At 58.7% G+C, this 41673-nt stretch carries 37 protein-coding genes; 24 read left to right on the forward strand and 13 right to left on the reverse strand.

Annotated elements, in window-relative coordinates; all coding sequences use genetic code 11:
• Positions 1 to 331 precede the first annotated feature (331 nt).
• Entirely contained in the window at positions 332 to 685 is a 354-nt protein-coding gene (locus tag I2F59_RS06945; RefSeq protein ID WP_195503673.1) for a cupin domain-containing protein, read from the reverse strand.
• A 154-nt stretch (positions 686 to 839) separates the two neighbouring features.
• On the opposite strand from I2F59_RS06945, the gene I2F59_RS06950 reads away from it, so the two are divergent.
• The gene (locus I2F59_RS06950; protein WP_229065384.1) at positions 840 to 1163 is read left to right on the forward strand and encodes a winged helix-turn-helix transcriptional regulator; all 324 of its coding nucleotides are present in this window, start codon (positions 840 to 842) and stop codon (positions 1161 to 1163) included.
• A gap of 231 nt (positions 1164 to 1394) precedes the next feature.
• Complete coding sequence (locus tag I2F59_RS06955; RefSeq protein ID WP_195503674.1) at positions 1395 to 1538, forward strand: hypothetical protein; 144 nt, start codon at positions 1395 to 1397, stop codon at positions 1536 to 1538.
• A gap of 232 nt (positions 1539 to 1770) precedes the next feature.
• Here the strand turns inward: I2F59_RS06955 and I2F59_RS06960 are convergent, their stop codons facing one another.
• A complete protein-coding gene (locus tag I2F59_RS06960) occupies positions 1771 to 2691 on the reverse strand; it encodes a hypothetical protein (RefSeq protein ID WP_195503675.1) in 921 nt (306 codons plus the stop codon).
• A gap of 321 nt (positions 2692 to 3012) precedes the next feature.
• Here I2F59_RS06960 and I2F59_RS06965 point away from each other — a divergent pair, with 321 nt between their 5' ends.
• Both I2F59_RS06965 and I2F59_RS09920 read left to right on the forward strand, forming a co-directional pair.
• Entirely contained in the window at positions 3013 to 3543 is a 531-nt protein-coding gene (locus tag I2F59_RS06965; protein WP_195503676.1) for a flavodoxin family protein, read from the forward strand.
• Positions 3544 to 3647: 104 nt separating this feature from the next.
• Positions 3648 to 3845: a hypothetical protein gene (locus I2F59_RS09920; protein WP_229065380.1), complete on the forward strand. Its 198-nt coding sequence runs from the start codon at positions 3648 to 3650 to the stop codon at positions 3843 to 3845.
• Between the two features lie 280 nt (positions 3846 to 4125).
• Here the strand turns inward: I2F59_RS09920 and I2F59_RS09925 are convergent, their stop codons facing one another.
• The 3 genes from I2F59_RS09925 to I2F59_RS06980 all read right to left on the reverse strand — a co-directional run bounded on the left by I2F59_RS09925 (position 4126) and on the right by I2F59_RS06980 (position 8813).
• The gene (locus I2F59_RS09925; protein WP_229065381.1) at positions 4126 to 4326 is read right to left on the reverse strand and encodes an ATP-binding protein; all 201 of its coding nucleotides are present in this window, start codon (positions 4324 to 4326) and stop codon (positions 4126 to 4128) included.
• Between the two features lie 203 nt (positions 4327 to 4529).
• Positions 4530 to 6770 (reverse strand): DNA gyrase subunit A, encoded by a 2241-nt coding sequence (locus tag I2F59_RS06975; protein ID WP_195503677.1) that lies wholly within the window; start codon positions 6768 to 6770, stop codon positions 4530 to 4532.
• Positions 6771 to 6815: 45 nt separating this feature from the next.
• Positions 6816 to 8813, reverse strand: coding sequence for a DNA gyrase/topoisomerase IV subunit B (locus I2F59_RS06980; RefSeq protein ID WP_195503678.1), 1998 nt, complete (start codon positions 8811 to 8813; stop codon positions 6816 to 6818).
• A gap of 188 nt (positions 8814 to 9001) precedes the next feature.
• Here I2F59_RS06980 and I2F59_RS06985 point away from each other — a divergent pair, with 188 nt between their 5' ends.
• The 3 genes from I2F59_RS06985 (at position 9002) to I2F59_RS06995 (ending at position 10656) form a co-directional block, all read left to right on the forward strand.
• Positions 9002 to 9562 (forward strand): sugar O-acetyltransferase, encoded by a 561-nt coding sequence (locus I2F59_RS06985; protein WP_195503679.1) that lies wholly within the window; start codon positions 9002 to 9004, stop codon positions 9560 to 9562.
• Positions 9563 to 9831: 269 nt separating this feature from the next.
• The gene (locus I2F59_RS06990; protein WP_055252407.1) at positions 9832 to 10062 is read left to right on the forward strand and encodes a helix-turn-helix transcriptional regulator; all 231 of its coding nucleotides are present in this window, start codon (positions 9832 to 9834) and stop codon (positions 10060 to 10062) included.
• 9 nt (positions 10063 to 10071) lie between these two features.
• Positions 10072 to 10656 (forward strand): hypothetical protein, encoded by a 585-nt coding sequence (locus tag I2F59_RS06995; protein WP_195503680.1) that lies wholly within the window; start codon positions 10072 to 10074, stop codon positions 10654 to 10656.
• Between the two features lie 90 nt (positions 10657 to 10746).
• Here I2F59_RS06995 and I2F59_RS07000 read toward each other — a convergent pair whose 3' ends face one another.
• The gene (locus I2F59_RS07000; RefSeq protein WP_195503681.1) at positions 10747 to 15114 is read right to left on the reverse strand and encodes a hypothetical protein; all 4368 of its coding nucleotides are present in this window, start codon (positions 15112 to 15114) and stop codon (positions 10747 to 10749) included.
• Between the two features lie 156 nt (positions 15115 to 15270).
• On the reverse strand, positions 15271 to 16275 hold the full coding sequence (locus I2F59_RS07005; protein ID WP_195503682.1) for a helix-turn-helix domain-containing protein: 1005 nt from the start codon (positions 16273 to 16275) through the stop codon (positions 15271 to 15273).
• Between the two features lie 655 nt (positions 16276 to 16930).
• Between I2F59_RS07005 and I2F59_RS07010 the strand changes: the two genes are divergently transcribed.
• The 4 genes from I2F59_RS07010 to I2F59_RS07025 all read left to right on the forward strand — a co-directional run bounded on the left by I2F59_RS07010 (position 16931) and on the right by I2F59_RS07025 (position 18638).
• Positions 16931 to 17251 (forward strand): PadR family transcriptional regulator, encoded by a 321-nt coding sequence (locus tag I2F59_RS07010; protein WP_195503683.1) that lies wholly within the window; start codon positions 16931 to 16933, stop codon positions 17249 to 17251.
• Complete coding sequence (locus I2F59_RS07015; protein ID WP_195503684.1) at positions 17238 to 17861, forward strand: DUF1700 domain-containing protein; 624 nt, start codon at positions 17238 to 17240, stop codon at positions 17859 to 17861. The genes I2F59_RS07010 and I2F59_RS07015 overlap by 14 nt, the downstream gene beginning before the upstream one ends.
• Before the next feature lie 15 nt (positions 17862 to 17876).
• Positions 17877 to 18158, forward strand: a complete 282-nt coding sequence (locus tag I2F59_RS07020; protein WP_161155314.1) for a hypothetical protein — start codon at positions 17877 to 17879, stop codon at positions 18156 to 18158.
• Positions 18159 to 18320: 162 nt separating this feature from the next.
• The gene (locus tag I2F59_RS07025) at positions 18321 to 18638 is read left to right on the forward strand and encodes an ATP-binding cassette domain-containing protein (RefSeq protein WP_195503685.1); all 318 of its coding nucleotides are present in this window, start codon (positions 18321 to 18323) and stop codon (positions 18636 to 18638) included.
• A gap of 169 nt (positions 18639 to 18807) precedes the next feature.
• Here I2F59_RS07025 and I2F59_RS07030 read toward each other — a convergent pair whose 3' ends face one another.
• The 4 genes from I2F59_RS07030 to I2F59_RS07045 form a co-directional block, all read right to left on the reverse strand.
• On the reverse strand, positions 18808 to 19257 hold the full coding sequence (locus I2F59_RS07030; protein WP_195503686.1) for a PH domain-containing protein: 450 nt from the start codon (positions 19255 to 19257) through the stop codon (positions 18808 to 18810).
• Between the two features lie 267 nt (positions 19258 to 19524).
• Positions 19525 to 19932, reverse strand: a complete 408-nt coding sequence (locus I2F59_RS10080) for an arginase family protein (RefSeq protein ID WP_271755909.1) — start codon at positions 19930 to 19932, stop codon at positions 19525 to 19527.
• Positions 19933 to 19962: 30 nt separating this feature from the next.
• Complete coding sequence (locus I2F59_RS07040) at positions 19963 to 21102, reverse strand: sensor histidine kinase (RefSeq protein ID WP_195503687.1); 1140 nt, start codon at positions 21100 to 21102, stop codon at positions 19963 to 19965.
• Positions 21099 to 21791 carry a response regulator transcription factor gene (locus I2F59_RS07045; RefSeq protein ID WP_229065382.1) on the reverse strand — a complete coding sequence of 231 codons (693 nt, stop codon included), beginning with the start codon at positions 21789 to 21791 and terminating at the stop codon, positions 21099 to 21101. The genes I2F59_RS07040 and I2F59_RS07045 overlap by 4 nt, the downstream gene beginning before the upstream one ends.
• 73 nt (positions 21792 to 21864) lie before the next feature.
• Between I2F59_RS07045 and I2F59_RS07050 the strand changes: the two genes are divergently transcribed.
• The 9 genes from I2F59_RS07050 (at position 21865) to I2F59_RS07090 (ending at position 35021) form a co-directional block, all read left to right on the forward strand.
• Positions 21865 to 22011, forward strand: coding sequence for a CD1871A family CXXC motif-containing protein (locus I2F59_RS07050; protein ID WP_040219972.1), 147 nt, complete (start codon positions 21865 to 21867; stop codon positions 22009 to 22011).
• Positions 22004 to 22906, forward strand: a complete 903-nt coding sequence (locus tag I2F59_RS07055) for a 4Fe-4S binding protein (RefSeq protein ID WP_195503689.1) — start codon at positions 22004 to 22006, stop codon at positions 22904 to 22906. The genes I2F59_RS07050 and I2F59_RS07055 overlap by 8 nt, the downstream gene beginning before the upstream one ends.
• Positions 22907 to 22935: 29 nt before the next feature.
• Positions 22936 to 23907: a TlpA family protein disulfide reductase gene (locus I2F59_RS07060; protein ID WP_195503690.1), complete on the forward strand. Its 972-nt coding sequence runs from the start codon at positions 22936 to 22938 to the stop codon at positions 23905 to 23907.
• A gap of 254 nt (positions 23908 to 24161) precedes the next feature.
• Positions 24162 to 27416 (forward strand): ABC transporter ATP-binding protein/permease, encoded by a 3255-nt coding sequence (locus I2F59_RS07065; protein WP_195503691.1) that lies wholly within the window; start codon positions 24162 to 24164, stop codon positions 27414 to 27416.
• Between the two features lie 118 nt (positions 27417 to 27534).
• Positions 27535 to 29979 carry an HAD-IC family P-type ATPase gene (locus I2F59_RS07070; protein WP_195503692.1) on the forward strand — a complete coding sequence of 815 codons (2445 nt, stop codon included), beginning with the start codon at positions 27535 to 27537 and terminating at the stop codon, positions 29977 to 29979.
• A 9-nt stretch (positions 29980 to 29988) separates the two neighbouring features.
• The gene (locus I2F59_RS07075) at positions 29989 to 30471 is read left to right on the forward strand and encodes a winged helix-turn-helix domain-containing protein (protein WP_117746130.1); all 483 of its coding nucleotides are present in this window, start codon (positions 29989 to 29991) and stop codon (positions 30469 to 30471) included.
• Between the two features lie 275 nt (positions 30472 to 30746).
• Positions 30747 to 33506, forward strand: a complete 2760-nt coding sequence (gene mgtA, locus I2F59_RS07080; protein ID WP_195503701.1) for a magnesium-translocating P-type ATPase — start codon at positions 30747 to 30749, stop codon at positions 33504 to 33506.
• Between the two features lie 30 nt (positions 33507 to 33536).
• Positions 33537 to 33692: a hypothetical protein gene (locus I2F59_RS07085; protein WP_117746131.1), complete on the forward strand. Its 156-nt coding sequence runs from the start codon at positions 33537 to 33539 to the stop codon at positions 33690 to 33692.
• A 375-nt stretch (positions 33693 to 34067) separates the two neighbouring features.
• The gene (locus I2F59_RS07090) at positions 34068 to 35021 is read left to right on the forward strand and encodes a tRNA dihydrouridine synthase (protein ID WP_195503693.1); all 954 of its coding nucleotides are present in this window, start codon (positions 34068 to 34070) and stop codon (positions 35019 to 35021) included.
• A gap of 110 nt (positions 35022 to 35131) precedes the next feature.
• Here I2F59_RS07090 and I2F59_RS07095 read toward each other — a convergent pair whose 3' ends face one another.
• Positions 35132 to 35377: a glutaredoxin family protein gene (locus I2F59_RS07095; RefSeq protein ID WP_195503694.1), complete on the reverse strand. Its 246-nt coding sequence runs from the start codon at positions 35375 to 35377 to the stop codon at positions 35132 to 35134.
• 51 nt (positions 35378 to 35428) lie between these two features.
• Positions 35429 to 36256 carry a TipAS antibiotic-recognition domain-containing protein gene (locus I2F59_RS07100; protein ID WP_195503695.1) on the reverse strand — a complete coding sequence of 276 codons (828 nt, stop codon included), beginning with the start codon at positions 36254 to 36256 and terminating at the stop codon, positions 35429 to 35431.
• 141 nt (positions 36257 to 36397) lie between these two features.
• On the opposite strand from I2F59_RS07100, the gene I2F59_RS07105 reads away from it, so the two are divergent.
• The 4 genes from I2F59_RS07105 to I2F59_RS07120 all read left to right on the forward strand — a co-directional run bounded on the left by I2F59_RS07105 (position 36398) and on the right by I2F59_RS07120 (position 41671).
• Positions 36398 to 37135, forward strand: coding sequence for an SAM-dependent methyltransferase (locus tag I2F59_RS07105; protein WP_229065383.1), 738 nt, complete (start codon positions 36398 to 36400; stop codon positions 37133 to 37135).
• 112 nt (positions 37136 to 37247) lie between these two features.
• Positions 37248 to 38462, forward strand: coding sequence for a MalY/PatB family protein (locus tag I2F59_RS07110; protein ID WP_195503697.1), 1215 nt, complete (start codon positions 37248 to 37250; stop codon positions 38460 to 38462).
• Between the two features lie 144 nt (positions 38463 to 38606).
• A complete protein-coding gene (locus I2F59_RS07115; protein ID WP_195503698.1) occupies positions 38607 to 39476 on the forward strand; it encodes a substrate-binding periplasmic protein in 870 nt (289 codons plus the stop codon).
• A complete protein-coding gene (locus I2F59_RS07120) occupies positions 39473 to 41671 on the forward strand; it encodes a hybrid sensor histidine kinase/response regulator (protein ID WP_195503699.1) in 2199 nt (732 codons plus the stop codon). The genes I2F59_RS07115 and I2F59_RS07120 overlap by 4 nt, the downstream gene beginning before the upstream one ends.
• Positions 41672 to 41673 lie beyond the last annotated feature (2 nt).

The raw sequence follows: 41673 nt of genomic DNA on the forward strand, positions 1-41673 counted from the left end.
CCGCTCGATTGGGACAGGCAAGCCTTCGAGGCCGAGCGCAAAATGGATTCTAAAAAACACCTTGCCAAATAGGAGCGTCAGATAATCGATCTGCAGCTTTCGGCATCCGCCACAGAGCTGGCAAGGGTTTGGGATAAAACGAAAGCTCAACGTCCTGAGTTCGAAGTGATTTTATTGTAACTGTCTTGGCTTTTATTCCCGGAACCGACAAAGCGTGCCTCCGCCTCTTTTGCGTGAAGCCGGCCGGGATGTAGGGTAGTTTTGCGTCAGCAGATTTGCGCAAGGGGCCAACGGACGGGGTTTCATTGGCCCCTTGCACACCGATCGCGAATTAGAGCATGATAGCGTCGTCGGCCGTGAAGGCATCAAGGGATCCCTGCTTGACCTGAATGCAGACGTATGTGATGCCCGAGTCGGACGCGGCGCGGAACTGGCGGTGTGCGGCGGGGGAAATGCGCAGCCAGTCGCCGGCTGCAAGCTCGATTTCCTCACCGTCGATCGTGACCGAGCCCGCGCCCTCGAGCACGCCATAGATCTCCTCGTTTTCCTTGTGTGCATGGACGAACGGAACGCCAGCGCCGGCGGGAAGATTGTTGACACTCACCTCTGCCCCGGTAAGCCCGAGCACCTCGTGCAGCTCGACACGGCTCTCATTTCCGATGTGGGTCTTTGCATAATTAGCCATAATGGTTCCTCTCTTTGGGTTGATTTACCTTGCAGGCATCTCCTGCGTGAGTTATATTCAACGCGAAGGCGCATGCAAATACGAGTACGCACATATTTGTAACTGCGTACTTTTTTGTGAAACCGGTATGGTCAAGGAGGTTGGGTCTCCCGTGATGGCGAAAGAGGAACTTCCGGAGTGTCCGGTCGCAACGGCGGTAGCGCTCATTGGCGGCAAGTGGAAGCTGCTCATTATCCGTAACTTGCGCGTACGCCCTTGGCGTTTCAACGAGTTGCGCCGCAACCTTGAGGGGATCTCTCAGAAGGTGCTTACCGACAGCCTGCGGCAGATGGAGGATGATGGGCTGGTCTTTCGCCATGACTATGGCGAGAATCCTCCCCGCGTTGAGTATGGCCTTACCGAGCTCGGCCGCCAGATGATGCCCATCATGGACTCGCTCGCAGACTTCGGCGCCTATTACAAGACGGTCGTTTCGTAGCGGACAGGCTGCTTAGGGGGGCGGAGAGCCGCTACGAGTACGATAGCGGTACTCCTACGGCCGCTGTCGTTCCCGCAGGATTAGAGCGGAAGGAGACTGCAATGGGGTCGTCCGCCCCACAAGAAGGCCCTCTCTTCCCGGTATGGCGCCGACATGCGCACGCCGGCTCAAACTGCTCGATGCGCGAAGTGTTGTTATGGCTTCACTCAGCCTGCGGACGCCCAATCATCCGTGCACCACATTCTGCCCATGTGCATGGGCGGCTGCCCCCACCGCTATATGGTCTCCGGCGAGCGCCGTTGCCCCTGGTTCAAAGACGACCCCGATGCCTACGTCCTCGCCAAAACTCGCGACGCCCGTAAGAGCCGCCAATAAAACCTCCGGCCCTGCTTGGCCCTGGGAATAAACGTCAGACTTGCCCGATTCACGCTTCGCGCAAGGGCCGTTCTACTTCCCAAACCTGATCTGTCTGTCGCACAGCTCAAGGGAGCCTGGGATACCTCTTTGATATCTTCCACGAACTACTGGAGTGCGGCACAGTCGGATGACTGGACCGTTTTCGTTGGAGCTTGGTTGTTTGCCTGTGTGAATGGCGTATTTGCTTTAGCTAGCGGTTGCGACGCCTTGTTGCGGAAATGCTAACTGATGCAACTACGCCACCGGCAACACTCAGGGCGACTGCTATCGCGCCGTTGTCGCCCGTAGCGGGTAGGGTGGTCCTGGCTGGTTTAGCTGCCGTTACTGCCTTGGTGGAAACGGGATTTGCCGCGGGCTTTTCTGTCTTGGGCTGCGGTGTGGGCTCGGGCTTGGTTTCCGGTTCGGGTTTGACCTCTGGGATCGGCTTAACACTTGGATCGGGTTTGGAACCGCTCGTATCGGTTGCAATCAAGTGCACGTCACTGTCGAAGATGTAACGGATGTAGTAATCGTGCCGCGTCTCGTGCATAATCCCTTGCCCGCTGTCGAAGTCACGGTCAACGTGTGTGCCAAGGTGGGCTGAGCTGTTGAGGTTCAGCCTGTAAGGGATTTGGTCGTCGGCGTAACTGCCTGTAAAGACTACGGTTGCTCTAACGTGATTGTCGATCATGGTCAGGGCAATAGAGACGCTGGCCTCTTTGGGGTTCTCGGTTTTTATAAGGCCTTCGGTATCGGTGTCGATCTTGAAGAGAAGGACGGTGTCGTTAAGCCCGTAGATGAAGTCTTCGGGTTTGTCGGGGAAATCGTATACAAACGCCTCATTCTGGACCAACATAAAGGCAGGAGGGAGCTCCAGGTCATAGTTATGGTCGACAACGGTGGTAGCTGTGAGGCTGCCTTCCGCGTTGGCTTCGTCGCAGGTAATGGGTGCTGCGACATCGGTTTCGGGCATTTCTGTCGCCAGTGCTGCGCAGGGTAGCAAAAGCAGTCCTGCCACAAGAATGCTTACTCCGAAGGCGGCGATTCTGGCGTCTGCATGACGCTTGACGTCGCGGATAGACAGGCCAGTCCGTTTGTTATGGGTCTGCGGTGCAACATGCTGTCCATACATAAGACACTCCTTGTTCGTAGGCCGGTTTCCGCGGATCTATATTGCGCCTGGCCGATGCGGCTAGGCTCTTTCACGCGAACGCTTATGCGAGCAGGGAGAAAGCTCAAGCTAATTTTCTCACAGTCGATACTTTGCGAGCAACGATTTGCTGTTCAATTCTCGGAGAGAAAATCAAGGTGGCCGAGGAGTTATCAGGCAATGAGATTGTGTCTAGAGAACACGAACGAGAGATGCGATCTACAGACGACTGAATAGCTCTATCCGTTTTGGTTACAACGAAATGTATGCCGCGCGCCTGCGGCATGAAGAAGGGAGATTCTTATGAATATCGTTGTATTGAGCGGTAGCCCGCGCAAGGGCGCCAATACCGACACCATGGTCGAGGCGTTTGCCGAGACCGCGCGCGAGGCCGGCCATACGGTCGAGGTCATCCGCGTTGCCGGCAAGAAGATTGCTGGTTGCCTGGGGTGTCAGTACTGCTTTGCCCATGAGGGTGCCTGCGTGCAGAAGGACGACATGGCCGGTGTGCTCGAGACACTGAAAGGCGCCGATATGGTTGTCTTCGCTTCGCCTATCTACTGGTTTGATATCACTGCGCAGGAGAAGGCCGCCATCGACCGCCTGTATGCCTTCGGTGCTACGGGCTTCCCGTTCACCAAGACGGCCCTTTTGCTCGATAGCCATAGCGAGGGCGTCTATGATGCGGCGATCGCTATGTACAAGTCAACCTGTGCGTACTGCAAGTGGGAGGACCAGGGCATTGTCACCATCAGCGGTATGACCGAGCGTGACAGCATGGTCTCCTCGCCCAAGTTGGAAGAGGTGCGAGAGCTCGCTCGCAAACTCGCCTAAGGACAAGAAGAACGCATGGCAATCAGCGTTGGCGGAAAGCCTACTTCCCTTACCAAGAGGATTACTGATTGCCATGCGTTGATGTCCTTATGGACAATCTTCGCGTGCTAGGAGACTTTCTCGCTCAGGAACTCCCTGAATGCGGGGATGTCAAAGCCAACGAGACCACGCCCACGTTCCCCGATGACGCCGTCCTCGAGAAGGCGGCGTTTGTATTGGCTTGCGTAGTTGCTGGCGACGCCCATGCGTTTGGCTATCTCCGAGACCCTGCTGGGGCCAGAATCGGGCAGCATCGCGAGTAAAAACTCAATGTCTTTATCGGAAAGCTCTCGATAGGTCGTTTCGAGAGAAGCCCGATGCCATGCTTCTCGAGTTGCCTGAAGATGCCATTCATGCACGTGCGCCAGTTGCCCTGGGCTTCTTGAACATATGTCCAATCGATGCCCACTGGACCAATTTGAACGCCGTTCATGCGCGCGTGAGACTGTGAAAGGTAGCTATCTGCCGCTTCTTCGGTTCGCTCGATAATATCTTCGAGCATGCCTGGCATGGCGGGAGACATTTGCTGCGATTCAGCCGTGTTCAAGCGCCGTTTTTTGAAAGGAGCGAGAGAAGCGCCGTCTTACCCGTTCCTCTTGCGCCCGTAAAAATGGTCGACAGGTTGGGGTCTCCCGGGCCGTTGATAAAGCCACGGTTGATATCACGGAGGATGTGTTCGCGACCCGCTAGAAAGGGAGGGACGCTTCGGAACGTCGAGGTAAAGGGGCTCTTGCTGCACTGCATGGTAGCTCCTTTGCAAGTTTTGCTAATTTTTGCAACTTTTGCTAACTTTTGCGAGTTTTGCTAACGGCTTAGGACGGTGCGGGAAGCCCCCGTATCGTCGACATTTCCGAGGATGACCTCCGCAACGAGCGGGGCCCGGGGCGCGATATTGCTGCGCTCCGGGCCCCGCTGCTTTGTAAAACTATGGCGGTTCTGCCGTCGTCCTAATCAAACAAACTCGGCATGTCGTTTTCCTTCATGAGGGCGCCGGCGGAGGGCAGGCTCTGCGCGGTGAACTTCTCGGCCGAGACGCCGGCGCCAAGGATCTCCTCGGTCGTGCCGACGGTGGTGACCGAGCGACCCTTCTTGGCCGTAAAGGCCTGGACGCCCTGCGTGTTGGTGGTCGTCTTGGTCTTGAGCAACGAGGTGTTGAAGTTCATCAGGCGGTAGTCACTCGAGACCAGCGCGATGTCGCGATCTTCCTTGAGCACCTGGGCATACAGCAGCTTGCTGCCACTGTAGATGGCGTTCTTGAGGCGCTTGCGGTTGGTTTTGGTGACGTATCCAGAAAGCGCGACGCGCACCACGCGGCCGTTCTCAAAGACAAACAGCACGTCGGCCTTGTAGTCCTCGGGGTCGATGACCCAGATGACACTCTCGTCGGGTTCCATCTCGAGGTCGGTGGGCAGGTACGAGCCCAGCTGGGCCGACTTGGTGTCCTCAAACGCCGCAACCTTGCACTTGTACACCTGACTCTTGTTGGTAAAGACCAGCAGTTCGTGGGTGTTGGAGGACGGGAATTCGATAAAGGGTTTGTCACCGTCCTTGTACTTGAGCGTGGTCGCCTTCTTGAGCACGCGGTCCGTCATCTTCTTAAGGTAGCCATCGCGCGAGAGCATGATGGTCACCGGGTACTCCTCGACCTCGGGCTCCAAGCTTACCTCGATAATCTCATGGGGCTCGATTCTGCCCGTACGGCGCGGCATCACGTACTTCTTGTTGACCGCGGCCAGCTCGTCGCTGATGACCTTCTTGATGTTCTCCTCGCTGGAGAGGATCTCCTCAAGCTCGGCAATCTCGCCCTCAAGCTTGGCGATGTCCTTGGTGCGGTTGAGGATGTACTCCTCGTTGATGTTGCGGAGCTTGAGCTCGGCAACAAACTCGGCCTGGGTCTCATCGATGTCGAAACCCTTCATAAGGTTGGGCACGACCTCGGCTTCGAGCTTGGTGCCGCGGATGATGGCAATCGCCTTGTCGATGTCGAGCAAGATGGCCTCGAGGCCGTGCAGCAGGTGCAGGCGCTCGGACTTTTTGCCCAGGTCAAAGTTAATGCGGCGACGCGTGGACTCAATACGCCACTTGACCCACTCGTGCAGGATCTGGCGCACGCCCATAACACGGGGATAGCCGTCGACGAGCACGTTGAAGTTGCACGAGAACGAATCCTGCAGCGTGGTCGAGCGATAGAGCTTGGCCATGAGCTTGTCGGGGTCGACGCCGCGCTTAAGGTCGATGGCGATGCGCAGGCCCGAGAGGTCGGTCTCGTCGCGGATGTCAGCGATTTCCTTGACCTTGCCCTCCTTGGAGAGCTTGACGATGCGCTCGATGATGACATCGGTCTTGGTGGTGTAGGGGATCTCGTACACCTCGATGATGCGCTCTTCGGGAATCCAGCGCCAGCGGGAGCGAATCTGGAAGCTGCCAAGGCCGGTCTCGATAATCTTTTCCATCTCCTCGCGGCGGTAGATGATCTCGCCGCCGGTAGAGAAGTCGGGCATGGGCATGTACTCGAGTAGGTCGCAATCGGGATCCTGCAGGTAATGCATGGTTGCGGTGCAGACCTCGTTGAGGTTGAAACCACAGATGTCAGACGCCATGGCGACGCCGATGCCCTTATTGGCCGAGACGAGGATGTTGGGGAACGTGGTGGGCAGCAGGCGCGGCTCCTTCATGGCGCCGTCGTAGCTGTCGACAAAGTCGACCGGGTCCTTGTCAATGTCCTTGAAGATCTCGGCGCTGATGGGGGAGAGCTTGGCCTCGGTGTAACGCGAGGCGGCGTAGCTCAGGTCGCCCGAATAGTATTTGCCAAAGTTGCCCTTCGACTCCACGAAGGGGGCAAGCAGCGCTTCGTTACCCGTCGCCAGGCGCACCATCGTCTCGTAGATCGCGGCGTCGCCGTGCGGGTTGAGCTTCATAGTCTGACCCACGATGTTGGCGCTCTTCTGGCGCTCGCCCTTGAGCAGACCCATTTTGTACATGGTGTAGAGCAGCTTGCGGTGCGAGGGCTTAAAGCCGTCGATCTCGGGGAACGCACGCGAAACGTTGACGCTCATAGCGTAGGGCATGTAGTTGACCTCGAGCGTCTGCGTGATCGGCTGGTCGGTGACCTCGGAGTGCAGGCCGATGACGTTCTCGGCGTTGACCTGCTTTTTCTTTGGCTGGTTCTTCGTCTTCTTCTTTGCCACGATTTCCTCTTGAACTTCTTATGGGCCGTCGTTGTCGATTTGCTGCTATTGCAGGTCCAGCTGGTCCAGGTATTCCTTGCCGTGCTCGGAGATATGGCGCTTGCGGCCCGCCTCGTCGTTGCCCAGCAGCAGGTTGAACATGGTTTCCATCTTGGTGACGTCCTCGGGCTCCACCTTGATCAGACGACGCGTCTCGGGGTTCATGGTGGTGAGCCACATCATGTCCGGATCGTTCTCACCAAGACCCTTGGAGCGGTTGATGGAGCACTTTTGGTCGCCGATCTCCTTAAGAATGCCGTTCTTTTCGAGCTCGGTGTAGGCAAAGTAGGTCTTTTCTTTGCAGTTGATCTCGTAGAGCGGCGACTCGGCGATATACACGTAGCCTTCGTCGATAAGCGTGGGCACCAGGCGGTAGAGCATGGTGAGTACGAGCGTGCGGATGTGATAACCGTCGACGTCGGCGTCCGTACAGATGATGACCTTGTTCCAGTTGAGGTTGTCCAGGTCAAAGGCACCGAGGTTCTTGATGCGCTTGTCTTTGATCTCCACGCCGCAGCCCAGCACGCGCATGAGGTCCATGATGATGTCGGACTTAAAGATGCGTGGATAGTCCTCCTTTAGGCAGTTGAGGATCTTACCTCGGACGGGCATGACACCCTGGAACTCGGCATCGCGCGAGGTGCGAATGGCACCTGCTGCCGAGTCGCCCTCTACGATGTAGATCTCGCGACGGCTCTTGTCCTTGGAGCGGCAATCGATGAATTTCTGCACGCGGTTGGCCATGTCGGTCTTTTGCTGCAGGTTGGTCTTGATGCTCTGACGCGTCTTCTCGGCATTCTCGCGCGAGCGCTTGTTGATGAGCACCTGCTCCATGATCTTGTTGGCGGCGTCTTTGTTCTCGATCAAGTAGGTCGAGAGGCGCTCCTTAAAGAATGCCGTCATGGCCTGCTGGATAAAGCGGTTATTGATGGCCTTCTTGGTCTGGTTCTCGTAGGACGTCTGGGTGGAGAAGCAGTTGGTCACCAGCACCAGGCAGTCCTGGACGTCCTGCCACTTAATGCCGCTCTCGTTTTTGTTGTATTTGCCCTGTTGCTTAATGTAGGCATCGATGGCGCTGGTCAGAGCGCTACGTGCCGCTTTCTCCGGCGAGCCGCCGTTCTCGAGCCAAGAGGAGTTGTGGTAGTACTCCTGCATCATGAAAGTGCGCGAGAAGCACATGCAAGCAGTGATTTTTACGTTGTAATCGGGCAGGTCCTCGCGATCGCGACCGCGACGGTCGGCCTCGATAAAGAAGGGCTCGGTAAGGTAGTCGGTACCGACCTTCTCGAGCACGTAGTCCTCGATGCCTCTGGGATAGCAAAAATCCTCTTCGGAAAACACGCCATCGTCGCCTTCGATGCGCAGGCGGAAGGTCACGTTGGCGTTGACCACGGCCTGACGGCGCATGGTCTCGCGATACCAGTCGTGGGGAATGCTGATGGAGGTAAAGACCTCAAGATCGGGGCGCCACTTGATGGTGGTGCCGGTGCGGTCCTCGTCGCTGGGCTCAATCTCGAGCGCCTTCTTTTTGGCGCCGACGACCTTGCCCTTTTTAAAGTGCAGGGAGTACTTGTTGCCGTCGCGCCAAACCGTGACATCCATGTACTCGGAAGCGTACTGAGTCGCGCATGAGCCCAGGCCGTTGGTGCCGAGCGAGAAGTCGTAGTCGCCGCCCTGGTTGTTGTTGTATTTGCCGCCGGCGTAGAGCTCGCAAAAAACGAGTTCCCAGTTAAAGCGCTTCTCGGAGGGGTTCCAGTCGAGCGGGCAGCCACGGCCGTTGTCCTCTACCTGAATGGAGCCATCGCGAAAGGCGGTAAGGGTGATGAGCTTGCCGTAGCCCTGGCGCGCCTCGTCAACGGCGTTGGACAGGATCTCGAAGGCGGCGTGTGCACAGCCATCGAGTCCGTCCGAGCCAAAGATAACGGCAGGGCGCAGACGTACGCGCTCCTCGTCCTTGAGCTGGCGGATGCTGTCGTTACCATAGTTTGCGGTGTTTTTTGCCATACTCGCTCTCTCGGTGCTCCTTTGCTGCGTTTAAGTCATATAGATAGTCAAGGTAGCATAGCCCAGCCCACAGACGATTCCAACCAACACGAAATCCATCGAACGCGCGTTCGTTATCGGTATGGAAACTGACGGCTTATCAAATGATAGAATTGCCGCCACAAATGTTTTTATTAAGGGGGCTCACAGTGACCGAGAAAGAGAAGATGGAGCGCGGGGAGTGGCATGATGCCAACTTTGACGAGGAACTTCTGGCAAAACGGGCGAGGGCAGAGGAGCTCTGCTATGACTTCAATATGGGAAAACCCGGAAGCAACGCGCAGCTTGACGCCCTAAAAACCTTGCTCGATACCGATCTTCCGGCGGGGCTGACGGTCCTTTCGCCTGCCTACTTTGACTACGGGGACAAGACAACCTTTGGCGACGGCTGCTTTGTGAACCATGGCTGCTACTTTATGGACGGTGGTTCTATTACCTTTGGTGACAACGTGTTTATTGGACCGTTTTGCGGCTTCTATACCGCTTCGCATCCCCTTGGGGCAAAAGAGCGCAACTTGGGTCTCGAGAGGGCTCTGCCCATTGTTGTTGGCGATAACTGCTGGTTTGGCGCGAACGTGTCCGTACTCCAGGGGGTTACCATCGGCAGCGGCTGCGTTATCGCTGCGGGAAGTGTTGTGACGGAAGACCTTCCGGACAACGTGATGGCGGCAGGCGTTCCCGCGGTCGTCAAGAAGATCATCGAACAATAACGGAGCTATCAAACGATGGGGCACGCATGGTTCCGGCAAATCCGGTTATTGGCGTGCGCGTTGGCCATGCCGATAAGTCCCACTTACTCGGTTCCTTCCGACTCAGTTCTGCCCGAGTAAGATTGAAAAGCGAATCGAAATCGCTGTGCCGTATGGCGATGACGAACATGATTTCCATAATGACAGATATAGTTGACATCTTTTGATTGATGCAATATATTTCTGTCATGTTGCAACGGATATCTGTCCACATTTACGAAAGGAACTCCATGCCGGGCAAAAAGAACCTACGCATGAAGGCGGCACGCGCGGCGGCTGGCCTTTCGCAAGCTGACTTAGCCCAAGCCGTGGGCGTTACGCGCCAAACCATCGGCCTTATCGAGGCGGGCGGCTACAACCCCACGCTCAATCTGTGCGTGGCAATCTGTAAGGCGCTGCGCGTTACGTTGAACGACTTGTTTTGGGAAGACGAAACCGACGCCGACCCTAATGCTCTTTAGGAGTTCACTATGAAATATGAAGATCTGAAAATCGTGCAAAAGTGGCGTGAATATGCCGGCCCAAAGGATGAACGCCTGGAGGCTGAGAACGCGAAGATCTACAAGATTGGTTTCGTGCTGCTTTCGTTTGGCATGTTGATGATCTTTTTCTACCAGTTTATAGCTCGACAGGTTGCGTGGGTTCACAGCGACGCCAGTGAAATGCCGCATGGCTTTGCAACGCCGTTCGAGGCAGCCATGTATTTGTGGCTCGTTCTCGTGATGTTGATTTGCGCAGGACTGCAAACGCGGAAGGGCTATGTCGATACCAATCGTTTTGGGCAAACCGAGCATCTTCCTGTTGGATATTTCCTGCTTGTCAGCGGTCTTAGCGGCGCCGCGTTCGCGCTTGTTATTGCCGCAATGCGCTGTATCGCTGAGGCGCAGATCGTACCGCTCGAAAGCGTTTTTTGGTTGGCGAACTTGGCCACGGGCGTGTTCTGCGGTGCGACGATTTTCGCGGCCACGTTTGCTGCCCTGTGCGCAACGTTTTTCACGGCGAAAAGACGCCGTGCCAAGCTCGAGGCAGAACTCGACTCCTCTGACGACATCTAATGCGTAATGGGCTGGCTCTGGGTATCCAGAACCAGCCCTTTTTGGTGCTCGATGAGCCGAGTCGGCGTCTCTCACAAAAGTAACTAGGAGCTAGCGAGGCCTATCCGAATTGACCTCATTGGCGGTGTCGGTTTCGAGCGCCGTGCGGCGGGCGCTGTAGGCGACGAGCCCGGCGCCTGCCGCGGCGAGTGCTGCAGCGGCTGCCGTAAGGGGAGCGTTGACATCGCCCGTGCCCGCAAGCGCGCCCGCTTTTCCGGAGCGCTTGTTATTGCCGTGGTCCTTGCCACTGCCGGAGCTGCTTCCGCCGGAGCCGCCGCCCTTGTCAGTACCGCCGCCACTTGAGCCGCCATCGCCGTCGACCGTCATCGGGGCGTCGTGAAGCCCCGTCGTATCCGCGCTGTCGCATACGCCGACCTGAACTTCTGAGCGTTCGCATGCCGCGTCGGGCACATGAAGCTCGTGCAGTACGGCACCCAGCGTCGAGTTTGCGCCCGGTCGAATTTCCTCGAGCGTTACGGGATCGAGCGCCACCAGATTACGTGCCTTCGCATACAGCGTTACGCGTTTGCCCACTTCGTCGCTCCAACTCTCGGGGATGGCGAAGCTCATGCGGAACTGTGCCGTGCAACCCGGTGCCAGCACGGCGTTGCCGTTGTCGGCTACCAGCGGGTGCGTTGCAAAACGTGTGCCCAGCGTCTCGAGCGCGTACTTCACGTGTGCCATGTCGTTGGCCGAAGCGTCCTCGGCAAGCTCTGGATCGTAGATCGAAGCCATGCGTGCGTTCATTCCGAATCCGATGGATGCGCTGGAGAACGGCTGGCTGGAGCCCTCTCGGTATAGATCGATCGTGCCGGCGGTCAGCAAGGTGTTGCCGTCGTTTCGCACCGTGACCATGAAGGATTCGCCTGCTGCCCCGGGCACCACCGCGCCCGAGGTAGCGACCGCGCCCGTCGGAGTGGCACACGCCACCAAGGGCACTTCGATGCCGTGTAGTTCTGCCTCGCTCTTCTCCGCGCTCACAATGTGCGTGGCGAGCGCGGAGAGCATGCCTCCCGACGTCAAAAATGTCGTTATCTGATCGACAGGGTGGTCCAGCTCGCACATCACGAACGGCTCCGTGAACAGATCGCCTGCCAAGGTGCTGGCGAAGATGCGGAAGTGCTTGCCCATCACTGCTACCGGGTTGCCTTCTTCGTCGTAGGTTTGTCCCACCTTGCCATCGGTGTTCTCTACATAGAGCACGCACCTGCCGTTGTTGCTTACGCTAAACGATGCCGGGCCACAGCCTGCGGCACCCACGGGCTGCGTTGCAAATGCCGATGCGCCTCGCGTCCAAGCAATATGCTGCAGTTGCTCGTTGACGGTTGCCAAAAAGCCCGTGTGCTGCGGCCACGGCACCGCGTGGGGTACTGTGGCATCTGGCGACATAACGCCCCAACCCGCGATGGACTGGCCGATCACGGCGTACGACGCGCAGCCACAACCGCCTGCAGTCTCGTATGCAACGGGCACCACCATTTTGCCGTTGATATTCTCGGGCGCGCCCAGCTCGATGCTCGATGGTGCCTGCGGAAAGTGGAGGACCTGACGGAACGTGAGACTGTCGCCCAAATTATCCGACCACAGGGTAAAGCATTCCAGCGCAACCTCGGCCTCGCTGCCGAGCGCCTTCTCTGCGGTGGTTCCGCGGCGGTGGAGGTAAGCGCCCGACAGGCGCCCGTCGACCAGCGTCTTGCCCACCGTGATACGCGGGCACTGCAGGCAATGGTAGCCATCCTCCTGAAGGCGGCCGCGCGAGATGCTGCGCCACGACGTGTGCGATATCACGCGAACTCCGTCGTTGCTTATGCGCAGGCGCACAACGGACAGTATGCCGGATGTGCTCGCCGTATCGAAAAGGGTGTTGTCGCCGGCGGGGCGCTCGCCCGAGACCAGCAGCACGTAGGCGTCCTGGTTTCTCCTCCCGTCTGTATATTCCACCACGTCGAAGTCGTAATCGAATATGCCGTTGCGCTCCACGTCGCCCTCGCCAAACCCAAGGGAGAAGTCCACGGGCGTGGGAGCGGACCACGTGCCGTTCGTCTTTGTATGCACCACCAGGCGCGAGCGACCATTCTCGCCGTAGCGCACCGAGGCGATACGGAATAGGCACTCCACGCCGGCAATCATCGTTAGCTTCATGTGGGCTTCGCTGAGCACGCCGGAAAACAGTACGTTGTCGCTCGAGGGTTTTATGCCGCCACGCTCGTTCTCCGACACGCCGGCAGAATTGGCGTTCGGGTCGGCAACGGTGTTCGTTGCCTGGCCGATGTAGGTGTACTCATACATCGGCGCGGCGTTTTCGTCGTTTTCCATCAGTGCGTGGACGAAATGTTCGACCTGTCCCGTGTCGTCGCTTTCTGCATCCGCCTCGAGCTCAATGCGCGTGACCGACCGGTCCCAATCGCGTACGGTAGGCGCGACATTCCTTGCAGTGGCCTTAACCTCGGCGCGTGCGAGCAGCTCGGCGTTGGTGACGATGGTGGCCGATGCGATAAATTGCGGCACACCACCCGCCTCGGCGTTGCCGGCCGAGCCGAAACAGGCATCCAGCGTGTAAGGCGCATCTCCGCCCAATGCGAGCTCAGAGCGCTGGAGCACATACTGGTTGCCATTGTTCACCGACATATTCCACGAATCGAGGAGTGTGGGCCACGACCCCGACCAAGCCTTGGTGGTCCACTTGAACATTACGAACTGGAGTATCACATCGACATCGACATCTGCACCTACGCGCAGTCGCGGAAGCTGGTGTCCATCTGCCTTCTCGTACCCAATGAACAGCGTGAGGGATGCGGCGCCGCGCACGGCAGACGAGGCGACGCCTGCAACGCCGGCGCCAAAGGTGACGGCAAGTCCAATCTGGATGGTGAACGAGCCAGACGTGTTTGAATAGTCGAGCGAAATGTTTTTAAAAAACGCCGCGCCGCTGCCGTGCGTGTGGGCACCCACGGCGAGCGCCAGCTTCGCCAGCACCCAGGGGTTGACGTTTAGGAAAAACGGCACCGGTCCTAGGGTAAACTGCTCGGTCCAATTGAGGTCGGTTCTTACCTGGAAGAGGGCCTTAATATTGCCGTATGCGGGGTCGTTGTTGTTACCCCAGGTTTTGCCCACCCAATCGTAGGCGAGCGAGCCGTACAGCTGTGTGGCGATATCCATCGTGAACAGCAGCGTGCAATGGTGGCGAAGGAGCTTGGTGTTTCTTGGATCGGTGCCCGAACCGGCACTCATACTCTTGTACTGATTCCACTTCCCCTCCATCTCGTCGAGGTAGCGGTTTGTCTGCTTGGCGCCCGACTCGCGCGGCGATTTCTTCCAGTATTCCGGATCAGGGTTGCCCGAATCGTTCATATAGCTGGCTGGTTTGTATCCTCCGCCAAACAGCACGTATCCAGCAAACGAGAAATCGAAGAGGATCGGAAATGTGGGCATCCAGCACGTGAACTTATTGCCGCCGATGCCGGGAAACGCCGCGGGGAAATCAAACGGAGTGATCTCTTGGTCCATGGTGGTGGGGACGATAGTGGTCGATCCGGATTCCGCCTTTGCCGCCGGCGCGGTAGCAACGGCCATGGGGGAGGAGAGTGTATAGGTCTTGCCCTGATAGTCGAGGACAAAGCGCAGCTTGCATCCTTCCTCCAGAAGGTTTGACGCTGCATCGAGGAACTTGTCTTCGAGCGTGAACGTCGCCAGATTATCCGCGCCCGATGCGCTGGCCTTGACTTGGCCAATCTGCGTGACGGTTTCGGATGGGCTGCCCGCAGCGGGCATCACTTTATTGATATGTAACGTTGCCTGCCCGCCCTGCGGCAGATGGGCCTGCACGGTAAAAGCGTGCGTGTTGGGCTGGTCGTTTGCCGTGTCGTCCTTCGGCAATGCCATGAACGTGGCTTCAGCGTACTGGATGTCCCATTCGTCGAACGTGAGCTGGCGGAAGTACGGCTCGCCGTCGGAAAGCGGACGCGTGGGCGCGGTTATGGCGGTGCCGCCCTGGATACGCGCAAGGGGAATCTCGACATCACGGTAGCCCGCCATGCTAATGGAGATGCCGCCGTTAAAGTCGTACGCGTCGAGAAGCGTTGCCTCGTCCACGTAGCCTTCCGAAAGAGGGGCGACCTCAAAGATGGCCGTGCCCTCGTCGTCGGTAGTGGCGGAGAGCTGCTTGCCCGCGGCATAACGCGACGCGAGCGTGACCTGGGCTCCCTTGATGGGCATATTCTTGTTGGCGACGTCGACCACGACCACACCAAACATGGTGCGCGAGAGAACGAGCACCTTGAAGGGGTCTTCTTCGTCGGCATAGGCTTTGGTGGGGGCGAATGGCAGTATGAAGGCGTTTGCGCTTCCCGGCACGCGCGGCAACATAATGCTCGCCAGCGAGGACGCTCCGGCAACAAGTAGCGAACGGCGATCAAGCATTTTGGGCTCCCATCCCGCAAGTATCGGTGGAAATAATCCAATTTTGCGAGAAGGCGCCTCGTGGCGGTAGTGCCGTTCGAGGGCCAAAATGTCCAATTTGAGCGCGCGAAAGCGCCGGGTTCCGGAACGTGTTCGATGCGCTTGGCAGCCCGGTTGCTAACGCAACATATGCGCGACCAGCTCCGCGCGCGTGCCGATGCCAAGCTTGGCGTATACGCCTGATAGGCGGTTTTTGACGGTGCCCGGCGAAACTTCCATGTGGCGTGCGATTTCGGCGTTGGTCCATCCGCGGCAGGCGAGCATGGCCATGGTGAACTCCGTGGTCGTTAAATCGTCGGCCACGTCCTCGCCTGAATCGGGGTTGTGGATGCGCCGCCAGCCGTAGCTGAATCGATACGTAATCTCGATGATACGTGCGAAATCGTCTGGGTATTGCGATTTTAGGCATGCCTCGATGAGTCCCTGCAAAAGGCCGTGGTGCTCGCCGATGAGTTCGATAAGGCCGTCGGGGCGCGCAATGTTCCAAGCGGCTCCGAAGTGCGTTTTTGCGGCGTCGACGTCTTTGAGACTCATGCATGCCATGGAAGCTGCCAAGTGCAGGAACAGCTCCGAGATGGGATAGCTTCCCTGTTTCATAATCAGGGCGTTTTCCGCCATGCCCAGGCTGCGGCCGTATTCGCCGCGCAGATACAAGGCGTGCGCCATCACGTAACTGGCGAACAAGCGCAGGCCTTCGGGCAGATGCGCCGCAAGTGGATAAAACTCTTCGGCAGAATACGGGGAAGGCAGGTGCAGCAGGACACTCGCGGCCGAGGCGAACAGGATATGCATGGCGTGGATGGCGGGCGATTCCTCGTCGGTGGGCGCATCGAGAATGCCCGCAAGGCAGCGGCGGGCGTCGGCGATACGGTTGAGCGACAGGCTGGCGTATCCGCAGATAAAGCATGCGGAATAGCGCAGTGCGGGATCGGTGGCGTCAAGATAGGGGCGCGCCGTCTTGGCAGCGAGGGTGGCCTGCCCGCGAAAGTACAGCGCTTCTGCCGTAGCAATGGCGCGCGAATCGGGGTCGGAAATGCCTGCAACCGCAGCGTCAATCTGCCCCGGCACAAAGGCGGTGCACATCAACGGCATGGGAACGCATGGGTAGCTATCGCAGTCCATCTTCCATCTCCCAACAGCTGGCAACAATAGCAGCAATTGTACCCCTGTTGCTCGGAACTGGAATTTGTGGGCCTTGCCTACGATTATGCCGAACGTATAAAGGAAGAGCCTATTGGCGATGCTCCCAAGGTGGTTACCGAAGCCTAGCTGACCTCGATATTCGGAAAAATTGCCACCCCTGCAAAAAGCTCTGTCGCAGCGATGGGAAACGCATCTTCTGGGCATTCCGGCGTCTCCAGCCAGCGCTGGACTGCTGCTGTCGCCTGCGCGTTGGCGAGTGGGGCGTGGGGACCGTCCGGCAACCAGCGGTGACGGGCGAGCCCTGCCGCGTGCGTGGCCTCCATCGGCGTAGACCCATGACCCGCATGGCATCGGAGAAGTCCACCATGGCGTCCAGGACCTTACCGTCCGGCACGTCCAGCCTAGCGGCTCTCTTGAACCCTAGGTCGAAGGGGGCGTTGTACAAGGCATATGGGGCCGAGTGGAAGTGGATCAAAAGAGCGTTACTTGACGTTTCATGCATAATGCCAACCGCCCCGCGACATCACGTTCGCAGCGCGCAGGGGCCGGAGAATCTTCGTGATGAGAGTTGACGTCTAATACCTTGCATCGTATAGTGTGTATAGCACAGTATATGACGAGAGGAGGTGTGCGGATGGAGGCACAGATGAAGCGCGGCTTCCTGGAGGCCTGCGTGCTCGCGGCCGTCTCCGGCGAGGAGTCCTACGGCTACCAGATCGTGAAGGACGTGCCCGCGAGCATGGGGCTCACGGAGTCGACGCTCTACCCGCTGCTCAAGCGCCTGGAGAAGGCCGGGTGCATCACGGCGCGCTCTGCCGAGCACAACGGGCGGCTGCGCCGGTACTACCGCATCACGGACGATGGGCGTGCGCGCATCGAGGGGTTCCTGGCCGAGTGGCCGTCCGTACGGGAGATTTACGCATACGTTGAGGGGGCGCACCATGACGCGCGATGAGTTTCTGGGCCGGTTGGGCGAGCTGCTTGCCTGCCTGCCGGCCGAGCAGGTGGAGGAGACCAAGGCGTTCTATGCGGAGGCCATCGCCGACCGCATGGAGGACGGTATGAGCGAGGAGGAGGCCGTGGCCGCCATGGGCGCCCCCGGCGAGGTTGCCGAGGCCACGCTTGACGACCTGCCCGCCGTGCCGCGCGCGATCGCGAGGACGCGCCGGCGCAGCACCGCGCTGCTGTGGGTGCTGACCATCGTGGGCTCCCCGGTGTGGGTGCCGCTGCTCGCCGCCTTCGCCGCCGTGGCCGTCACGGCCTATATCTGCATCTGGGTGCTGGCGCTCTGCGTGTGGATCGTCGCGGCGGCACTCGGGGGCGTGGGCGTAGTTGAGCTCCTGCTTGCCGTAAGCGGCGTCACCATCGGCCACTTCCCGTACGCCCTCGCCTCGGCGGGCGTGGGGCTCGGCCTCGTCGGCGTGGCGCTCTTCGTTGGTGCTGGCGCTTGGGCCGCCTCAAAACAAATTGCGCGCCTCTCGGCGCTCTGGGCGAGGAAGGCCGCCTCGCCCTTCTGGAAGGGTAAGGGCGAGAAGGGCGGCGCTGCCGCGCATCTCGCGGCGTAGAAAGGAGTGAGTACCATGACCAGCGCGAAGAAGATCTACCTCGCCGTGGCGGGCGGGCTCGTTGCCGCGGGTGTTGTCCTCGCGGGCATTGGCTTTATCGCTTCGGGTTTCGACCCGGCCGTGTTCACAACCCAAATCGACACGCGCGACAGCACCATCGTGCTCGGCGGCGTCGAGGTGGACGACCCGACGGGCCTCCCCCTCATCGAGCAGCTCGCCGGAATCGGCGAGGTCGACACCTCCGGCATCACCGCGTCCGAGTCCCCTGCTGCCCCGGAGGCGCCCACCGCTCCCTAAGCATAGCGTGCCCGGACGCCCCGTCCGTCGGGCTGTGCAAGCCTGTGGAACCCGGACCTCAACCCCAACCCAACCGGCCTCGAGCCTGCGTCGATTCGCTCCCCGTCCCGCGCGGGGGCCCATGACGCATACCCAAAATCCATCCGAGGAGAAAGGAACGCAATGACGACAACCATGCCCCTCCGCCTTCACGGGGTCACGAAGGCGTACCGCGGGAGGACCGTCCTCGGCCCCATCGACCTCGCCCTCGAGGCGGGGCGCGTCTACGGGCTCATCGGCGAAAACGGCGCCGGGAAGTCAACGCTCATCTGTATCGTCACTGGCACCGCCAGCCCCAGCTCGGGCTCGGTTGAGCTGTTCGGCGAGCGCGGCGGGCGCGGGCTTGCCGCCGCCCGGAGGCGTATGGGCTACATGTCCGACGCGAGCTCGGCCTACCCGGGGCTCTCTGCGCGGGAGAATGGATTTGCAACGGTTGCTTAAACATTTTTTACAGGGACAGCCCTGCGTTCCTGAACTCAACTGGGCTCATGTAGACCAGTGTCGAAGGGGCAGTCGCCCCAGTCCGCGTACCAGACCTGTGTGCCGCCGAGGGAATACTTCCTCCAGTAGGGCCAGTGCGGGACGTCCATCCTCTCTTCCTTTCGGGGCGTCAGGCGCCGGGCCCAAGGCCGCACCTGCGCCCCAGCTCCGCCACGAGGGCGTCGTTGTCTCTGACCGAGACGATGGCGTCGCCGTCGTAGGGCGCCTCGATGTAGACGCGGTCGAGCGAGTTGGCCGTCCCCGCCCAGAGCGTCCTGGTGCGCCGGACGCCCCGCACGTGGGCGTAGGGTATCACCGAACGCGTCCCAGCGTACACGACGACGAGGCGGTCGCCGTAGAGCTCGAGGCGATTGCTGCGGACGGGAAGGGCAGCCAGGGCCACGAGGGCCGGGATGGACAGCAGCGCGAGCCAGCCCCATAGGAGCGCGGGACTCGAGCTCAGGAAACACGCGATACACGCCGCGGATAAACCGCCCGCCACAATCACCATGGCCGCTATGAACCACGGGTCTGTCCTGCCGGGGAACACCCGCTCCGGCCGCTCGCCCTTCTCACCCATTACGGCCCTTCCGTCTCTTGCACCCCTCCCGGAACTGTCCGCATCAGTATAGCCAATGCTTTTTCTGATTTGTTGAGAAGCCGGCATTTGGGGGCATTTTGGATAGCGAACAGTTCAAACAAGAAGCTGAGAAAATAGAACAAAGCCTGAGTGCCTTGAGAGTCGCCGAGCGCAATGCAGTGATTCCCTTTATGAACGGCGACTTTACCCAATGGGATCTATATCTGGCATCCTCCTCTGAGTATGCGATGAGACTGATAGACGGATTTATCTCCATGCTCGAATCGAGGAATCTTGTTTGCGTCGCCCAGCTTCTCCGCGCACAGGTTGGAGTCTGCCTGCGGACATTCGCGTTATTCGCCGCCGAAGACCAGGATGACTTTCTCCCAAAAGGCTGCCAAGTACCATGGCGTGAGCGTTGGGGTAGCCATCATCCAGCGTGGATACATCCGGATGCGCATAGATCCAGACGATTCCAACGTTCTCGTATTTCCCGTGCAGGTAATCGAAGAGGGCAAGCGACACCATGCGGTTGCCGCCGACGGTCACGACTCTGTCGGGGTTTTCTGCCGTAAGCTTCCTCTGCGCATCCTGAATCCCCGCCAGGACTTCGTCCTCGGCATAGATGCGAGCTGCCTCCCATTCCTCATATCCAAGTTTTGGGACGCGTTTCACAATGCCGAGTGGAACCCCTGGACAGTCGGATCACGTGGTGGCCCCCTTTGAGAGGCTCACGAGCATGGTGGTCCCGTTCTCGGAACTTGCTTCGACCTCTACCGTGCCACCGTGAAGCGCTGCAATCTCCCAAACGAGTGCTAGTCCGAGTCCTGCGCCACCGTATGCCCTGCTGCGGGATTTGTCTAGACGGAAGAATGGTTGGAAGATGCTCTCTCGGTACTGCTTGGGTATTCCCGGGCCCTCATCTTTGACTCGCAGGAGTACGTGGCTGTCGCTGTCGCTGATGGAGACGTTGACAGTCGAGTCGGGACGGCTGTAACGGATGGCATTTTCGACCAGGTTAAACACCAGCCGATAGAGGAGCGTGTCGCTCCCGATTGTTAAAGCGTCTCCAGCACAATTGAGGGCTATGCCCTTATTCTCGGCAAGTGGCGCAAGGTCGGTGAGGACCTCTTCGGACAAGGGGCCAAGTTCAACATCGTCCTCGCAAGGAACGCTGCGGAACTCGCTCATCTCGAGCAACACCTTGGTCATTCGCGACATCCGTTCGGTTTGTTCTTGTAGCAGGTCGAGCAGCTCGGCTGTTTCGGGTTGCAAACCGGGGTGCTCGGAGATGAATAGTTCAATCTGTGCTTGCATAAGGGCGAGCGGGGTGCGCAGCTCGTGTGCGGCGTTGCCGGTAAACTGACGCTGTGCAGAGAACCCTTCGCCAAGACGGGCGATCATGTCGTTGAAAGAGGCGCTGCATCGTTGTAGCTCGGTGGGCACATCTTCACTGAGTCTGATTTCGCTTAGGTTGTCAGGCTGCACGCGCTCTACCTGGGCGGTAAAATCCCGTAGCGGCTTGAGCGCGTGGCCGCTCACAAAGTATGCCAGCACGCCGCCAAGGAGTGTGACTCCGGCCGTGATGTACCAGGCTGTCGTGCTAAAAGACTCCTGTGCGTCGTTTACGACGATCGTGACCTCGTCATCGAGGGGTGTGTTTGTTGGGTCAAACGCCTGGGGCGCGTCTTTGCCGGGCGTGCTAAAAGCCGAGATGTCACTGCCGATGGCATCCATGTAGCGCATGCCCGTATAGCCGACCAGGCAGTTCGTCAGCACGCACGCTGCGCACGTGAGCAGCGCCGTCATAATCGTTATGCGCCATTGCAGCGAAAGCCTTTTCATTCTCTATCCTCCATAACGTAGCCCTCTCCAATCCGATTGCGAATCGGGTCGTATCCCAAAGCGCTGCGTAGCTTTTTGCGGAGTGACGAGATGTGAACGCGGGTTGCGTTGCTAAAGCTGTTCACGCTGCTATCCCAAACGTGCTCGATAAGCTCCTCTTGACTTACCGGACGTCCCTGATTAAGCATCAGGTATTCCAAGATTCCCGTTTCCTTGCGTGTAAGAGATAAAGCCTCGCTGTCCACGGAAGCGATGCGCGCCTTGGTGTCAAAGCTGAGCTTTCCGCAGGTTAAAACTATGTCGCTTTGTGTAAAGCGTCTGAGGGTAAGGCTGCGAATCCTTGCCGCAAGCTCGTCCAAATGAAACGGCTTGGTGAGGTAATCGTTGGCGCCGGCATCGAGTCCGGCGACTTTATCGGATACTTCGCCACGTGCGGACAGAATCAGTACCTTAGTTTCGCAGTCAGTTTTCCTAAGTTCCCTGAGTACGGTCATGCCGTCGATACGGGGAAGGTTGAGGTCGAGTACCACGAGGTCGAAGGCCTCAACGTCCAGTAGGTCGAGCGCCTCCTGTCCGTCGTGACAGCAGTCGACGCTGTACGCCAAGTTTCGCAAGCTGTGCGCGATTGCGTCACACAGCGCCCGCTCGTCCTCGACGATTAAAATACGCATAACAGTCTCCTTGCACATTTCAAATCGCGCTTAACACGGATTTTATAGTCGATATGGTCCAATAGGTCGTGTGACGAAAGGAGTGGTCAGGTTGTTCAAAGCGGTAAAACCCGTGGTACAGGTCGCTTTGTTGATCGTCGGAATTGCCATGGTGTGCTTTGGCGTTATGCGTGGCGAGGCGGATGCCGTGCTGGCCAAGGCGATTAGGCTGTGCTTGGAGTGTATCGGAATTGGATAAAAGAGAAAACACTGCGTCGCATGTTTTGGCTCGATTTCGCGGATTCATTCAGGCGGCGGCGACGCTCATCACCAACATTCACTTGCCAAACTTTGCCAAAGGCGGCATCTATCAGGGCGCGGGAAAAACAGTCTGCGTACCCGGGCTTAACTGCTATTCGTGCCCCGCGGCATCGGGCGCGTGCCCCATCGGGTCGTTCCAATCGGTGGTGGGTTCATCTAAGTTTAACTTCTCCTACTACGTTACCGGTACGCTCATTTTGCTCGGCGTGCTGCTGGGACGATTTGTATGCGGGTTTTTGTGCCCGTTTGGCTGGCTGCAGGAGCTGCTTCACAAGATTCCCAGCAAAAAGCTTTCGACAAAAAGGCTCAAGCCGCTCACGTACATCAAGTACGTCGTGCTGCTGTTTGCCGTGGTGCTGCTGCCCGTCTTGGTGGTTAACGACGTGGGGATGGGAGACCCGTTCTTTTGCAAATACGTCTGTCCGCAGGGCGTGCTCGAGGGCGCCATTCCGCTGGCCATTGCCAACGCCGGCATTCGATCTGCGCTGGGGCAGCTCTTTACCTGGAAACTTGCCGTTCTCATTGCCGTGGTAGTGCTGAGCGTTTTGTTCTATCGCCCCTTCTGCAAATGGATTTGCCCGCTCGGCGCATTCTATGCGCTCATGAATAGGGTGTCCTTGTTGGGGATTCAGGTCGACGCGTGCAAATGCGTCTCGTGCGGCAAGTGTTCAAGGGTTTGTCAGATGGACGTTGATGTGGTCCGCGCGCCCAATCATGCCGAATGTATCCGGTGCGGAAAGTGCATCGGGGCCTGTCCTGTCGATGCCATCAGCTATCGCTATGGCCTGGATGTGTCGGCGGAAAAGCTTCCCTTGACCGCCGATAAAAAGTAAACAAGCTTCGACAAAACGGAGGAATGACTATGAAGCTTTCTAAGATTGCGGCCCTGTTTATGGTGCCGGTATTGGCCTTGTGCCTTGTGGCATGTTCGGCGCCCGGTGGCAATGTGAGCGAATCTGCGAGCTCCGATCCTAAGATCGCAGAACTCACTGCGCAGAAGCCGGCCAATGCCGACGAGGCCGCCGAGCTGTATGCGAAGCTCATGCAGAAGGAGAACGAGATCTTTTCGAGTGATAACGCGCTGTGGGAAAAGGTATTCAATGCGGCCAATAAAGACTCGGCAATGATTGAGGACGGCAGCAATTACGGCGATTTTCTGCTCAAGACCATCGACGGCGCCAAGGATGAGTTCACGACGGATGAGCTTAAGACACTCAAGGCCGGTGCGCAGCAGATCAAGGAGATCGAGGACAAGCTCGAGAGCCTGGAGAAGGAGTTCCCCGGCTGTGGAAGCACGCCGAGTGCAGGCGAGAGCGTCGACGCTTCGACCGCTGGCATGACGGCTGGTGCCAATGCTTCGAGCGAGGCGACGAAGTTCCCCAGCTTTACGGGCAAGGACCTGGATGGCAACGACGTGAACAGCGACGAGCTGTTCTCTAAGAACAAGGTCACCGTCATGAACTTCTGGTTCACTACTTGCAAGCCGTGCGTGGGCGAGCTGGGCGATCTTGAGAAGCTGAATCAGGAGCTTGCCGAGAAGGGCGGCCAGGTCGTGGGCGTCAATTCCTTTACGCTCGATGGCAACAAGGGCGAGATCGCAGATGCCAAGGACGTGCTGAGCAAGAAGGGCGTGACATATAAGAACATCTGGTTCAAGTCGGATAGCGAGGCCGGTAAGTTTACGTCAAATTTGTTCTCGTTCCCGACAACGTATGTCATCGATCAGAATGGCAACATCGTAGGGGATCCAATCGTGGGAGCCATCAGCTCCGCTGAGCAGCGCGCAGCGCTCGACAAGCTTATCGACCAGGCGATTGCGAATAGCGAGCAGTAGAAAACGCGTAAAGCATGGCGAGGATCGCGCGCCGCTGTGCGGAGTAGTCCGCTGCCTTTCAAGATAATCTCCACCATACAGAGGTCCCGCTCGGGACCTCTTCTTTTGGGCGTCGTCCCGTTCGTTTTTTGGCGTGCTTCGTTACATTCCTCACTGGCTCCGGCAAAAAATGGGGATAGAGTAGGACAAACGCGTCGAATACGAACGGCGGGGGAGAGCGGGCAAGTGCGTCCGCGTGGGAGAGGTTGCCGTCCATGTTGGAGCTCAAAGGTATTTGCAAAAGGTACGTCACACAGTCGTTTACGCAGGTGGCGCTCGATAACGTGAGCCTGGCTTTTCGCGATAACGAGTTCGTGGCCATTCTGGGTCCCTCGGGCTCGGGCAAAACCACAATGCTCAACGTAATCGGTGGACTCGATCATTTCGATTCCGGCGACCTGCTCATCGACGGCATCTCGACCAAGGACTTTCACGATCGCGATTGGGATGCCTATCGCAACAACCGCATCGGCTTTGTGTTCCAGAGCTATAACCTCATTCCGCATCAGACCATTTTGGAAAACGTGGAGCTGGCACTTACGCTCACGGGCGTGGGGTATGGCGAGCGCCGCCAGCGTGCGCGCGAGGCGTTGGAGAAAGTCGGCCTGGGCGAGCACGTTAACAAGCGCCCGAGCCAGCTATCGGGCGGGCAGATGCAGCGTGTGGCCATCGCCCGTGCGCTGATCAACGATCCCGAGATTGTGCTGGCAGACGAGCCGACCGGCGCCCTGGACTCAACGACATCCGTACAGGTCATGGATCTGCTCAAGGATGTGGCGCGTGACCGTCTGGTTATTATGGTCACGCACAATCCCGAGCTGGCGTACCAATACGCCACGCGCATCGTTAACCTGGCGGACGGTAAGATCACCGACGATTCCGATCCTTTCGATGTCGCTGACGCCACGCGCCGCGAGGCCAAGCCTACGCGCAAAACCTCGATGAGCTTTGTGACGGCGCTGGGGCTTTCTGCCCGAAACCTTATGACCAAGAAGGGCCGTACGGCCATGACTGCCTTTGCGGGCTCGATTGGCATTATCGGTATCGCGGCGATCCTGGCGCTCTCCAATGGCGTAAACGGCTACATCAAAAAGGTCGAGGAGGATACGCTCTCGAGCTATCCGCTCGCCATTTCCAAGCAGGACTACGACCTGTCGTCTATGATGGGTGGTCAGGGGGCTGCGGATGATGACTCGCCTGAATATGTGGATTCGTCCGACGACAGTGCCGGCAGCAAGGCTAAGGGAACCGATAAAATTCCCGTGGTTACGGCCGTAAAGGATATGTTTGCGAGCGTTAAGTCTAACGACATGACGAGCTTTAAGGCATGGCTCGATGCCGGTGGCGACGGCATCGACAAAGATGTCAACGCCATTCAGTACGGCTACGGTGTATCGCCGGTTGTCTATCGTGCCGGCAAGGGCGATGAGAAGCCTGTCCGGCTGGTGCCCAACGCCATGACCGAGGCCATGAGCGGAGGCGCGAGCTCGGCGGCAACGGTGAGCATGGAATCCATGGGAACCTCGGTCTTTAACGAGATGATCGACGACCAGAGTCTGCTCGACAGCCAGTACGATGTCGTCGCCGGTCATTGGCCCACGTCTGCCAACGAAGCCGTAATGGTGCTTTCGAGCCGCGGCACGGTGGGCGACTATACGCTCTACAGCATCGGTGCGCTGGATATCGATGAGCTCAACGATCTGGTAAACAGTGCCATGACGGCCGACGGTAAGATCGAGACGCCCGAGACCGGCGCCGACTTTACCTACGATGATGCGTTGTCCACGACGTTTAAGGTGCTGTCGCCGGCCGATGCCTACCGCAAAAACGAAGAGACCGGCATGTGGACCGACATGTCTGACGACGCCGACTTTATGGCTGCCAAGGTTGCCGACGGTATTGACGTGCACATTGTGGGCGTGGTGCGACCTAACGAGACGGCCAATGCGAGTGCGTTGTCTCCGGGCATTGCCTATACGCATGCGCTGACTCGCCAGCTTATGGAGCGCGCCGCCGATTCGCAGATTGTGCAGGAGCAACTCGACCACCCCGAGACGGATGTCTTTACGGGCAAAACCTTCGACGAACTACAAGGCGAGGCCAAACAAGGAGTGGATCTGGGCAGCATGTTCAGCGTGGACAAGGCAGCGCTCAAGAGCGCGTTTTCGTTCGATACATCTGCGCTCTCGGGTGCGGCCGGCGGTATGGACCTGTCGGGTCTTGACTTGTCCGGGCTGGACATTGACCTTTCGGACGTTGGCAAGGACGTCGACATCAGTGACATCATGGCCAAGGCGCCAACCCCAGATTTCTCGGGTATCTTTGACGGTCTGGAACTCACGCCCGAGCAAATGCAGCAGGTGGGAACACTAGCCAACCAGCTGTTTGAGGGCTTTTTGCAGTCTGATCAGTTTAAGGCGCTGTCGCCCGATGATTTTAAGGACGCGTCAAAGCTCTCTGCCGCATTCTCGACGTATCTTGAGAATGATGACACAGCCCAGCAAATCCTGGCCCAGCTCAAAGCGCTCGGCGGCGATGCCCCGGCCGAGCGTCTGCAGCAGGCGATGACCGACTATGTGCAAAAGCAGCTGGCTCCGTATCTGCAGCAGGCTATGGATCAGGTGATGAAGTCGATCAGCGATCAGATTGCGGCGACGGTGTCAGCTCAGCTCAAGGCAGGCACAGCAGAGCTCATGGGCCAGATGGCGACGCAGATGTCGTCGAGTTTTGCTAACCTGGCGAGCGCCATGCGCGTGGATGCGAGCGCCTTTGCTCGTGCCATCCATTTCAACATGGACGCCGAGGACCTGAGTTCGCTCATGATGAGTTATGCCAAGGCGTCGCAGCTCACCTACGACAACAATCTGACCACGCTGGGCTATGCGGATGAGGCAGACCCCATCTCGGTCAAGATTTTCCCGCGCGACTTTGAGGCCAAGGAGCGCGTACTCGACCATATCGATGCGTACAACAGGCAGGTCAAAGCCGCCGGCCACGACGAGCAGGCAATCTCGTACACCGACTACATGGGCATCATCATGGGTTCGGTGACCGACATCGTGAACACCATCAGCTTGGTGCTCATCGCATTCGTGAGTATCAGCCTGGTGGTGAGCTCCATCATGATCGGCATCATCACCTACATCAGCGTACTGGAGCGCAAAAAGGAGATCGGCATCCTGCGCGCGATCGGCGCCTCGAAGCGCAACGTGGCCAACGTGTTTAACGCCGAGACGTTTATCGAAGGTCTCATTGCCGGCGTCTTTGCCATTGTCGTCGTGGTGGCCGTGAGTTTCCCGGTTAATACCTGGGCACTTGCTGCCAAGCAGGTACCCAACCTGATGAGCCTACCCGTGCAGGATGCGCTGGTGCTCATCGCAATTTCAGTGCTGCTGACGGTCGTTGCCGGCCTGCTGCCGGCCCGCAGTGCATCCAAAAAGGATCCTGTGGAAGCCCTACGCTCCGAATAATGTGACAAAGGGGCAGTCCCTTTGTCACGGCTAAAAGCAAGGAAGTCGCAAGGGTTGGGGCGGGGTTGTCGGCGAGTGCCCTCGGATACAATCGAAGCCGTGCTAGAAAGAGGCTTCGATGATTAGAAAATCGTTCTTTAATCCGTTCTCGTCGCTGCTGCTTGCGCTTGCCGGGCTGGCTTTTTTGGTCGATGTCCTGCCGCAGGTGGAAGGCCAGACGGGCGTGTTCGCGCCAGCTGTGCTCTTTTTGATGTGGCTGGTGGGCGGCCTGGTGCGCCTGTTTTACGAAAATGAGGCCAAGCGCAGCTTTGATCGCCATATGTTTAAAGCGAACCACGCGGCCGTTTGGAAACGCGTCGATGCGTGTTGGATTCAAGTTGATGCCGACCGGCTTGTGCCCGGCGACGTCGTCCGCCTATATGCCGGCATGCTCTGCCCGGTCGACGTGACCCTTGCCAAGGGCGACCAGGTCCTTGTCTCGGAATCGTCGCTTACAGGCGAGAGCGGTCAGACCGCCAAGCGGGAAGGGGAGACCGTTCGCGCGGGAACGACCATTGTCGACGGCAAGGCGTCGGCAACCGTCCTCGCCCGCATTGCCGATGAGCAGCCCGTTTTGCGCCGTCGCGCTCGAATGGGCACACAGTTTGGTGCCGGCGCCAAGAGCATCTGCGCCGCCCTGGTAAGATGCATGCTCATCGTACTGCCGTTTGTCATTATGATTCGAGGCTTTGTGCTGGGCGACTGGGCGCAGGCACTGCTGTTTGCCCTGGGCACGGCCGTGGGCCTGGTTCCCGAAATGCTGCCGGTTGTCACGAGCGTTTGCCTTTCGGGCAGTGCCCATCGACTAAAAAACAAGCAGGTCATCGTTAAGAACGTTGACGCCATGGAGTCACTGGGCTCCATGGACGTGGTGTGCGTTGACAAGACAGGCACGCTCACCGAAGATGCCGCGGTGCTCGAGTACTACACCGATATCCTGGGCAACGAAAGCGAGCAGACGCTCAACCTGGCGTATCTGGAGAGCACGAGCCAGGGGGCCGCTGCCAATCAGCTCAATCGGGCCATTGCCGATGCGTGCGCGGCACCCGAGCTGCACCTTGCCGCGAAAGACCTTGGCCACGCCTTTGCACTGCATGCCTCTGACCCCTTCGACCACGTCACCAAGGCTTCGGGTGTCAAGCTCGACGCCACGCCCGGGGCGCTTGGTTGTTTGGGGCTACAGGTTCGCCCCGGCAATCATCTGACCATCGTAAAGGGCGAGGTTGAAAGCGTGTGCACACGCTGCGCCTGGGCAAACTTTAAGGGCGAGCTGGTGCCCATGGATGCCGATGGCCGTCAGAGCGCCTACGAGGTTGCCGAGGACATGCGCGCCGATGGCATCAAAGTGCTCGCCGTCGCCTATAGCACGACGTCGGCGGACTGGGATGACCTGGTGCTGTGCGGCTTTTTGGGCTTTTTCGATCGGCCCAAGGCGAGCGCTCGTGCCGCCGTGCAGGCGCTGTCTAACCTTTCCGTCGAGGTGCGCGTGCTCACGGGTGATTCGGCTTCGGTCGCTCGCTCAACATGCTCGCGCCTGGGCATTCCCGCCGATAGCGTTATCACCGGCAGCATGCTTCAGGCCATGGAGGAATCCGAAGCGCTGATCCGGGTGGGGAAGGCTCGCGTGTTTGCCGAGCTTACGCCCGCACAGAAGGCGCAGATCGTTAGCCTGATTCGCCTCTCCGGCCACATCGTCGGCTATATCGGAGACGGCGTGAACGACGTGCCGGCGCTCACATCGGCAGACGTCGGCATTGTCGTGGACTCGGCTGCGGCCGAATCCAAAAAGGTGGCCGACCTGGTGCTGCTCGAGCGCGACTTGGGTGTTGTCGCCGAGGGCGTCAGCGAGGGCAGGACTTCGTTCGCCAATGCCTCCAAGTACATCCGTATCGCATCGAGCTCCAACTTTGGCAATATCTGTTCGGTTGCCGCCTCGAGCATTTTCCTGCCCTTTGTGCCGGCAACCGCTACCCAGCTGCTCTTGCTCAATCTGTGCTACGACGCCACCTGCCTGGCGCTTTCGTGGGATAACGTTGACGATGCAGAGATTGCCCGCCCCAGGGCCTGGTCGGGTAAGGGGCTCGGCAGCTTTATGCTTCATTTTGGCTTTGCGAGCTCGGCCTTCGACATCATTACGTTTGCCATTCTGTTCTTGGGCGTATGCCCCGCCGTCTGCGGCGCGCCCTTTGCCGCGCTCGACGCGGCGGGTCGAGCGGCCTTTATCGCGACCTTCCAAGCCGGCTGGCTGCTGGAATGCGCATGGACCGAATCGCTCGTGCTCCTGGTGTTGCGAACGCGCAGTGTCCGCGACGGGGATCGTCCTTGCACACCGCTCGTGGTGATGGTTGCCGTCATGCTCGTTGTCACGGCGCTCCTTGCGCTCAGTCCGGTGGCGCAGCTGTTTGGGCTCGCCACGCTGCCTGTATGGTATCTGGGCATCGTTGCGCTGCTGAGCGTGTTGTATCTTGTTGTTGCTTCGACGATCAAGCGGGTCTATCTGGCCCGCTCGAGCAGCTTGTTCTAGGGCGGTTCTATGCGTACCAACAGAACCAACATCGCGATTACGCCGGCCGAGGCCGCCGAGCTCAGCAGCGCGCTGTTCTCGTCTGGCAGCGCTGCCGCCCTGGAGCTCGCGCCCGTGTTTGCCGATATCGCATCGGGCAAGCTGACTGCTATCGAGCTGGCGGTTGCCGGCTCGCAGGCAAGTGCCGCCACTGGACCCATCGTTATCGGCGAGCTTTCGATCGACCTGGCCTCGCGCACCGTCAAGGTGTCGGACGCGCCGGTCTCGCTCACGCCCAAGGAGTTCGACATCCTTGCCTTTTTGGCGAGCAACCGGGGTACGGTCTTTAGCAAAGAGGAAATCTACCGGGCGGTGTGGCAAAACGAGTATCTGCTCGATGACAGCAACATCATGGCCTTCGTCCGCAAAATTCGAAAGAAGATTGAGCCCGAACCAGACAACCCCCACTACCTGCTGACTGTATGGGGCGTGGGCTACAAAATGGCCGAGTAACGCTTCGGGTATTCGCTCCCATCGATCCAAATAGTCACTTTGACAATCCTTGCCAAATCGCAAGAAAGCCGCAAGAAACCAGCCATGTGCTCGGTCTTGCGGCTTTTCTATTCTGTAGACAGTCGCGGACGCGAAAGAGAGGTGAGGACCGTGAGCGGCAGTGACAGTACCAGTAACGCAGGACGAAGTTGCCGGCGCGGGTCCACTTTGATGGGGGCGCGCGGCTGATTCGCCCTGCGTCCGATCGATAGAACGGAGCGAGGCAATTGAAGAAGATGACTATGCGCCATACGCCGTCTGCGGTTCAGGCGCAAAACGAACTGATGAGGCATCGCGCGGAGGGTCGCATCCAGTATGCGGCGACCATTCCGCTGACGGAGGCCCTATCCTGGGTCGGCTCGAATCTCGGCGGCCTTAATCGCGACGAGGTCGCGCACAGCGAAGCCGACAACGGGCGTAACGTGGTCACGCGTGGCAAGAAGAAGTCGATTGCCCGCAAGCTTGCGGACGCGTTCGTCAATCCCTTCACGGCGATTCTGTTTTTCCTGGCCATCATTTCGGCAGCGACCGACATGGTGTTTCCAGCGTTGTCGATGATGGGCAGCACGCCCGAAGACTTTGACCCGCTGACGGTGATCATCATCACCACGATGGTCGTGCTCTCGGGCACGCTGCGCTATATCCAGGAAGCGCGCAGCGGCAACGCGGCCGAAAAGCTGCTCGATATGATTACGACCACCGTGACAGTCACCCGCGAGGATGCCCCTAGGACCGAGATTCCCATCGACGACGTGGTGGTTGGTGACATCGTGCACCTGTCCGCCGGTGACATGATTCCCGCCGATGTGAGAATCATTGAGGCTAAGGACCTCTTTGTGAGCCAGGCAAGCCTGACGGGCGAGAGCGAGCCGGTCGAGAAGGTTCCCGCGACGTGCACCGAGTCCGATTCGGCAACGTCGTTCGAGAACATCGCCCTCATGGGCAGCAGTGTGATCTCGGGCAGCGCGACGGCGCTCGCCTTTAGCGTGGGCGAGCAGACCTTGTTTGGCTCTATGGCATCGAGCCTGTCCGAGGATGCCGTAGAGACGAGCTTTTCCAAAGGCGTCAATAGCGTCTCGTGGGTGCTCATCCGCTTTATGATGGTGATGGTTCCGTTTGTCTTTATGATTAACGGCGTCACCAAGGGCGATTGGCTTAATGCTGGCCTGTTTGCCATCAGCATCGCCGTGGGCCTGACGCCCGAGATGCTGCCCATGATCGTTACCACGTGCCTTGCCAAGGGCGCCGTGGCTATGAGCAAAAAGCAGACCATCGTTAAGAACCTCAACTCGATTCAAAACTTTGGCGCGATGGACGTGCTGTGCACGGACAAGACTGGCACGCTGACGCAGGACCAGGTGGTGCTGGAGTATCACTGGAACATCGATGGCCAGGAGGATTCGCGCGTTCTGCGCCATGCCTACCTCAACAGCTATTTCCAGACGGGCTACAAGAATCTGATGGATCTGGCGATCATCAAATGCACCGAGGAAGAGGAGCAAAACGACCCGAGTCTCACCGACCTTTCCGAGGCCTATGTGAAGGTCGACGAGGTGCCGTTTGACTTTACGCGCCGTCGCCTTACCACCGTGGTGCGCGATCGAAGCGGCAAAACCCAGATGGTCACCAAGGGTGCAGTCGAGGAGATGCTGTCGGTGTGCTCGCATGCCGAGATTGACGGCGGCGTTCACGTGCTGGACGACGAGGTGCGCGAGCGCATTTTGGCAACGGTCGCCGACCTTAACGACGACGGCTTCCGCGTGTTGGCAATCGCTCAAAAGTCCAACCCGTCGCCTGTCGGTGCCTTTAGCGCCGATGATGAGCGCGACATGGTGCTGATCGGCTACCTGGCGTTTTTGGATCCGCCCAAAGAGTCCACGGCCGATGCTATCGAGGCGCTGCGCAACCACGGTGTAGCCACCAAGATCTTGACCGGCGACAATGAGAAGGTCACGCGCACCATCTGCAAGCAGGTGGGACTCGAGGTCAACAACATGCTGCTCGGCAGCGATATCGCCGCAATGGACGACGCCGAGCTCGCTCGTCGCGCCGAGGACGTGCAGGTCTTTGCCAAGCTTACGCCCGATCAAAAAGCGCGCGTCGTGTCCGTGCTGCGTGCAAACGGTCATGTGGTGGGCTACATGGGCGACGGCATCAACGACGCCTCGGCCATGAAGTCGTCCGACATCGGCATCTCGGTCGATACTGCGGTCGACGTGGCCAAGGAGTCGGCCGATATCATCTTGCTCGAGAAGGATTTGATGGTGCTCGAGGAGGGCATCATCGAGGGGCGCAAGACCTACGCCAACATGATCAAGTACATCAAGATGACCGCAAGCTCCAACTTCGGCAATATGTTCAGCGTGCTTGCCGCATCCGCCCTGCTGCCGTTTTTGCCGATGATGAGCATCCAGCTGATCCTGCTCAACCTGATCTATGACTGCAGCTGCCTGGCGATTCCCTGGGACAACGTGGACGAGGAGTTCCTGCGCGTGCCGCGTACCTGGGACGCTTCGAGTGTTGGCAGGTTCATGATCTGGATCGGGCCCACCAGCTCCATCTTCGACTTTATGACCTATATCTTTATGTACTTCGTTTTCTGCCCCCTGTTCGTGAGCCATGGCGTGCTGTTCAACGACCTGGCGAGCGTCTACTCGGGCGCCGCGCTGGAGCAGATGCAGCTGGCCTACATCGCGCTGTTCCAGGCTGGATGGTTCGTCGAGTCTATGTGGAGCCAGACGCTGGTCATCCACATGATCCGTACGCCTAAGTTGCCGTTTATCCAGAGCCGTGCCTCGGCTCCGGTGATGCTGCTCACGATGACGGGCATCGCGCTGCTCACGCTGATCCCGTTTAGCCCGCTTGGCCCCACGCTGGGTCTGGGCGCCCTGCCTGTCGAGTACTTCTTGTTCCTGATTCCGTGCATCTTGCTGTACATGGCGCTGGCGACAAGCCTTAAGAAGGCCTACGTCAAGCGCTACGGCGAGCTGCTGTAGTGGGGGATTGATGCAGAAAGGAGCGTTTGCATGAACTGGACGCAGATTTGGATGGACTTGTTTGGCACCACGGAGTGGCTCGGCCTTAACATGGGCTTTTGGGTGGCCAACGGCGTGGTGTTGGTGGTTGTCGTGATTATGAACGTTGTCTTTTGGAGCATGAAACCGCTGCCGAGGGATGAATAACAAGCGAGGGGGCCGCCTGCCGGGCGACCCCCTCGCTGTTTATAAGCACCAGTAAATCGAAGGTGAATGGTTTCCCGAGAAGTGAACGACCTAATTTGGACCCCTGAAGCACCCACGTTTTTCGACGCTAAAACCGCAGGATTTGAGTGATAAAACCGCAGGAATTGGCCTTCCCAAAGTGTCGATGCATCGAGGGTCCGATTTCACCCGTTCACTTCGCGGAAAAGCTTTCACCTTCGTTGCGTGAGGCGACGGATGGAAGGGTGATTATCGTCAAGTAGCTACCTCTGCCTTGTGAATCATCTGAAGCACAAGGCATAATGCATGTGACAAAGGGACGGCCCCTTTGTCGCATTGATCTGAGAGTAGATGTTGATGATTCTATCGTTGGCCCCTATGGAGGGGATTACTGGGCATGTGTTCCGTCGCGTGCATGCGGAGTGCTTCGGTGCACTCGATTGCTATTACACGCCGTTTTTGCCGCCGCCGCGGGTGGGAAACCGCTTTGGCGGCAAGGCGTTTAAGGAGATCGATCCTGCCAATAACCATGGGCTCAACGTAGTGCCCCAGCTCATGTCCAAGAACGCGGACGAGTTTGTGTGGGCGGCACAGGTGCTCGCCGACATGGGATACCGTGAGGTCAATCTCAACCTTGGCTGCCCCTCGGGTACGGTTGTTGCCAAGGGTAAAGGATCGGGCTTCTTGCGCAACTTGGACGAGCTCGAGGTGTTCTTGAGCGATGTGTGCGAGCGGTCGCCGTTGCCGGTATCGGTCAAAACTAGGCTGGGGCTCGAGGACGACGACGAGTATGAGCGCGTGCTCGATCTGTATTGCCGCATGCCGCTGGCAGAGCTAATCGTGCATCCGCGTGTGCAAAAGGACCGCTATACGGGCTCGCCGCGCAAGGAGTTCTATGGCGAGACGCTGGAGCGTGCGCCGTTCCCGGTTGCCTATAACGGCGATATTTTTGATCTTGAGGATATGGATGCGCTGGTGGAGGCCTATCCCGGCACACGCCATGTGATGCTGGGGCGTGGCTTGCTTGCGAACCCCGCGCTGGCTCGCATAGTCAAGGGCGGCCCTGCTGCCACGGCAGCCGAACTGCATCGTTTCCATGACACGCTGTTTGCGGCATATGCAGAAGAGATTGGCGGTAACGCGGTCTTTCGCATGAAGGAGTGGTGGTTCTACGCCAAATGCGCCTTCGCCGACCCCGCTACCGTTCACAAGCTCGTGCGCAAGACTAAAAAGGTCGACGAATACCGCGCCGCCGTCGATCGTGTCTTTCGCGAACAGCCGCTTGCGCCCATAGCCCGCTTCCACGGCTAGTTAGCCGTTGGGGACGTTCTTTAACGACTAGCTAGTCATCGGGGACGTTCTTTAACGACTGGTCATTTAAGAGCGTCCCCAATGACTATGGGACGGACGGGATGCGCGTACTAGAGCAGGTTCTCCTGTACCCACGCGATGATGTCGCTCGACTCGTAGAGTGGCTTGTCGTCGATGAACAGGCAGGGAACCTGGCGTTTTCCGCCGACGGCGATGAGTGTTTGCTCGGCATCGGAATCGGTCGAGATATTGCGTTCAGGAATGGTCACGCCGTTATCGGCCAAAAAGCGCTTGACCTTTATGCAGTACGGGCAGCCGGTCATAACGTAGAGCACGAGCTCGTGATCAGTAGCCATAGGTCTCCAATCGGTTGAGGTTTTGATTGAAATACCCAAAGCCGCCGCGGTCTATGCGCGCGTCAACGACGACTCGATGGCCTGGACCAAAAACGCCGTGGCTCCGGTGCCGCAGGGCTTGTCGTAGTAGTCAACAAAGCGCTGGTCGGCAAGATAGCCGTGGGCGAGGCCCAGATACGCTTCGTTCTGGGGCTCGTGTCCCCAATTAAGGCCAATCCATCGACGATGCATCGCGACAAGCTTACGAGCCTCGTTGCTCTCTGGGTCGCCAATGCCTATGGCAATCGAGAGCTGGCCCAGAATAGCGCGTTCAAGTTCCTTCATGTCGTTCCATGTCTCGGGGTCCATGTCCAGCAGCGCTTCGTTTGCTGCATCGATAGCCTCATCGCCATAGCGCGCCCGCGCCTCGGCACCGTAGCGCTCCTCGTTTTCTTGCACGGCGCGCCAGCGCTCCAGTTGCGGCAGGACGGCGCCCATGAGCGAGACGGCTTCGTCGAGCGACATGCCGGTGTTTTGCGCCAGCCGCGGAGCGCAATCCTCGATCATCGCCTCCATGGTGGTGTCGTAGGTGTACTTGCCGTGGTCGTAGCACCACTTGCAGTAATGATCGGTCGCGGTGCCCGCAGCGTCGGTGCCGCAGTTGTCGGGCGTGAGTATCATGCCGCAGCTCTGGCAATAATGCTCGGGCATTTCGAGCAGATGAGACAGTGGCTCGCCGGTCACGGCGGCAATGAGCTTCATCATGTCGATGCCCGGTGTGACCTCGCCGCGTTCCCAACGGCTGACGGCTTGGCGTGTGACGAAGAGTTTGGCGGCGAGCTGCTCTTGGGTAAGGCGATGGGCGCGACGGATAGCGATGAGCTTTTCTGCAAAGGCCATAGCAGTTCCTTTCTGCTGGTTGATGGCTTAAGCATACGCGGCAGCAGGTGCCCTTCCAAGCAACCGTTGGTTGCACGACGGGGGACCGCGGCGAAGAATTGCGCGCAACGCCCCACACCTTCATGCCGTACAATGGCCGGCATGGAACCTATTGCACACATACATACCGATCTGCCGCAGAAGTTCGGCATTCCGCGCAACAGCTTTTTGGCGCCTCATCTGCAGGGACGAATCGTCTTTGAGCCGGAATTTGCCTCCAGTGCGGCGGTTGAGGGTCTGGACTCCTTCTCTCACCTGTGGCTGCTGTGGCGCTTCGAAAACGGAACGCCCGGCGGCACGGCTAAGGATATAGCTGCCGATGCCAAGGCGCAGGACAGGTCCGGCACCAATGCCAAGTGGTCGAAGACCGTGCGCCCGCCGCGTCTAGGTGGGGCCGAGCGTGTGGGCGTCTTTGCCACGCGCAGTCCGTTTCGCCCTAATCCTATCGGGCTCACCTGCGTCAAGCTTGATCGTGTCGAGCTCACCGACGATGGCCCCATCATCCATGTGTTGGGGGCCGACCTGCGCGACGGTACGCCCATCTACGACATCAAGCCCTACATTCCGTTTGCGGACTGCCACCCGGATGCGACCGGAGGCTGGATCGAGGATGCTCCGTGGCAAGAGCTCGATGTTGAGTTCCCGCAAGCGCTGCAGGATATGGTCCCGCCCGCAAAGCTCCCCGGCTTGGTCGAGGTCCTTCGCCAAGACCCGCGCCGCGCAGGCAACAAGCACGAGCCAAACCGCGTTTATCACTTGGCTTACGCCGGGCTCGACATATCGTTTGCGGTCGATGAAACCCAGCTAACCGTAGTTGCCGTCAACGGCGCGCAAGACTAACCAGCCATTCGTCCGCACCCGTCAAATTAAGCGCCAAACCCCGCGCTAAAACCGCCCGCGCTGGTGGACAATAACGCCTATCGAATCATTCCGCTCTGCACGGGAGTCCAGCATGAAATACGACTTCACTTCAATCATCGACCGCCACGGCATGGACTCCATTGCCGTTGACTCTTGGGGTGAGATCCCCGGTATGGCTCCGAATGCACCCGACGAGGGCTTCGACCGCATTCCCATGTGGGTGGCCGACATGAACTTTGCCACGGTGCCCACGGTCCAGGAACACATCATTCAGCGCGCCCAGCACCCCATGTTTGGCTATTTCAATCCGCGCTCCGAGTATTTCGACCGCATCATCGAATGGCAGAGCCGCCGCAATGGCGTCGAGGGCCTGCGCCCTGAACATATCGGTTACGAAAACGGCGTGCTGGGCGGTGTCGTGTCGACGCTGCGCGCGTATGTCCAGCCGGGCGATGCGGTGCTGGTCCACAGCCCCACCTACATCGGCTTTACCAAGTCCATTGAGGCCGCGGGCTATCGTATTGTCCATAGCCCGCTTAAGCTCGACGATCAGGGCGTGTGGCGCATGGACTTTGAGGACATGGAGTGCAAACTCGCCCAAAACCACATCCATGCCGCGGTGTTCTGCTCGCCGCACAATCCCTGCGGCCGCGTATGGGAGCGCGACGAAATCGAGCGCGCCATGGACATCTATCGCCAGCACGATTGCGTGGTGATTTCGGACGAGATTTGGTCCGATATCATCCTGCCGGGGCACAAGCACATCCCGACGCAGTCGGTGAGCGAGGATGCCCGCATGCGCACGGTTGCCCTCTATGCGCCGAGCAAGACGTTTAACCTGGCGGGCCTTGTCGGCAGCTACCACATTGTCTACAACGAGACGCTGCGTGACCGCATCTGCGCCGTGTCCAACAAGACCCACTACAACGAGATGAATGTCCTCTCCATGCATGCGCTTATCGGTGCCTACCAGCCGCAGGGCTACGAGTGGGTGGACGAGCTCAACCAGGTGCTTGCCGGCAATATCGAGTACTTCTGCGATTACGTGGACGGGCATTTTGAGGGCGTGTCCTATTCGCGTCCGCAGGGCACGTACATGGTGTTTCTGGACTGCACCGAGTGGTGTCGCGAGCATGGCCGCGATATTCAGTGGCTGCTCGACGAGGGGACGCGCGTGGGCGTGGGATATCAGGACGGCCGCCCGTTCCACGGGCCCTGCCACATTCGCGTGAATCTGGCGCTGCCGCTTTCGCGCGTAAAGGAAGCGTGCGACCGCCTGGACCGCTACGTTTTTAATGCACGGTAAGTGAGCACTGCATGCGGGGCCTTCTGCCAAGTCGGCTGGAAGGCCCCACATGGTAAAACGTCTGTAGCCATTGGGCACTCGTGTGGTTTTGTTTGCTATTATTTTTTACCATTTCAGTCTGTAAACAGGATCGTATGGAGCTCGATGAAAAGGTCCCGTCGCTCGGTTGCCATTTCGTTGTTTGTTGCGCTTGCGGTAGCGTGCGCCTTTGTCGTAGCGATAGCCGGCTGTTCCGGGTCGAATGACAGGGCCTCGACGTCTGCATTAGAAGGTCTGGACGCCTCGCAGGCCAAAGACGACGACCTCAAGACGCTCAATGTCGGCAGCGACCTCTACCCGCCGTTTGTGTATACCGACGAGTACGGCGATATCGTTGGCCTGGATGTCGAGATATTGACCGAGGCTTTGGCCCGCATTGGTTACAAGCCAAAATACCAGCTGATCGACTGGGAAAAGAAGAAAGAGCTGCTGGCGAGCGGCGAGCTCGATTGCGTCATGGGTAGCTTTAGTATGACGGGTCGCGAAAACGAGTATCGTTGGGCCGGCCCGTACCTTGCGAGCCGCCAGGTGGTCGCGGTCGATCCCCAGAGCGATATCTACACGCTTGCCGATCTTGAGGACAAGGTCGTGGCGGTCCAGTCCACCACCAAGCCCGAGGGCATTTTGCTCAATCGTACAAATGAAAACGTTCCGCAGATCAAAGAGCTCTACAGCTTTTCGGACCGCTCATACCTGAACCCGGCGCTCGTCGAGGGTCTGGTCGACGCCATCGCCGCGCATGAGTCCTCGCTGCTCACCTACGAAAAAGACTATGGTGTGACGTATCGCATTTTGGATGAGCCGCTGCTAGAGGTCGGTTTGGGCACCGCTTTTGATATCAACGATACGCGTGGCATCGACGTCAAGCTCACCCATGCCTACCAAGAAATGCTTGCCGATGGCACCATGGAACGTCTGGTGTCAAAGTACTTTGATGACCCTTCGCCATTTTTGAATATGGAGGGCCTGTCATGATCGATGCGCCCGACCACGCCGCTCAGGAGCGGGGCAATCGTTCGGCAGGGGCATGGCTCCTTGTCGCTCTGCTGGGGATAGCGCTCTCGGTTGTTGCCGGCATGATGAGCTACGGTTACACGACGGCCCAAGCCGAGCAGCGCTTTGCCGACGTTGTCGATTACGTGGCGACGCAGAGCCTTTCCTACGATGCATTCAACAGCGCCTATACGACCAAAAACCTGATTCGCGTTATGGAGATCGCCGGAGAGGCTGCCCGCGATATGGAGCGCGACGGTTCGGTGGATAACGCCATGCTGGAGCAATACGCCGACCAGTTCAACGTGAGCGCGCTGATCGTGACGGACGCATCGGGCAATTTGGTGTCCGAGTCCTCGACGGGCGATATGGACTACGGGTCGCTCGCTACGTATCTCAAAGAATCACCCGTGCTTGAGGTGGCAACTCATCCGCTTAAGTCCTATACCGCCCGCATCACGCTTGCGGATGATTCGGTCGCAGACATTGGCTGCGTGACTCGGCAGGATGGCGAGGGCATCGTTATCGCGGTAAGGCATCAGGGCGCGAAAGCGGTTGCAAGCAATACACTCAAACTGCAGAGCCTGCTTGATGGCTATGAAACCATCGATAGCGGCAATATCGTGATCGAAAGCGACGGCAAGGTCGTTGCGACCAATGCCGTTGAACCCACCGTATTGGGCGTGTTCGATCTGCCTGCGACGGATGTCTTTATTGTCGACGGTATTAAGGATCGATGCCTGGCTGGTAAGGTCAGATTGGTTAACGCCGACGGCGAGTGGTATTTGGGTACATTTGGAAAAGCGCACAAATTCTATGTGTACACCTATGCCTCGGCGCAGCGCTACTTTGAGGTCGCCGCGGCTGTTGCCGCCGGCGTGCTGGTGCTCTACGGCGGTGTTATAGCCGTTGTTGTGACGGTACGTCGCCGCGCTGATCGTCGACGTTTGACGGACTTGCTGCAGCAGGAGCGCGACTATGGCGACAAGCTGGCAAAGGCGGCGCGTGAGGCCTCGTCTGCCAACTCGGCAAAGACGGAGTTTCTGCGTCGCATGAGCCACGATCTGCGCACGCCCATCAACGGCATTCGCGGCATGGTCGAGGTTGGCGATGCCAATGCGGACGATCTGCAAAAGCAGACTGAGTGCCGCTCAAAAATCTGGACGGCATCGGGACTGCTGCTCGACCTTGCCAACGAGGCGCTCGATATGAGTCGCCTGGAGAGCGGGCAGGTCGACCTGAACCTCGTGCCCATAAATTTGGTGGCCCTCAACTGTGAAGTGCGCGATATTCTGGAGCGCCAGGCCGAGGAGCGTCTGGTGACAATTATCTCCGACCAGCAGACGCTTAATCATCCCTATGCGCGGGTGAGCGTGACGCACCTCAAGCGTTTGTTGCTCAATATTGCCGGCAATGCCGTCAAGTACAACCGCCAGGGCGGCTATGTCCGCCTGGTGTGCCGCGAGGTGGAGCCAGCGGATGGCGTCCCCGTCTATGAATACACGATCGCCGACAACGGTATTGGCATGAGCGAGGAGTTCCAAAAGCACCTCTACGAGCCGTTTTGCCGCGAGGAGCAGCAGGTGGAAGGCGCTTCGTCGGGAACTGGCCTGGGCGCGCCTATCGCAAAACAGCTGGTCGAGCTTATGGGCGGAACCATGAGCTTTACGAGTGTCTTGGGGCAGGGGACGACGTTTACCATTCGCCTGCCGTTCGAGAAGTGCGACCGCTCCGAGATTCCTCAGGCAGTTCCCGCGGATGCGGGAGACGGCGATGCGCTCCAGGGCTTGCGCGTTTTGCTCGTAGAGGATAACGATCTGAATGCCGAGATCGCGCAGTTTACGCTCAGCCGTGCCGGTGCCATCGTGACGCATGCTAAGGATGGTGAGTCTGCCGTCGAGATGTTTGCCGCGAGCGTGCCGCACGAGTACGACGTGGTGTTGATGGACATCATGATGCCGGGCATCGATGGCCTTGAGGCCACACGTCAGATTCGAGCACTCGATCGCGAGGATGCCGCGACCACGCCGATTATCGCCGTGAGCGCCAACGCCTTTGCCGACGACCGCAGGCTTTCGCGTGAGGCGGGCATGGACGCGCACGGTAGTGTCGAGAAAGTTGGTGTAAGGGCCCTTGCGGCCCCTGTGTCCGATATCCGGAATCAGTTGATATCCTAGGC

This window comes from Collinsella aerofaciens, from assembly GCF_015556945.1.
GTDB lineage: Bacteria > Actinomycetota > Coriobacteriia > Coriobacteriales > Coriobacteriaceae > Collinsella > Collinsella aerofaciens_AO.

Coding starts and splice junctions, on each gene's coding strand:
- I2F59_RS07065 (WP_195503691.1), top strand. CDS start 24,162: ATGTTGGAGCTCAAAGGTATTTGCAAAAGGTACGTCACACAGTCGTTT.
- I2F59_RS07110 (WP_195503697.1), top strand. CDS start 37,248: ATGAAATACGACTTCACTTCAATCATCGACCGCCACGGCATGGACTCC.
- I2F59_RS06980 (WP_195503678.1), bottom strand. CDS start 8,813: ATGGCAAAAAACACCGCAAACTATGGTAACGACAGCATCCGCCAGCTC.
- I2F59_RS07115 (WP_195503698.1), top strand. CDS start 38,607: ATGAAAAGGTCCCGTCGCTCGGTTGCCATTTCGTTGTTTGTTGCGCTT.
- I2F59_RS07030 (WP_195503686.1), bottom strand. CDS start 19,257: ATGGGTGAGAAGGGCGAGCGGCCGGAGCGGGTGTTCCCCGGCAGGACA.
- I2F59_RS07045 (WP_229065382.1), bottom strand. CDS start 21,791: ATGTGCAAGGAGACTGTTATGCGTATTTTAATCGTCGAGGACGAGCGG.
- I2F59_RS07105 (WP_229065383.1), top strand. CDS start 36,398: ATGGAACCTATTGCACACATACATACCGATCTGCCGCAGAAGTTCGGC.
- I2F59_RS07040 (WP_195503687.1), bottom strand. CDS start 21,102: ATGAAAAGGCTTTCGCTGCAATGGCGCATAACGATTATGACGGCGCTG.
- I2F59_RS07100 (WP_195503695.1), bottom strand. CDS start 36,256: ATGGCCTTTGCAGAAAAGCTCATCGCTATCCGTCGCGCCCATCGCCTT.
- I2F59_RS07025 (WP_195503685.1), top strand. CDS start 18,321: ATGACGACAACCATGCCCCTCCGCCTTCACGGGGTCACGAAGGCGTAC.
- I2F59_RS07120 (WP_195503699.1), top strand. CDS start 39,473: ATGATCGATGCGCCCGACCACGCCGCTCAGGAGCGGGGCAATCGTTCG.
- I2F59_RS07000 (WP_195503681.1), bottom strand. CDS start 15,114: ATGCTTGATCGCCGTTCGCTACTTGTTGCCGGAGCGTCCTCGCTGGCG.
- I2F59_RS06995 (WP_195503680.1), top strand. CDS start 10,072: ATGAAATATGAAGATCTGAAAATCGTGCAAAAGTGGCGTGAATATGCC.
- I2F59_RS06990 (WP_055252407.1), top strand. CDS start 9,832: ATGCCGGGCAAAAAGAACCTACGCATGAAGGCGGCACGCGCGGCGGCT.
- mgtA (WP_195503701.1), top strand. CDS start 30,747: ATGACTATGCGCCATACGCCGTCTGCGGTTCAGGCGCAAAACGAACTG.
- I2F59_RS06965 (WP_195503676.1), top strand. CDS start 3,013: ATGAATATCGTTGTATTGAGCGGTAGCCCGCGCAAGGGCGCCAATACC.
- I2F59_RS06950 (WP_229065384.1), top strand. CDS start 840: ATGGCGAAAGAGGAACTTCCGGAGTGTCCGGTCGCAACGGCGGTAGCG.
- I2F59_RS07060 (WP_195503690.1), top strand. CDS start 22,936: ATGAAGCTTTCTAAGATTGCGGCCCTGTTTATGGTGCCGGTATTGGCC.
- I2F59_RS07005 (WP_195503682.1), bottom strand. CDS start 16,275: ATGGACTGCGATAGCTACCCATGCGTTCCCATGCCGTTGATGTGCACC.
- I2F59_RS07070 (WP_195503692.1), top strand. CDS start 27,535: ATGATTAGAAAATCGTTCTTTAATCCGTTCTCGTCGCTGCTGCTTGCG.
- I2F59_RS07010 (WP_195503683.1), top strand. CDS start 16,931: ATGGAGGCACAGATGAAGCGCGGCTTCCTGGAGGCCTGCGTGCTCGCG.
- I2F59_RS07015 (WP_195503684.1), top strand. CDS start 17,238: ATGACGCGCGATGAGTTTCTGGGCCGGTTGGGCGAGCTGCTTGCCTGC.
- I2F59_RS09925 (WP_229065381.1), bottom strand. CDS start 4,326: ATGCAGTGCAGCAAGAGCCCCTTTACCTCGACGTTCCGAAGCGTCCCT.
- I2F59_RS07075 (WP_117746130.1), top strand. CDS start 29,989: ATGCGTACCAACAGAACCAACATCGCGATTACGCCGGCCGAGGCCGCC.
- I2F59_RS06945 (WP_195503673.1), bottom strand. CDS start 685: ATGGCTAATTATGCAAAGACCCACATCGGAAATGAGAGCCGTGTCGAG.
- I2F59_RS06960 (WP_195503675.1), bottom strand. CDS start 2,691: ATGTATGGACAGCATGTTGCACCGCAGACCCATAACAAACGGACTGGC.
- I2F59_RS07090 (WP_195503693.1), top strand. CDS start 34,068: ATGATTCTATCGTTGGCCCCTATGGAGGGGATTACTGGGCATGTGTTC.
- I2F59_RS07085 (WP_117746131.1), top strand. CDS start 33,537: ATGAACTGGACGCAGATTTGGATGGACTTGTTTGGCACCACGGAGTGG.
- I2F59_RS07095 (WP_195503694.1), bottom strand. CDS start 35,377: ATGGCTACTGATCACGAGCTCGTGCTCTACGTTATGACCGGCTGCCCG.
- I2F59_RS07020 (WP_161155314.1), top strand. CDS start 17,877: ATGACCAGCGCGAAGAAGATCTACCTCGCCGTGGCGGGCGGGCTCGTT.